The organism is Achromobacter veterisilvae, assembly GCF_900496975.1.
GTDB lineage: Bacteria > Pseudomonadota > Gammaproteobacteria > Burkholderiales > Burkholderiaceae_B > Achromobacter > Achromobacter veterisilvae.
In genome coordinates this window covers 1-57,671 of sequence record NZ_UFQC01000012.1, presented here as the reverse complement: position 1 = coordinate 57,671, position 57,671 = coordinate 1, and the positions used below count along the sequence as shown (strand labels likewise).

Below are 57,671 nucleotides of genomic sequence, written 5' to 3'. Positions count from 1 at the left end.
ATCCGGCCGCCGTGGCGCGGCGCTACCCGCATGAGCTTTCAGGCGGCATGCAGCAACGCGTGCTGATCGCCATCGCGCTCACCTTCACGCCGCGCATCCTGATCGCCGACGAGCCGACCTCGGCGCTCGATGTCACCGTGCAGAAAGCCATCCTGGATCTGATCGATCAGCGCAAAGCCGAGGATCGGACCGCGGTGCTGCTGGTGACGCACGATATCGGCGTTGCCGCGGAACGTTCGCAGAACGTCGTGGTCCTGCGGCACGGCCGCATCGTCGAAGCCGGCCCGACGGACCGGGTGCTGCGCGCGCCGCAACACGAATACACCCGCCAACTGCTGCGCGACGTGCCCGGCGCCGATGCCGGGCGGCGCGCGCCACGCGCGCCGGCCATCCCCGGCATACCCGCGCCCGCCATCCGGCTGAACGGCGTGAGCGTGGATTACGCCTCGCGCCGGGGTCCGGCGCACCGGGCGGTGAACGACGTGTCGTTCAGCGTCAAGCCGGGCACCACCCTTGCGATCGTCGGCGAGTCGGGGTCCGGCAAGACCACCACTGCCCGCGCGATCGCGCGTTTCGTCGCCCCATCGGCCGGTGAGATCGAGGTCCGCGACGCCGCTGGCGCATTGCTGGCGCCAGACCGGGAGCGCGCATTTCGGCGCCGCGTCCAATACGTCTATCAGAATCCTTACCTCTCGCTCAATCCGCGGCACCGAATCCAGACCGTGCTTGCCGAGCCCCTGCGCGCCTTCGAGATCGGCGATGCCCGTTCGCGGCAGGCGCGCATCGAGGCGCTGCTCGATATGGTGGCGCTTCCCCAAAGCGCGCTGGCGCGGCGCGCCCGCGAGCTTTCCGGCGGGCAACTGCAACGGGTCGCCATCGCGCGCGCGCTCGCCGCCGAACCGTCGATCCTGGTGCTGGACGAGCCGGTCTCCGCGCTGGACGTGACCGTGCAGGCGCAGATATTGCGTCTGCTCGAAGGCCTGCAGGCGGAACTGGGCCTGACTTACCTCTTCATTTCGCATGACCTGGCCGTGGTGCGGCGGATCGCCGACGAGATTGCCGTGATGCACGAGGGCCGGATAGTCGAACACGGCCCGACCGAACAGGTCTACCTGCATCCGGCCCATGCCTACACACGTCAATTGCTGGACGCCGTGCCGGACCTCCCGGCGAGCGCGCTCGACAACGCCTTGCCTGCCGGGGATTCGACGCTGGCCGCGGTGGCCTGACGGCCGCCTCGACCGACGTTCTTCGCCACGATCCCCATAGAAACAGCTCTTTCCGGAACCCCATCATGACCGATACGATCCCCGCCCGCTCGCCCGCCACGGAGCCGGACAGCCCGCTCGCGCGCGTCCTGCGCCAGCCCTTCATCCTTGGCCTGTTCCTGCCGATCCAGGACGGCGGCTGGACGCCCTCGACGCTGCCGCGCACGACCACCTGGACATTCGACTACAACGCCAGGCTGACGCAGCGCGCCGAGGCGCTGGGTTTCGACCTGGTGTTCGGGCTGGCCCAATGGGCCAGTCACGGCGGCTATGGCGGCAAGACCCGCTATCGCGAGATTTCCCTCGACTCGTTCATGGCGACCGCGGCGCTGGCCGCATGCACCGAGCGCATCCTGCTGATCTCCACGCTGCATATCCTGTACGGCCCCTGGCACCCGGTGCATCTGGCCAAGTTCGGCGCCACGCTCGATCACATCTCCAAGGGGCGCTGGGGCATCAACGTCGTCACGGGCTATGCGGAGCGCGAGCCGCTCATGTTCGGCATGAAGAAGATCGAGCACGACACCCGCTACGAGATGGCCGACGTGTTCGTGGAACGGCTCAAGCAGTTGTGGTCGCTCGATCGCAATCTCACCGTCGACGGGCCGCACTGGGCAATGGAAGACGCCTTCGTCACGCCCAAGCCGGCCTATGGCCGCCCCGTGCTCGTCAACGCGGCGGGATCGCGCGCCGGCATCGAGTTCGCCGCCCGCCATTCCGACCTTGTCTTCATCACCAGTCCGGCGGGCAACCAGTTGGAGGACGCGCTCGCCAGCCTGCCCGACCACATCGCCAACATCCGCGCGACGGCGGCGAAGCAGGGAAGCAGCCTGCGGACCATGATCAATCCCATGGTGATCTGCCGGGACACCGAACAGGAGGCGATCGCCTATCGCGATGCGATCGAGGCCGCGGCGGACGTCGAGGCGGTGGAGAACTTCGCCGAACACGGCCGGCGCGGCGACAGCCATGCCTGGCGCAATCAGCGCCGCCAGCACCGCGCCATAGGCGGCAATCTGCACTTGGTCGGCAGTCCCGAACAGATTGTCGACGCGCTGCTCAAGCTGAAGGCAGCGGGGATCGACGGAGTGCAGGTCACCTTCTACGACTTCGCGCCGGACCTGGAGCACTTCGCCGAGAAGGTATTGCCCCTGCTCTACGAGGCGGGCCTGCGCATCCCGGAAGACCGTCTAACCGCCACGCCGGCCGCCGCCTGAGCGCCCTGGAACCCTATCTCTCTACACCGGAACCTGTCATGACCCTGGATCGCCGTACCTTCATTCTCTCGGCCTCGAGCGCGCTGCTGGCCAGCAGCGTGCCGCTCAATGCCCTCGCCAAGACCGCGCCGCGCGAAGGCGGCACCTTCGTGATCAATCTGGAACCCGAACCGTCGAGCTTCCTGTTCAACTCGAACACCGCCGGCATCCTGGCGGGGCAGGTGGTCGAAGGATTGGTCGAATACGACGAGAACTACAAGCCGGTGCCGGCGCTGGCGGAAAGCTGGGAGGCTTCGCCGGACGGCCTGACCATCACGTTCCGGCTGCGCCGCGACGTCAAGTGGCATGACGGCAGGCCGTTCACCTCGGCGGATGTGCAGTACACCGTGCTCGAAGTCATCAAGAAGGTGAACCCTCGCGCCGGCACCGCGTACAAAGCGGTGCAGGCAGTGGATACGCCCGACGCGCATACCGCGGTCTTCCGGCTCTCGGAACCCTCGCCGGCGATCTGGGCGGTGCTCTCCTCCACGGAAGCGGCGATTCTTCCGCGCCACCTCTATGAAGGCAAGTCTCCGCTCACCAACGAATGGAACAACAAGCTGATTGGCACGGGCCCATTCGTGTTCAAAGAATGGCAGCGGGGCGACTACATCCTGCTCGAGCGCAATCCCGACTACTGGCGCGGCCGTCCCTACCTGAACCGCGTCCGGATAAAGACCATCACGGATCCGGGCGCTCGCGCCGCGGCGCTGGAAGCGGGCGAGGTCCATTACTCGCCCTTCAGCTCGGTGGCGCCGTCCGAAGTCTCGCGCTTGAAGCAATTGCCCGGGCTGCGCATCGAGACCGGCGGCTACGGCATCTTCGTGCCGCAGTTCTTCTTCGATTTCAACCTCGATCGACCGCAGTTCCAGGACAAGCGCGTGCGCGCCGCATTCGCCCATGCCATCGACCGCCAGGCGCTCGCCGACAAGGTCTGGTTCGGCCTGGCCAAGCTCGCGACCGGCCCGATCCCCAGCGCCCAGGCGGCGAATTACACCAGCGAGACCACGCAATATCCCTTCGACCTCAAGAAGGCCGAGCAACTGCTGGACGAGGCCGGCCTGCCTCGCAAGGCGGACGGAGTGCGCTTGCGCATCACGCACCACACCATGCCTTACGGCGACGTCTTCAAGCGGGTCGGCGAGTTTCTGAAGGAATCGCTCAAGCAAGTGGGCGTGGAGGTCCAATTGGTGAACCTGGACCTCGCTCAGTTCCACCGCACGATCTTCGGCGAGCGCGACTTCGACACGTTCAGCACGTATTACGCGGCGGGCGCCGACCCGCAGTTCGGCGTACTGCGCCGCTACTGGACCAAGACGATCGCCAAGGGCGTGCCCTGGTCCAACGGCACCGGCTACTCGAACCCCGACCTCGACAAGATCATCGAGGCCAGCTTCACCGAAAACGATCCGGCCAAGCGCCGCGAGCTGCTGGTGCGGTTCCAGAAGATCGCGCAGGACGATCTGCCCTCGATCAATCTGCTGGAGTTGCAGCATTTCAGCGTGGTGTCCAGCCGCGTGCAGGGGCTGAGCACGTTCCCCGACGGCTACGCGAAGTCGTTCCGCGACGTCTGGCTGGAACCCCGGAGCTGATCGCATGCTGCGCCAACTCACCTACGTCTGCGGCCGCCTGATCCAGATCATTCCGGTGGCCCTGCTGATCATCCTGGCGAACTTTTTCCTGCTCAAGCTGGCTCCGGGAGACATCTCCGAGATCATGGCGGGCGAAATGGGCGCGGCCACGCCGGAGTTCATGGCGGAGCTGCGCACCCAGTTTGGCACCGATCAGTCCTTGCTGGCGCAGCTCCTTCATTACTACCAGAAACTGCTGAGCTTCGACCTGGGCTACTCGTTTCGCAACGGCATGGAAGTCACGGCCCTGATCGCCGACCGGCTGCCCGCCACGGCGATGCTGGCCGGGGCCAGCCTGGCGCTGGCCGTCCTGCTCGGTGTCGGGCTGGGCTGGCTGGGCGCCAACACCCGCCGGGCATGGCTGAAGAACGTCGTATCCGTGTTTACCAGCATCGGATTCGCCACGCCGCTCTTCTGGGTCGGCCTGATGCTCATCGTGTTCTTCTCGATCCATCTCAAATGGCTGCCGACCGGAGGCGTCGAGGACCTGGACGCCGAGTACCAGGGGTTCGAGCGGCTGGCGGATATCGGCAAGCACATGATCATGCCTGTCCTGAGCCTGACGCTCTTCTACGTCGCGATCTACGCGCGCATCACGCGCGCCGCGATCAAGGACGTGCAGAAGCTCGATTTCGTGCGCACCGCAAAGGCCAAGGGCATCGGCAAGCACCGCGTTTCCATCATTCACGTCCTGCGCAACGCGCTGCTCCCCGTCGTGACGGTCACCGGCATGCAGATCGGCTCGATCCTGAGCGGCTCCGTCGTGGTCGAGACCGTGTTCGCGTGGCCTGGAATGGGCCGCCTGGCGTTCGACGCGGTGATGCAGCGCGATCTCAACCTTCTGCTGGGCGTGCTGTTCTGCAGCTCGCTGGTGGTCATGTTCGCCAACATCATGACCGACCTGGTCTACGCCCGACTCGATCCGAGGATAGAACTGAAATGACCCATGGCACGCAATCGGGCTGGCGACGCTTCAGCAGCCACCGGGCCGCGCTGGCGGCTTTGATCCTGCTGGTCGCCCTCGCGCTCATCGCGGCGGCGGCGCCGCTGCTGTTCGGGCACGACGCGTTCGCAATGGTGGGCCAGCCTTTCCTGTGGCCCGGCGCCGATGCGCGCTTTCCGTTGGGAACCGACATGTTCGGCCGCGACATCCTCGCCGGACTGGTCTACGGCGCCCGCGTCTCGCTCGTCGTGGGCGTCGCCGCAGCAGCCTTGTCCACCGTTCTGGGCATCGTAGTCGGGTTGGCCTCCGGCTATTTCGGAGGCTGGATCGGCAACGTGCTGATGCGCCTGACGGAGTTGTTCCAGACCATGCCTTCGATGATCTTCGTGGTGACCATCATGGCGATCTTCACGCCTTCGATCACCACCATCGTGCTGGCCATCGGCCTGACGAGCTGGCCCCAGACCGCCCGGCTGATCCGCGCCGAGACGTTGCGCGTGCGGGAGAGCGAGTTCATCTCGGCGGCGTTCGCGCTGGGCCTGAGCCCGGCCCACATCGTGTCGCGCCACATCCTGCTCAACGTGATCTCGCCGGCCATCGTGACCGCGACCATTCTCGCGGGAACGGCCATCCTGACCGAGGCCGGCCTTGCCTTCCTCGGGTTGGGAGACCCCAACGTCATGTCGTGGGGCAGCATGATCGGCACGGGCCGGCAAGTGTTGCGGACCGCCTGGTACATCTCCGCGATCCCCGGCCTGGCCATTGTGCTGACCGTGATCGCCGTCACCGCCATCGGCAACGGCATCAGCCTCGTGCTCAATCCCAATACCGACATCTAACCCCCTGATTCGACATGCCGCGCAGTGGCCCGCGCGTGCGCCAAGGAGACAACGAACCATGCAGGAAACCATAGACGACAGCCCGGCGCGCACGGCGCCTGGCCAGGCGCCCGCCCACCGGATCGAGAGCGAAGCCGAGGCGCTGGCCGCCGCGGCCAGCCTGGCTGAGCGCTTCCGCGCCGGCGCCATCGAGCGCGACCAGCGCCGAGCGCTGCCGCACGAGGAGATCGCGGCGCTCAAGCGCGCGGGGCTCTTCGCCATCTCGGTGCCCCGGCAGTACGGCGGCCTGGCCGCCAGCGCGGCGACGGTGGCGGAGGTGTTCCGCATTCTGTCGAAAGCGGACCCGAGCATTGGCCAGATTCCGCAGAACCACTTCTGCTTCCTGCCCGTCTTCTCGTTTGGCTCCGCGGCGCAGGCAGAGTTCTTTTACGGGCGCGTCCTGGCCGGCGACAGCATCGGCAACGCCCACTCCGAGAACACGCGCAATCGCGCCGGCACCTACGAGCACGCGCTGCGCAAGGTCGAAGGCGGATGGACCGTCTCCGGGAAGAAGTACTACTCCACCGGCGCCGCGTTCGCCGATTGGATCCCGTTCATCGGCCACGACGAGCAGAAACGGCAGCACATGTTCTTCGTGAACGCGCGGGCTGAAGGCGTGACGATCATCAACGATTGGCGCGGCATGGGCCAGCGCACCACGGCAAGCGGCACGACCGTGTTCGACAACGTGTTCGTGCCGGACTTCAACGTGTTCCCCTACTACCTCGCCGGCGATTCGAAGCGTCCCACGCGCCTGCTGGCCGCGCTCGTGCACTCCGCCATCGACCTGGGCATCGCCCAGGAGGCGCTCGACGATCTGGGCCGCTACATCCGCGAAAGCAATCGCCCCTGGATAGACAATCCTTACGACGAGCACGCCAAGGAGCCATTCATCATCCAGGCCTTTGGCGAGGTAAGCCATTCGGTGCGCATCGCGCAGCGGCTGCTGAGCGCGGCCGCGGCCGAGATCGACCGGGCGCGCGCCGATGGATCGGCCGCGCTGGCCCTGGAAGCCGGGCTGGCGACGGCGGATGCGCGCATCGCGTGCGCCAACGCCTCGCTGCAGGTGTCGGACCAGTTGTTCGCGCTGACGGGCGCCCGCTCCACCCTCGAGAAATACGGCCTCGACCGGCACTGGCGAAACGCGCGCACCCACACACTGCACGATCCGATCCGCTGGAAGCTCTACCACTTGGGAAATTACTACTTGAATGGGGTCGAGCCCGGCCCCCAGTCCCTGATCTGAACCATCGAGGCTCCCCGACATGAATGCCAAGGACACCCTTTTTCCGTCTACGCCCGGCGCCGCGGACCATGCATCTTCCATCCAGGCCGCCCAACTGGCGGACGCGCTGCAACAGGCCGGCGAGATAGCCGTCGTCGACGTGCGCGAACTGGCGCGCCACGTCGACGACGGCCACTTGATTCATTCCGCGCCATTGCCGCTGAGCGTGCTGGAAATCCGGGCGCCCAGCCTCATCCCACGCAAGACCACACCCGTGGTCGTGTATGACGCCGATGGCGGCGCGCTGTCCGCACTGGCGGCACGGCGGCTGCGGGCGCTGGGCTACGCCGACGTGCGCGTGCTCGGCGGCGGCGTGGACGGCTGGCGCGCCGACGGGCGCGAGGTCTACACCGGCCTGCATGTGCTGTCGAAGGCATTCGGCGAGTTCGTCGAACACACCTATGGCACTCCGCACATCCCGCCGGACGAACTCAAGACCTTGCTCGACGACGGCTCGGACGTCGTCCTGCTCGACGGCCGCAACCTCGAAGAGTTCTACAAGTTCAGTATTCCCGGCGCCCACGCATGCCCGAACGCCGAACTGCCGTACCGCGTCCACGATCTGGTTTCTTCGGATCGGACCCTGGTGGTGGTGAGCTGCGCGGGACGCACCCGCTCGATCATCGGCGCGCAGGCGCTGATCAACACGGGGCTGCCGAACCGAGTGGTGGCGCTGGAAAACGGCGCCATGGCGTGGTTCAAGGCGGGCTATCCGCTCAGGAATCAGCACAGCAACCCGGCGCCGGCGCCTTCGGACGCCGGGCGCGACAAGTCGCGCCAAGCCGCGCAGGCGCTACGCGAGCGCTTTGCGATCCCCAGCATCGACTCCGCCGGCTTGCAGGCGCTGCGCGACGATTCCACGCGAAGCCTGTATGTCCTCGACGTTCGCACCGCCGCGGAGTTCGAAGCGGGGCATCTGCCCGGATCGCTGTGGGCGGAAGGCGGACAGCTCGTCCAGGCGACGGACAAGTGGATCGCGACGCGCCACGCGCGCATCGTGCTGGTCGACAACGGCGACGGCGTGCGCTCGGCGATTACGGCGTCGTGGCTGATCCAGCTCGGCTGGAACGAGGTCCATACCTACGCCCTGCCGCCCGCGCGGGACACCGTGCAGCCCAGCGCCGCCCCGTCGCCGGCAGCGGCCGGGACCACGGCCGCGAGCGACATTCTTCCGCGGGATCTGCGCGCCAGGCTCGACGCGGACAGCATCGCGCTGTTCGACTTCTCGCCCAGCCCGACCTACCGCGCCGGACACATCCCGGGAGCGCGCTTCGCGCTGCGTTCCCGCATCGATGCCCGGCTGGAAGAAGCGCTTGCCGGACGCGACATCGCCATCGTGGCGGCGGACCCGGTGCTGGCGGCCCTGGCCGCCGAAGACATCCGCGCGCAGACCGGGCGCGAGGTCTTCATCGTGAAAGGGGGCACCCAGGCCTGGCAGGACGCCGGTCTTCCCCTGGGCGGCGAATCGGAAGCAGACTGGCACGACGCCCCGGACGATGTCTGGCTCTCGCCGTATTTCCGCGAGGATCGGATTCGCGCCTTCGATACCTACATCGAGTGGGAAACGGGGCTCATCGACCAGATCAGGCGCGACCCTTCCGTTTCCTTCCCGCCCTTCCACCTCGACGCTTGACCCCCGCCCGGCACATACACGGAGTCCTCCATGAACTCGACCTCTCCCCCCGGCCCCGCCGAAACCACGCTGTCCGTGCGTCATTTGCAGGTCGCCTTCGGGACTCCCGATCAGCCGCGCACTGTGATACACGACCTGTCGTTCGACGTGGCCCGGGGAGAGATGCTGGCCATTGTCGGCGAGTCGGGTTCCGGCAAGAGCGTCACGGCCCTGTCCATCATGCGATTGCTGCCCGAGCGGAACGCGCGCGTGCGGGGTGAGATCCTGCTGGACGGCCGCGACCTGCTGAAACTGGGCGACACCGAGATGGACGCGGTGCGCGGCGCCGCCGTGTCGATGATCTTCCAGGAGCCAATGACGAGCCTGAACCCGGTGCTGACCGTGGGATATCAGATCGGCGAGGCGCTTCGGCGCCATCGCGGGTTCGACAGGCGCGCGGCGCGCGCAGAAGCCGCGCGCCTGCTGGAACGTGTGCACGTCCCGCAGGCGCGCGCGCGCATCGACGACTTTCCCCATCAGTTCTCGGGCGGCATGCGCCAGCGCGTCATGATCGCCATGGCGCTGGCTTGCAGTCCTTCCATCCTCATCGCCGACGAGCCCACGACGGCGCTCGACGTGACCATCCAGGCGCAGATACTGGACCTGATTGCCGAACTGCAGCGCGAGGAACGCATGGCCGTGCTCTTCATCACGCACGACATGGGCGTGGTGGCGGAGGTCGCCGACCGCGCGCTCGTGATGCGTGAAGGGCGGTGCGTCGAACATGGCGCCACCGACGATTTGTTCGCCCAACCCGTCCATCCCTACACCCGGGCCCTGTTGGCCGCCGTGCCGCGCCTGGGCGCCATGAACGGCAAGCCGCGGCCCGAGCCGTTCAGCCTGGTCGATGTCGATACGGGCGAATTCCGCCCGGCCCCGGCGCTGCGCGACACGCTGGATCCCTCGGCCGCGCCCGTGCTCGAGGTGAGCGGTCTGTCGACTCGCTTCGATGTGCGCGGCGGGCTGTTCGGCCGCGTGACCGCGCGCGTGCATGCCGTCGAAAACGTGTCCCTCTCCATTCAACCCGGGGAGACGCTCGCGCTGGTGGGAGAATCGGGCTCCGGGAAATCCACCATCGGCCGATCCGTGGTCGGCCTCAATCAGCCGCAGGAAGGATCGATCAAACTGGAGGGGCGCGAGCTGCTGGGCATGCCTGCCAGGCAGTTGCGCGACGCGCGCCGCCGCATTCAGATCATCTTCCAGGATCCCTTCGCCAGCCTGGACCCGCGCCAGACCGTGGGCGCGGCCATCGCGGAGCCTTTGCTCGCGCACGGCCTGGCCGACCCGCGCTCGGTGCACGAGCACGTCGCGGCGGCGCTTGCCAAGGTGCAGTTGCAGCCCGACATGGCGCGGCGCTTTCCGCACGAGTTCTCGGGCGGCCAGCGCCAGCGCATCTGCCTGGCCCGCATCCTGGGCCTGCAACCGCGGCTCATCATCGCCGACGAGTCCGTCTCCGCGCTGGATGTATCGGTGAAGGCCCGCATCATCAATCTGATGCTGGAGCTTCAGGCCGACCTGGGCATGTCATACCTGTTCATCTCGCACGACCTGGCCGCCGTCGAGCGCGTCAGCCACCGCATCGCCGTCATGTACCTGGGTGAAATCGTCGAGATCGGACCGCGCGAAGCGGTGCTGAACAATCCGCAGCACCCTTATACCCGGCAGTTGCTGGAGGCCGTTCCCATACCCGATCCCACGCGCCGCAGGAACCGGGCGGGCCTGGCCGGCTGGCAGCGCGAGCGCAGCCAGACCCATGCGCCCACGGCGACGCTGCCGCAGCGCGTCTACCGGGATGTCGCGGACGCGCATCGGGTGATGGTGTGGGAATAGAACCCGACAAGTAAAGCTTTTCGCAGCATTCGATCCGGCTTGAGCTGACCGTGCCTGCCATGTCGATGCGAAACAATCTCGCGGTTTTCCGACTTATCAGATCTTGTTATGGAGGCCGATAAAAATATCGGATTGGCATCTCGCCCAGCCCCTGCTTAGACTGACTTGCCTGAAACTCACATTCATTGCCGGACTGCCCGGGCAAATCGCGGGGTGCATGTTGAATCCGAATGCCGACACGCCGGTATGGCTGATAACGGGCTGTTCCAAGGGGCTGGGCCGCGCATTGGCCGTGCACGTGCTGGCCCAAGGGCATCGGTGCGTCGTCACGGCGCGAGACCTGGACTCGATCCGCGAGTTGATTTCCGCCCACCCCGACCACCAGGCGGCGGCCTGCGCAGTGGACGTCACCGACCCGGACCAGGTCACGAGGGCCGTGCGTCTGGCGACGGACCGGTTCGGCCGCATCGACGCGCTTGTCAACAATGCCGGGTTTGGCTACAACGCCAGCGTCGAAGCCGGCAAGGATAAGCAGATCCGCGATCTGTTCGAGACCAATTTTTTCGGACTTGCGTCCCTGACTCGCGCCGTCCTTCCCGTCATGCGCGCGCAACGGAGCGGACACATCTTCAACGTTTCCTCCATCAGCGGCCGCGTCGGCAGCCCTGGTTCGGCCTACTACGCCGCATCGAAGTTCGCGGTGGAGGGCCTATCGCAAGGGCTGGCGAAGGAAGTCGGGCCATTGGGCATCCGCGTCACCGTCATCGAACCGGGGCCGCTGCGGACCGATTTCCAGGGAAGCTCGATGACGAGCGCGCCTGACTCCGTCGATGACTATGCGCAAACCGTCGGGTTGCGGCATGAAAGGCTGCGCGCAACGCACGGCCATCAGGAAGGATCGCCGGCACGTGCGGCCGAAATAATCTTCCGGGTGTTCCAGGACGCTGCGCCGCCCTTGCAGCTTCTGATGGGAAAACGGGCCATCGAGATGGCTGATGTCCGTTTGCGCGAGCAGTTCGCCGAACTGAATCGGCATCGCCAGACGTCGCTCTCGGTTGACGTCGATTCTTGAGGTTTCCTGCTGCACCTACCATCGCCCGAACCCGCATGAGTATGCCGGGATCGGGAACCGATCGGTGTTCCCCTCCCACTTCCTGCCCAAGAAAGCGCGCCTACGCCCATGACCCGACAATCTATCCACGTAGCCGTCCTGGACGACTATCAGCACGCCGCGCGGCAAAGCGCCGACTGGACTGCCCTGCCTGAGCATGTCCGGGTCACGTTCCATAGCGACCATATTGAAAACCCCTCCGCCCTGGAAGATCGCCTGCACCCCTACGACGTCATCTGCCTGATGCGCGAGCGGACCAAGCTCGACGCGGAGATGCTGAGGAACCTGCCCAATCTGAAGCTGATCGTCACCACCGCGATGCGCAACGCCGCCCTGGATATCGCTGCCGCTCAGCAGCTCGGCATCGTTGTCTGCGGCACCCAAGCCCCGCAAAATGGCACGCCCGAACTCATCTGGCTGCACATCCTGGCGCACGCCCGCCACCTGGAACAGGAACGCTCGGCGCTGGAACGGGGCCAATGGCAAGTTACCGTGGGCCAGGACCTGCACGGCGCCGTGCTGGGGCTGGTCGGCCTGGGCCGCATCGGACAGCGCGTCGCCCAAGTCGCCAACGCATTCGGCATGCAGGTCCTGGCCTGGAGTCCGAACCTGACGGCCGAGCGCGCCCATGCCGCCGGCGCGCGCTTCGTGTCGAAGGCGGATCTGTTCAGCCAGGCCGATTACATCGTGATCGCCATGCAGCTACGCAACAGCACACGGCACCTGGTCTCGGAAGCCGAGTTGTCGCGCATGAAGCCAAATGCCTATTTCATCAACACATCGCGCGCCGGATTGGTGGACGAAAGCGCCTTGATCCAGGCGCTGCGGGAATCCCGCATCGCCGGCGCCGGCCTGGATGTCTTTCATACCGAGCCGCTGCCGCGCGAACACCCGTTCCGGACCTTGCCCAATGTGCTGATCACACCCCACCTTGGGTACGTCACGCGCGCCGCCTACGAGCAGTTCTACCGCGAAACCGTGGAAGACATCCAGGCCTGGATGGCCGGCGAACCGATACGCGAACTGGACCTGGCCCACCAATAGCCGGCTCGCATCAAAGCCCCTTATAGCCCCCCATAGAAAGATCGGATTGGCGTAACCGAGAGCCCGTTCATAGACTGTGCTGACGATGACACCCCTAACCATCCGAGATGGCCTGCCGCCAGGCACGGCGTATTTCACCCATAGGAGAACAGACATGTCCATCACGGTCACGCCGGTCGAATCCGGCTTTGGCGCCGAAGTCTCGGGCCTGGATCTGAGGCAACCGCTTAACCATGACACCTACGCCGCCATCGAAGCTGCGCTGTCCAAGCATGGCGTGATCTACTTCCGCAACCAACCGCTGACGGAAGCCGAACAGGAAGCCTTCATCCGCTGGTTCGGGCCGCCCAACGCACTGGCGCGGCAAATGAACAACGCCCGCATGAAGAATCCTTACTTCTACGATGTATCCAATGTCGACGAAGAGGGCAAGATCATGATGGAAGACCACGAGCGCAGGCTCTATCTGAAAGCCAATATGTTCTGGCATACCGACATGTCCATGCGCCAGCCGCCGGCTCGTGTGACGGCGCTGAACGCCATCGTCCTGCCCGAGATCGATCCCCCCGATACCGAGTTCGCCGACATGCGCGCGGCCTGGGAAGCCCTTCCGCCCGAACGGCAGAAGACGCTGGAATCCCTGCGTGTCGTCCATAGCGTCTACGCCTCGCGTTCCAAGGTGGGCTACACGAACTTCAACGAAGAAACCCGCAAGCTGTTGCCCCCCACCGAACACCCCCTGGTACGCACCCATGCCGGTTCGGGACGCAAGAACCTGTACATCGGCGCGCACGCCTCGCACATCGTCGACATGGACGAAGCCGCTGGCCGCGCGCTGCTGGAAGAGTTGACTGAGTTCAGCACCCAGCCGCAGTTCCGTTACGCGCATAAGTGGCAACCCCACGACCTGCTGGTCTGGGACGACAGTTGCACGCTCCACCGCTCCACGCCGTTCGACGATCAGAAATTCCGCCGCGAGTTGCGCTGGTGCTCCGCGCGAGAACTCGAGGCCGTCTGATCATGAAACTGGCGCGATTCACCTCAGGAAGCAGGGCGCACGAGCGCCTGGGCGTAGTGCTTGATGACGGATCTTCCACGCGTCTTCTGGACGTCTCCGCCCTGCCCGGCCACGATGCGCCCAGAACCATGATGGGAGCCATTCATGCCGGCCCGGCCGGACTGGATGCGCTGAGGCAGGCGCAAGAACGCGCCGAACGCGGCGCCGATCCCGCCTGGTTCCATGGCGAGGACGACGTGACCTGGCTGACGCCGGTGCCGCCGCGCTCATGCATTGCCGCGGGCCGCAACTTCGGGGCCCACCGGCTTGAAAGCATCAGGGGCAATCCAGAGGCCGGCGCCGGCTTCCAGATCGACTTTCCCACCGGCTTCATCAAGCTGGGCAGGAACCTGGTCGGACACCGGGCCCAAGTCGAACGGCCAGACGATGTCGAGCAGATGGATTACGAAGCCGAAGTCGCCGTCATCGTGGGCCGGGACCTGCTGAACGCCACGCGCGGCCAGGCGAAGCAGGCGATCTTCGGCTACACCATCATGAACGACCTGTCGGCGCGTGAATGGCAATTCGCCGAAATGCGCAACCTGCTGGTCATGATGGGCAAGAACTTTCCCGGATTTGGCCCCTTGGGGCCTTGCATACTGACGGCCGATGAAGTCCCCGATCCCACCGCCTTGCGTCTATGGCTCAAGGTGAACGGAGAGCTGCGACAGCAGTCGGATTGCACCGATCTGATCTTCCAGTTCGACGAACTGGTGGCGTTCTGGTCGCGGGTCGGGCTGGAGGCCGGAGACATCATCAGCAGCGGCACGCCCGATGGGGTGGCAGTGCATCGCAAGCCGGATCCCCGACCGTACTTCCTGAAGCCCGGCGACATCGTCCATGCAGGCGTGGACCAGATCGGCGTCCTGGAAACCCGCATTATCTAACGCTGGCGCCGCCGCATATCCACAGCGAGCGGCCAAGGAGACACGCTATGTCCACCTGTAAATCACTGATGCTGGGCGCCATGCTGTTGTGCGCCGCGGCGGGCGCATCCGCCGCCCAGACCTTTCCGGCCGCGCCCGTCAGGATCGTGGTCTCCACGCCCCCCGGCGGCGCCAGCGACACCTCGGCGCGCGTCATCGCCGAAGGGTTGTCGTCGCTATGGAAACAACCGGTGGTGGTCGAGAACAAGACCGGCGCCTCCGGCACCATAGGCGCCGCGGCCGTGGCGCGCGCGCCCGCCGATGGCTACACCGTGTTCTTCGGAACCGGATCCACCCACGTGGTGGCCCCGCTGATGTTGCCCGACACGCCCTACGATCCCGAGCGCGACTTCACCCCGCTGGCAATCGTGGGCTATGCGCCGTTCGTGCTGTTCGCGCGCAGCGACCTGCCCGCCAATACGCTGCAGGAACTGGTGGCCTATGCCAAGGCGCAGAAATCGGATCTGAATTTCGGCACTTCCGGGCCTGCGACCATCTACGAGGTCGCCGCCTTGCTGCTGGAACGCGAAGGCAAGCTCAAGCTGAATCACATCCCCTACAAAGGCCTGGCGCCCATGGCCATGGACGTGGCCGCGGGTCGCGTCGACCTGGGCGTGGGGCCCATCGACGGCTACCTGAAGAACGACAAACTGAAGGTGCTGGCCGTGCTGGGCAACGAGCGCGTGGCCAGCTTGCCAAATGTGCCGTCCAGCGCCGAGGCAGGCTATCCCGGGTTTGCCGTGCCGGTATGGGCCGCCATATGGGGTCCGCCGGGTCTGCCCGCGCCGGTGGCCGCGGCGTTGGAACACGGTCTGCTGCAAGTGCTGGGAGAGTCACAGGTGCAGGGCAAGATCGCGGCGACGGGCGTCTTCGTGCAGGCCGCGGACGGCCGGGCCCTGCGCGGCCTGGTCCGCCGCGACCTGACGGCATTGAAGGAGTTTGGCGCCAGCCAGGCACGCGCGGCGCGTTGAATCCCGCCGGGCGCGGGCGCTCAGGGGAGCCGTGCGCAGCAGGCGCGATTCAGGTCCGCCATGCTCGTGCACCCCGTGAACGCCATGACGCGGTCGATTTCGTCGCGCAACAGGGTCAGCGCATGCGCGACGCCGCGCTGGCCGCCCACGGCCGTGCCCCACATGGCCATCCGTCCCACCATGACGGCATCCGCCCCCAGCGCAATCGCCTTGACCACGTCGCTGCCGCGCCGGATACCGCTGTCCAGCAGGACCACGGTGCGCGACCCGACGGCCTGCCGCACATCCGGCAGCATTTCGATGGAGGCGGGCGCATTGTCCAGCACGCGCCCGCCATGATTCGACACCACGATGCCGTCGGCGCCGGCCTGCACAGCGGCGCAGGCGTCGTCGGGGTGCAGGATTCCCTTGACGATCAGCGGGCCGTCCCACATGTCGCGCAGTCGCTTCAAGTCGTCCCAGGTCAGGCTGTCGTTCTTCGGCATCAGTCCGGCCTTGCGCGTGTCGGTCATTTTGCGCTGCAATGCGCTGGGCAGGTTGTGAAATCTCGGCATGCCGCCCGACATCAGATAGCGCCCCATGACGCCGAATGCCCAGCGCGGGCGGCGCATCGCATCCGCCACGTTTCGCCGCGTCAGCTTCATGGGCACCGTGAACCCGTTGCGATAGTTGAATTCCCGGTTCGGCGTAACGGTGGTATCGATGGTCACGATCAGCGCCTTGTAGCCGGCGTCGCGAGCCCGCCTTACCAGTTCAAGCGACATGGCCGGGTCCGGCCACAAGTACAACTGGAACCACAATTCGCCGCCGGCCTTTTCCGCGACCTTCTCGATCGAGGTTATCGACCCGGTAGACATGGAGTACGGAATGCCGAAAGCGGCCGCGGCCGCTGCCGCGGCCACCTCGCCTTCATGCCACAGCAGCCCCGCGGCGCCCGTAGGCGCCAGGCAGACCGGCATGGGGTATTCCTTGCCGAACAAGCTCATCGTCAATGACCGTTTCGAGACATCCACCAACGGACGCGGAAACAACTGGATGCGCCGAAAGGCATCGAAGTTATTGCGGATGGTGAGGTCGTCTTCGGTTCCCCTGTCCACGAATTCGAACAGGCCGTGCGGTAGCCGGCGCTTGGCCAACGCCCGCAAATCGTCGAAGTTATAGCCAAAAGCGGAATCAAATGACATGAATGATGCACCCGGTGCCTGATCTGCCGGACGAAAGGGCCGGCATGCTGGTCTCACTCTATCGCCCGCTTTGCTTTGGCAAAAATCACCTTTTTTTATGGCGACCCATAACCCCGCCCGCGGCTGACCTCACCCGGTGTGCGCGCCAGGGTCGAAGCGGCCTGCGCCGCGTCCATGATCTGGGAAATGATATGGGACGAGCGCGCTTCGGCCACACAGGCCACCGAAAACTCGACCCAGCCCCCCTGCTCCAGTTCGGGAATGGGTATCAAGGATCCACTGTCCAGATCGTCGCGAATCATGGTCGACGACAGGCAGCCTATGCCGCCCGACCCCAGCACGATCTGCCGCGCGGCCGCCATGTTGCTGATCCCGTGGAAATGCCGGGGATTGCCTCCGCTATCCACGATCACGCGCATGGCATCCAGCCAGTAGAACGACTCGCGCTGCACGCACCAGATCGGCGTGGCGCGCAGGAATTCACGCAGGCTGCCATTCCAGTTCTGTTCCAGGAACTGCGGCGACGCCACCCAGACCATGCGGTCGTAGCCGAGGCGGGTGGCCGACAGCTTTTCGGCGGTGATGGGCCCCGCGACGATCGCCACGTCCAGCTTGCTGGCTTCGAGCTTTTGCAGCGTCTTGCCGGCCAGGTCGATTTCCACGTCGTAGGTAAGTTCTGGCATGGTGCGCTGCAGTTCCCGGATCATCGCGGGAAACCAGCTCATGGAGATGTTGCCGGCGCCGATTCGCACCATGCCGCTCGCGGTATAGCCGGAGCTGACCGATGCGGCCAGGGTTTCCAGTTGCTGGAATATGGGTTCGGCGTCCTGAAGGAACTTGCGGCCTTCCAGCGTCATTTCCACCCCGCGGCCGACTCGCATGAACAGCTTTACGCCCAGCGCGGCTTCCAGTTCGCGCATCCGCGCCGAAATCGCGGGTTGGGTGGTGTACAGGCGTTCGGCGGCCGCCGTGAAACTACCCAGTCGCGCAATCCAGAACGCCGTTTCCAAATTCGCAAGATTGATGCTGCGCACTCGTGTCTCCCTTCGTTTTTTTGTGCTGGACCCTGCGGGGCCTCGTTGCGCGAACATACCGCGCGCTGCGCGCCAGTACAACTGTCCGCGGTTGCCTCGCTTACAGCCATACATCGTGTTTATGCCTACTTATAGAAGGATCTGATTGGATACCCGGACAAGCTGGCCGCAGAATACGGCGACAACCATAAAGCTACTAATGCCTCGTGTCGCAGGAGACAACCATGAACGCATTCCCACGGGCGATGCGCCCGTCCCGATTTGGCTTTTTCCGTATCGTGCTGGCCTGTTTCTGCGCGATCCTGACCTGGCTTCCCAGCAGCCGCAGTGAGGCGCAGCGCCACTATGAAATGATCATTCCCATCGCGGCGGGCGGGTCGCTGGACCTGATGGCGCGTTCATTGACCGAAGCGTTTTCGCAGCAGATCGGCGCGCCCGTTACACCCATGAACAAAGTCGGCGCGGGCACGTTGATCGGCACGCGCTATGTCGCGCAGGACTCGGCGCGCGATGGCCGCCTGATGTTGTTCACGGGCCTGCCTTACACCACGTTGCAATTCAAGGATGGCGGTCCGGCCTTCGACAGCGCCCGCTTCAAGCCGGTCATGTACGTGGGCTGGCAGCCTACCGTGCTGTATATCCGCTCGTCCATTCCAGTCAATGACATCAAATCGTTCATTGCCTGGGCGCGCGCCAATCCCAACGGCGTGACATTCGCGTCGTCGGGAATCGGCAGCAGCCCTCACATCGCCGCCGAGCAATTCGCCGCCATGACCGGCATCAAGATCGTGAACGTGCCCATGGCGGGGTCCAGCGCGTTCGTGCCCGCGCTGGCGGGCGGCCATGTCGATGCCGTGTTCGATGCTCCCGCCACGCGGGCAATGGTGCAGGAAGGCCGCTTGAAGGCGCTGATGGTCGGCAACGCCGAACCCCTGCCGGATTGGAAGGAATTGCCCACCTCCACGGACGCCGGCCTGGACGGCTTTCGGTCCGGCACCTGGTACGGCGTGCTGGTGCCCGCGGAAACGCCGGACCAGACCGTGAACACCCTGAACGCGCAATTGAACAAGGCGCTGTCCAGCCCCATCGTGCACGACCGCGCCAAGGAATTCGGCATTGAGCTGGCGGGCGGCAGCGCCAGTGAATTCACCACTTTCCTGCAGGGCGAACATGAGCGCATCGGCGCCCTGATCAAGACCCGCGGCATCGTCATCCCGTAAACCGGCCGAACCTCCTGCCCATTCCCCCCGCCATGACAGACATCCGAGAAACTGACCGCGACACCCCGAGCTACACCGAGATCCTGGGTGCGCGAATCGCCGGCCTGGAATACGACGACATCCCACCGGCGGTCCGAGAGAAATTGCAGACCTGCCTGCTGTATGGCCTGGTCATGGCCGTCACCGCGTCCGGCATCGACACGCTGGAACGCGCCGCCCTGACGGCCAACGACTCGCCGGGCGACGCCAGCACGCTGGTGTCCGGACATCTGCGTTCCGCTGCCGACGCAGCCTACGTCAACGCACTGCGCATGTGTTCCCGCGGGCAGAACGACACGTACTCCGACCTGTACGCGCACCCGGGCTGCATCGCCATCCCTGTGGCGCTTGCGCTGGCGCAACAGCAACGTACCGATGGAAAGCTCGTGCTGGCCGCGCTGGCGGCCGCGTATGAAACGCTGCATGCCGTCGCTGCGGGCTATGCCGCGTCGATACTGAAGCGCGGCCTGCGCGCCACCTCGGCATTCGGCGTCTTCGCATCGACCGCCGCCGCCGCCCGCATGATGTCCCTGGACGCCGCGCAGACAGCACATGCATTGGGTCTGGCCACGCAGCACAGCGCGGGCACCATGCAATGCTGGGCCGAAGGCAGCCCCGAATGGCGTATCCAGGTTGCCAACGCGGCCCGCGCCGGCATCAGTTGCGCGGCGCTGGCTCGCGGCGGCTACACCAGCGCCCGCCACGCGTTGGAAGGCGAAAGCGGCTTTTATCGCGCCTTTGCCGGCATGTCGCCATTGCCCCCGCCGCCAGCGCTGCCCGCTCCGTGGGTCTGGCGCACGCAGGAGGTCGTGTTCAAGCCCCTTCCCGGTTGCCTGATCAATCAGGCCCCGCTGTTCCTGCTGCTATCCATGCAACGCGAACACGGTTTCACCCCCGGCAATGTCGCAGCCGTCACCGTGGCCCTGTCGGAACGCAACGCGGCCTATCCTGGCATCGCCCGCCGCGGCCCCTTCGACACGCCCACCGGCGCGATCATGAGCGGCCCCTTCATGCTGGCGGCAGGCCTGTGCAATGGCACGCTGCGAACCCGGGATTTCGATGCGCTGTACGGTCCCGGCGATATCCATGACTTCAGCGAGCGCATCACCATCACCGGCGACCCCGCGATCCCCGACTGGGGGGCTGCCCTGAGCGTGACGTTGCGCGCCGGACCTACGCTGTCGGCCAGTCTGACCGAACTATCGCGCTTCGCCTTTTCGTGGGAAGAGACCGACCGGCAGCTTTCCGGCCTGATCCCCGAATGGCCATGGCGCGACGGCGAGATGCGATATACCCGCCTGAAGTCCGCCATTCGAAACCTGCATCAGGCCGAGACGGTGAGCGCGCTGCTTGAAACATGCAGCCCGTGATGCCAGGCGGGGCGGCCCGGCATCAGGGACGACGCTATTTGGCCCGCGCGGACCGCGCCCTTACTCCACCGTCACGCTCTTGGCCAGGTTGCGCGGCTTGTCCACGTCGGTGCCGCGGGCGCAGGCCGTGTGGTAGGACAGTAGCTGTAGCGGAATCGTGTGCAGGATGGGCGAGAGCTTGCCGTAGTTCTCGGGCATGCGGATCACGTGCATGCCTTCGGCGCTCTGGATCTTGCTGTCGGCGTCCGCGAACACGTAGAGTTCGCCGCCGCGGGCGCGCACTTCCTGCATGTTGGACTTCAGCTTCTCCAGCAGTTCGTCCTTGGGCGCGATGGTGACGACGGGCATGTGTTCGGTCACCAGCGCCAGCGGACCGTGCTTGAGTTCGCCGGCCGGGTAGGCTTCGGCGTGGATGTAGCTGATTTCCTTGAGCTTGAGCGCGCCTTCCAGGGCGATCGGGTAGTGCATGCCGCGGCCCAGGAACAGGGCGTTTTCCTTGGACGCGAAGCGGTCGGCCCAGGCCATGATCTGGGGTTCCAGCGCCAGCACCGAACCGATGGCCACGGGCAGGTGGCGCAGCGCCTTCAGGTGTTCGGCTTCCTGTTCTTCGGTCAGGCGGCCGCGCACCTGCGCCAGCGCCAGCGTGAGCAGGAACAGGGCGGTCAGTTGCGTGGTGAAGGCCTTGGTGGACGCCACGCCGATTTCGACGCCGGCGCGCGTGATGTACGACAGCTTGCACTCGCGCACCATGGCGCTGGTGGACACGTTGCAGATGGTCAGCGTGTTTTCCATGCCCAGCGACCGGGCGTGCTTCAGCGCCGCCAGCGTATCGGCGGTTTCGCCGGACTGCGAAATGGTGACCACCAGCGAACGCGGGTTGGGCACGCTGTCGCGGTAGCGGTATTCGCTGGCGATTTCCACGGCCACCGGGATCTTGGCGATGGATTCGATCCAGTATTTGGCCGTCAGGCCGGCGTAGTAGCTGGTGCCGCAGGCCAGGATCAGCAGGGAATCGATGTCCTTGAAGATCTTGTAGGCGCCGTCGCCGAACAGTTCCGGCGTGATGGACTCGATGTCCTGTAGCGTGTCGCCCACCGCGCGCGGCTGTTCGAAGATTTCCTTCTGCATGTAGTGGCGGTAGGGGCCGAGTTCGGCCGCGCCGGTGTGCACGTGCACGGTGTGCACCTCGCGGTCCACGTTCTTGCCGCTGGCGTCCACGATCCAGACGCGCGAGAGTTGCAGGTCGACGACGTCGCCGTCTTCCAGGTAGATGATCTGGTCGGTGGTGCCGGCCAGGGCCAGCGCGTCGGAGGCCAGGAAGTTCTCGTTCTGGCCCACGCCCACCACCAGCGGCGAGCCCTGGCGCGCGCCCACGACGCGGTGCGGTTCGTCGCGGCAGAACACGGCGATGGCGTAGGCGCCGTGCAGGCGGCGCACGGCATTCTGCACGGCTTCGAACAGGTCGCCGGCGTACAGGTGGTTGACCAGGTGCGCGATGACTTCGGTGTCGGTCTGGCTTTCGAAGACGTAGCCCGCGGCCTGGAGTTCGGCGCGCAGCTCGTCGTGATTCTCGATGATGCCGTTGTGGACCAGCGCAACGCGCGGTTCGTCGTTGCCCAGGCGCGAGAAGTGCGGATGGGCGTTGTGAGTGGCGGGCACGCCGTGGGTGGCCCAGCGGGTGTGGGCGATGCCGGTGAAGCCCTGCAGCTTGTCCTGCGCGACCTGTTCGGCCAGTTCGGCCACGCGCTGCGTGCTGCGCGTGCGGCGCAGGTGGCCGTCGGCGTAGACGGCGACGCCGCAGGAATCGTAGCCGCGGTATTCCAGGCGCTTCAGGCCTTCAACCAGGATCGGGGTGATGTCGCGCTGGGCGACGGCGCCAACAATGCCGCACATAGGGAGTGCTCCGGGAAGTTCGTGTACCGACGCATTGTGCTCGTCCCGCAAAGAAATTTGATTTCTTTATCCGGCCATATATGTAAATTAATTCCCTTACATAATTGTGATTAAATAATCTTTCTTCAAATTCACTCTAATGAAATAAATCATGCAGAACACCTCGATTCCGCTGCCGGAATTGGATGATCTGGACCGGCGCATTCTTGAACAGTTACAAGAAGACAGCTCGCTGACCAATCAGGACCTCGCCCAGCGGGTGCACGCGTCGCCGCCGACCTGCCTGCGGCGGGTCCGGCGGCTGGTGGAAGAAGGCGTGATCGACCGGCAGGTGGCCATCCTGGCGGCCGGGAAGCTGGGCAGCACGCTGACCGCCATCGTGGAGATCACGCTGGACGTGCAGGCGGCGGAACGCCTGGACGAGTTCGAGCGCAGCATGCTGGCCGAACGCTCGGTGTTGCAATGCTACCGGGTGTCGCCCGGGCCGGATTTCGTGGTGATCGCGCAGGTGAAGGACATGCCGGCCTACCACGCGCTGGTGCATCGGGCGTTCACGGCCCAGGCCAACGTGCGCAATGTGCGCACGTTCTTTTCGGTGCATCGGGCCAAGTTCGAAACCCGGATAGACGTCCGGGCCTGAGCCCGCGCCGCCCGCCGTTCAGCGGCGGGCGAGCAGGCGCTCGAACTGCGCCAGATAGCGGTCGCCCATCTTCTGCACGTCGTGCTCGTTGCGGACGTACTCGTAGGCGCGCTCGGTGATTTCCTGGCGGAAGGGCGCGTCGTCCAGGCAGCGCGCCATGCCTTGCGCCATGGCCTGGTAATCGCCCACGGCGCACAGCACGCCGCGCCCGTCGGCCAGGCTCTCCTTGAGCCCGCCGGCATCCGTGGACACAACCGGCACGCGCTGCAGGAAGGCGTCCAGCACGCTGCTGCCCAGGGCCTCTTCCTCAGAACTCATAACGAACACGTCGAGAATGCTGTAGAAATCTTCCACGCCCTTGCGGAAGCCCGCGAAACGGTAGACGTCCTCGATGCCGAGCTTGCGCGCCTCGTCCTTGGCCTGCTGTTCGCGGTCGCCGCCGGCGCCGAAGTGCAGGAACACGAAATCGCGCCGGGTCTTGGCCAGTTCGCCGACGGCGCGCACCAGCGTCACCGGGTCCTTGTCGCGGATCAGCGCGGCGGAGGTCGCCATGACCTTCCTGCCGGCCAGGCGGAATTCGCGCACCAGGTTGGCGACGTTCCCGGCGTCGATCTCGTGCGGTTCGACCGCGCTGCGGATGATGACGGGCTCGATACCCAGGCGGCGCGGTTCGCTGGCGGCCATCTCGCTGATCGCGACGAACAGGTCGGCGTGGCGCCACTTGTAGCCGGTCTTCCATTCGTCGCCGGGCTTCACCACGAAGGAAGTGCGGCGCGAAAAAGCCACCGGACGGCGATGCAGCCATTTGGTCAGCACCGCCCAGGTGATGGTGTTGGCGGTCTGCGCGTGCACGATGTCGTATCGGCCCGCGCCGGCCAGGAAGGCCAATTGCCCCGGCACGTTGCGGCAGGTATGGGTCACGAAACCCTCCTGGCGGGCGCGCTCGGCCAGCGGCGCCCCCTCGCGGCACATCACTTCGACGTCATGGCCGGCCTTGCGGAACGCGCGCATGCAGTACAGGGTCTGCCGTTCGCCCCCGCGCCAGCCTTTCTCGAAGTTCAGTTGCAGGATTTTCATGCGCGCCCGATGCCGGAGTATTCGAAGCCCAGGGCGCGCACGTCGGCCGGCGTGTAGAGGTTGCGGCCGTCGATGATCAGCGGCCGCTTGAGCAAGGCCTTGACGCGGTCGAAGTCCGGCGCGCGGAACACCTTCCATTCTGTTGCGATCAGCAGCGCATCCGCGCCGTCCAGCGCGTCGTACATGTCGCTGGCGAAGCTGATGCCGGGCTTGCCGGCCAGCACGCGGGCGGCCTCGTGCATGGCGACGGGGTCGTAGGCGCGCACTTCGGCGCCGCGGCGCGTCAGTTCGGCGATGGCCGTCAGGCTGGGGGCCTCGCGCATATCGTCCGTATTGGGCTTGAAGGACAGGCCCCACAGCGCGATCTTGCGGCCGCTGAGGTCTTCGCCAAGGCGGGCGACCAGCTTTTCGGACAGGCGGAATTTCTGGGCATGGTTGGCGGCCTCGGCGGCCTCGATGACCCGCATGGGCAGCGAATTCTCCGAAGCAGTGTTGACCAGCGCCTGCACGTCCTTGGGGAAGCAGGAGCCGCCGTAGCCCGCGCCCGGATACAGGAAGTGGTAGCCGATGCGCGGATCGGCGCCGATGCCGCGGCGCACCTGCTCGATGTCCGCGCCCAGCGCCTCGGCCAGGTTCGCCATTTCGTTCATGAACGAAATACGGGTGGCCAGCATGGCGTTGGCGGCGTATTTGGTCAGCTCGGCCGAGCGCACGTCCATCACCATCAGCCGGTCGTGCGTGCGCTGGAACGGTTCGTAGATGCGGCGCATGACACCGATGGTGTAATCGTCGTCCGCGCCGACCACGACCCGGTCCGGGCTCATGAAATCGTTGATGGCGGCCCCTTCCTTCAGGAACTCGGGGTTGGATGCCACGCTGAAAGGGATCTCGACGCCACGCGCGGCCAGCTCGCGGGCGACGGCCTCGCGCACCTTGTCGGCCGTGCCCACCGGCACGGTGGACTTGTCCACGATCAGCTTGCGCGCCGTCATGTGGCGCGCGATGTTCCGGGCGGCGGCCAGCACGTATTGCAGGTCGGCCGAGCCGTCTTCGCCGGGCGGGGTGCCCACGGCGATGAACTGCACGTCGCCGAAGGCCACGCTTTGCTCGACGTCGTCGGTGAAATGCAGGCGGCCGGCCTGCACGTTGCGGCGCACCAGGTCTTCCAGGCCAGGTTCGTAGATGGGGATGCCGCCCTGGCGCAGCAGGGCGATCTTCGCCGCGTCCACGTCCAGGCACATGACGTCGTTGCCCATGTCGGCCAGGCATGCTCCCGACACCAACCCCACGTAACCGGTACCCACGACCGTGATCTTCATGCCTGAACGCCTTAAAAATAGGTAAGCCTCGCGCCCGGTATCCGAACCGGGCGCCGGCCGCCATTATAGAAGCGGCTCTGGCCAGTGTCCGACACCCGTACGAGATGACTGGACGGACTGCTTCAGCGCCGCCGGGTGTCTGACACCCGGGAAGCGCCGTCTCAGCCCGAAGAACATTTCGTACGGGTGTCAGACACAAGCACCAGAACTTCAGCAGGTGTCAGACACCCGTACGAGATGACTCGACGGATTGCTCCAGTGCCGCCGGGTGTCTGACACCCGGGAAGCCCCGTCTCAATCCGAAGAACATTTCGTACGGGTGTCAGACACAAGCACCGGAACTTCAGCAGGTGTCAGACACCCGTACGAGATGACTCGACGGACTGCTTCAGCGCCGCCGGGTGTCTGACACCCGGGAAGCCCCGTCTCAATCCGAAGAACATTTCGTATGGGTGTCAGACACAACCACCAGAACTTCAGCAGGTGTCAGACACCCGTACGAGATGACTCGACGGACTGCTTCAGCGCCGCCGGGTGTCTGAAACCCGGGAAGCGCCGTCTCGACCCGAAGAACATTTCGTATGGGTGTCAGACACAAGCACCGGAACTTCAGCAGGTGTCAGACACAAGCATCGAGGTACAAAGGCCCGGCTAGGGCTTCAACTTGCTGAACCGTACGGTATTGACCACCACGGCGAGCCCCGCGCAGATGGTTCCCAATACCAGGGCCAGCCCCGGGCCATGGGCCAGGCTGATGCTGAAGGCGATGGCGACCAGCGCCGTGCCGAAGCTCTGGCCGAATACCCGGGTCGTGGCCTGCAGGCCGCCCGCGGCGCCGCTGCGCGAGCGCGGCGCGGCCGACAGCATGGCCCGGTTGTTCGGCGTCTGGAAGAACCCGAAGCCCACGCCGGCCACGAACATCCCCGCGATGACGGGCCAGTTGGACACGGTCGCCGGCAGCACCGCCAGCCACAGCATGCCGGCCACCATCGTGGCGGCTCCGGCCCCGCTCAGGGTGGCGGCCGAATAGCGGTCGGACAGCCGGCCCGCCAGCGGGGCGATGATGGCGGTGCCCACGGGCCAGGCGCCCATCAGCATGCCCACTTCCAGGTAGGGCCGGCCCAGCACCTGCTGGAAGTAGAACGGCAGGGACACGTAGGACGCCATCTGCGCCGCGAACGTGCAGGCCGACGCGCCCACGGCGAAGGCCAGCGGACGGATGCGCAGCAGGTCGACGGGCACCAGCGGCATCGGTTGCCGGCTGGCCCGGCGCACCAGCACCAGGCCGGCCGCCGTCGCGATCGCGACCAGGCCGATGCCGCGCAGCAGGTCCGCGCCCATCATGTCCACGCCGGAAATGAACACGCCCAGCGTGAGCATGCACAGCAGGGCGCTGATCCAGTCGAGCTTCACGTTGTTGCGCGGCACTTCCGGCAGATGGCGCAGGCCCAGCATCGCCAGCACGCAGATGGGCAGGTTGACCGCGAAGATCCACGGCCACGGCGCCACCGACAGGATGGCCGAGCCGATGGTCGGCCCCAGCACCGACATGACGGCCACCGTGGTGGCGTTGATGCTGATGCCCCGGCCCAGCAGTTTCAGCGGATAGATGTTGCGCACCAGCCCGCCGAACATGCACATCAGCGTGGCGGCCCCGATCCCCTGGAACACCCGCGCCGCCGTCAGTTGCCAGAGCGAGCCGGCCAGGGCGCAGCCCAGGGACGCCAGCGTGAACAGCATCAGGCCGAAGGTGAACATGCGGCGAAAGCCGATGCGCTCGGCCAGCGCCGACAGCGGCAGCAGCATCGTCACCACGGCCAAGTTGTAGGCGTTGACGATCCACACCGCCTGGGCCGGCGAGGCATTGAGGTCGACCGCGATGGTGGGCAGCGCGACGTTGGCGATGGTGGTGTCCAGCACCGACAGGCTGATGCCCGTCATCACGGTTGCCGCCGCCCAGTACCGCCGGGGCGTGGGCAGGCCGTCGGGCGGGGCGGCGGGCTTGGCGGCGCCGCCCGGCGCCGGGTCTTTCTCCGCCGTCACGATTTCTTGACCGGGCGCTGCCAACCGTCCACGGTGAGTTGCTTGGGACGCGATACGGTCAGCTTGTCGGCGGGCGCGTCCCGGGTCAGGGTGGTGCCGGCGCCCAGCGTGGCGCCGCGGCCCACGCGCACCGGCGCGACCAGTTGCGTGTCGGAGCCGATGAAGGCATCGTCCTCGATGACGGTGCGGTGCTTGTTCACGCCGTCGTAGTTGCAGGTGATGGTGCCCGCGCCCACGTTCACGCGGGCGCCGATGTCGGCGTCGCCGATGTAGGCCAGGTGGTTGGCCTTGCTGTCCTCGCCCAGCACGCTCTTCTTGATTTCGACGAAGTTGCCCACGTGGCTGCGGTCGCCGAGTTCGGCGCCCGGACGCAGGCGCGCATAGGGGCCGACGCGCGCGTCGCGCCCGACCCGGGCCTGCTGCAGATGGCTGAAGGCCTCGATGTGCGTGCCCGGGCCGACGCTGACGTCGCGCAGCACGCAATGCGGGCCCACGCGCACCCCGTCGGCCAGCGTCACCTGGCCTTCGAACACGCAGCCTACGTCGATGAACACGTCGCGTCCGCAGGTCAGCGAGCCGCGCACGTCGAAGCGCGCCGGGTCGGCCAGCGTCACGCCGGCTTCGAGCTGGCGGCGGGCCTGCTCGCCCTGCCAGCGGCGTTCCAGTTCGGCCTGCTGCACGCGGCTGTTCACGCCCAGCGTTTCCCAGGCCGCGCCGGGCTGCGCCGCGCCCACCGGCACGCCATCGGCCACGGCCAGCCCGACCGTGTCGGTCAGGTAGTACTCGCCCTGGGCGTTGTTGTTGTCGATGCGGGACAGCCAGTCCTTCAGCTTCGCGGTGGGCGCGCCGAGGATGCCGGTGTTCACTTCCCGGATCTCGCGCTCGGCGTCCGAGGCGTCCTTGTGTTCGACGATGCGGCATACGTTGCCGCGCTCGTCTCGCACGATGCGGCCGTAGCCGGTGGAATCCGCCAGCACTTCCGTCAGCACGGCGGCGCCGTCGCCGCGGGCCTCCAGCAGGCGCCGCAGGGTTTCGGGCTGCACCAGCGGCACGTCGCCATACAGCACCAGCGTCACGTCGTCCTTGCCATCGCCTTCGAGCAGCAGCGGCACGGCCTGCTGCACCGCGTGGCCGGTGCCCTGCTGGGGCTGCTGCAGCGCGAAGTGCAGGTCGGCCTGGCCTTCGAAAGCCTGCTTGACGCGATCCGCGCCATGCCCCACCACGACGACGATGCGCGCCGGCTCGAGTTGGCGCGCGCTGTCCAGCACATGGGACAGCATGGGTTTGCCGGCCAGCGTGTGCAGCACTTTGGGAAGGTCGGACTGCATGCGCTTGCCCAGTCCGGCGGCGAGAATCACTACATTAAGCATAAGTTCCAGAATATTGAAGACGGCCCGGCGGCCTTGCGGCCGTCCAGGGCATCGATTGAAAGAGGAGGGTCAGCCCGCGGCCGGCCCCGTTTTCTTGCCGGCCTTGGCGCTACGGGCGGCGGGCTTGCGGGCCGCCGGCTTGGACGCCTGGGCCTGGGGCGCGGCCTTGGAATCGGCCGGCTTCGCCTTGGCCGGGGAATCGGCGCCCGCCGCTGCCGGCATGGTCGCGGCCGTGGCGGCGGCGATCTGGTTGAACTGCTGCTGCAGCAGGTCCCACCACGCCTTGGAAGCCGATTGCGCCGCGGCGCCCATCTGCTCGCTCATACCCGGCGCGGCCGCGGGCTGCTCGCCCGCCGCCTCCTGGCCCTTGGCATTGCCGTTTTCCGGCGCCCTGGAGGCCGCGGCGGCCTCGGGCTTCGGCGCGGGCTTCAGTCCCAGCACGATTTCCAGCGGCGACGCCGCGCCGCTTTCCCGCACGGCGGCGATGTCCATATTGGCCGCGCTGTCCACGAAGGCGCGCAGCGTGCTGATGGTGGAACGCTGCACTTCCATGCCCTGGATCGTGCTGGACAGCATGCTCAGGTTCATGCGCAGCCAGTTTTCCACCGAGCGCAGTTCCGCGATGCGGCGGTCCAGGTCTTCCAGGTTCATCGGGGGCGCCATGGGCAGGCTGCTGGCCAGGCCTCCCGGCCCGGTCAGGCCGGCCCAGGCCTGGCGCATCATTTCCATGCTGGCCAGGAGCGGGTTGCCGGACAGGTCGGAATGCTGGCCCATGCCGGGTAGGACGAACGGGTTTGTTTGTTGGTCGCTCATTCCTGGTCTCCCCAAAGACAGATGATTGCCTTGCGCGCCGGGCTCATCCCGGCAGCAGTTGGTTGTTCTCCACTCGCACGTGGTCGCCGGACGCAAACGCGAACGGCTGCGCGCTCCGGAACTGGCGCGTGCCGCCGTCGTTCATGCGCACGGTGAGTTCATAGTGCGTCACCGTTTGTTGCTGTCTGATATTACGCTCAACTTCACGGCCTGCCAAAGCGCCGCCGACCGCGCCCAGCACCGTCAGGGCCGTCTTGCCGTTGCCGCCGCCGAACTGGTTGCCGACGACGCCGCCCGCCACGCCGCCGGCGATGGTGCCGACGAGGTGGTCGCTATTGTCCTTCGCCGGCACCTGGACCTGGCGGATCGACTCGACCACGCCGCAACTGGCGCAAACCTGCTTCGCGGGCGCGGGCGCAGGGGCGGGAGCCGGCGCAGGGCGCGCCTGCCGGGCCGGCGCGCCCTGGGCGGGTGGCGCGGGCAGAGGCGCCAGGTTGGCGCCTTCCGGGCCGGCCTCGGCCACCGGCTCGTCGGCATGCGGATTGGCCGAGGGCGTGGGCAGCCATCCCAGCACGGCGGCGACGCCGACCGAACACAGGACGATGACGGCGATTGCCGCGGCCGCGACCAGCGGATGCAGGGCGCGGCGCGGGGCTTCGATTCGGGTAGGGGTACTCATGGCGATGCTCCATCGTAACTAACCGGCAGTGGTATAGCACCCGGGCGCGGTTTCGGCATGTTGCGATGGTGACGCTTCTTTGCTGCCCGGGCGCGGTGGACAGGGATGGCCAATCGTGGACAATAGGCGCATGGATCCCGTCACCCTGCCCCTGCTCGAACAGGCGATCAACTACTGGCGCAACGTCTCGCCGTCCGTCGGCGACGAACACCGCCTGTGCCCCGAGGCGGCCGCGCTGGCGACGCCCTACGCGCTCATGATCATGGCCCACCGGCGCGAGATCCCCGCCGCCGAACTCGGCGACGCGGCGCGCGCCGCGCTGGACGGCTGGGCCGCCACGCGCAAATAGCGCCGCCCCTATTGCTTCAGCAGGGCCTGGATGTCGTGCGCCAGCGCATCGACGCCGATATTGTTGTTGGCCAGCACGCGCGATTCGCCCTTGCCGTCCAGCAGGTAGAAGGCGGCCGTATGGTCCATGGTGTAGCCGCCGTCCTTGGTGGGCGCCTTGGCGTAATAGGCCTTGAACGACGCGGCGGCCTTCTTGACCTGGTCCGGCGTGCCCGTCAGCCCCAGGAAGCGCGGATCGAAGGCGGTGACGTATTGCTTGAGGATCTCGGGCGTGTCGCGTTCGGGATCCACCGTGATCAGCAGCACCTGGACGCGTTCGGCGTCCGGCCCCAGCTTCTTCATGACCTCGGTCAGTTCGGCCAGCGACGTGGGGCATACGTCCGGACACTGCGTGAAACCGAAGAACACCACGACCACCTTGCCGGCGAAGTCGGACAACTGGCGCGTCTTGCCGTCGTAGTCGGACAGCTCCATGCTGCGGCCCAGTTGGGTGCCGCTGATGTCGCTGCCCTTGAACACGGGCGCGCTCTCGCCGCAGGCGGCCAGGGCGGCGGTGAAGGCGGCGGCTGCGCCCAGGCGCAAGGCCAACCTGCGGCCGGCGGAAAACACGGACATCGACAACCTCCAGGGAATCAGCGCAACAGGCCGACCCAATGGTCCGCCAGCAGGGCGCCGAAGAGCAGCGCCAGGTAAAGAATGGAAAACCGGAACATGCTGCGCGCGAGTTCGTCGCTGTAGGCGCGGTACAGCCTCCATGCGTACGACACGAACATCCCGCCCAGCACCAGGGCCGAGACCAGGTAGAGTGCGCCGCTCATGCGGATGGCGTAGGGCAGCAGCGTGGTGGCGACCAGCGCCACGCTATAGAGCAGGATGTGCAGGCGCGTGAACTGGTTGCCGTGCGTCACCGGCAGCATGGGCAGCCCGGCCTTGGCGTAATCGTGGTTGCGGTAGAGCGCCAGCGCCCAGAAATGCGGCGGCGTCCAGATGAAGATGATCAGGACCAGGATCCACGCCTCGGCCGGCACCGAGTCCGCCACCGTGGCCCAGCCCAGGGCCGGCGGCATGGCGCCGGACAGGCCGCCGATGACGATGTTCTGCGGCGTGCGCGGCTTGAGGATGACGGTGTAGATGACGGCATAGCCGACGAAGGTGGCGAAAGTCAGCCACATGGTCAGGGGATTGACCAGGCGATAAAGCACGAACATGCCCACCCCGCCCAGCAGGCCCGACAGGGTCAGCACCTGGAACGCCGAGATGGTGCCGCGCGCCGTGGCGCGGCGCGCGGTGCGCAGCATGCGGGCGTCGACTTCCTGTTCGATCAGGCAGTTGATGGCGAAGGCGGCGGCGGCCAGCAGCCAGATGCCGATGGTGCCGAACAGCACCCGGCGCATGTCCGGGATGCCGGGTGCGGCCAGGAACATGCCGATCACGGCGCAAAACACCGCCAGTTGCGTCACGCGCGGCTTGGTCAGGACGAAATACTGGCGGAACAATCCGGTTTGGGGAGCGGCAATACTGGTCATAATGAGCCCTATTTTAAACGCGCACCGAATTGGGGCCGTAGCCGCCCGCGGGCGCGCGCCCGGCGGTGGACAGACGCACCATCAAGACCACCGCGGCCAGCGTCAGGCCGGCGGCGCCTCCATTGTGCAACACCGCGATCAGCAGCGGCCACTGGAAGAAGATCGTGGTCAGTCCCGTCAGGAGCTGCGCCGCCAGCAGCGCCAGCATCAGGGTGGCGGGGCCGCGCAGCCCGGGCTCGGCCCGCAGCCGCCAGGCCAGCGCGCCCAGGTACAGGAACACCACGAAGGCGAAATTGCGGTGCACCCAGTGGATCGCCGTGAGCGCCGGCTGGGAAATCATCTCGCCCGAAGGCAGCTCTCCCAGGCCGCGTATGACCGAATACCCGCCGTGGAAGTCCATTTCGGGCACCCATTGTCCATGGCACATCGGGAAATCCATGCAGGCCAGCGCCGCGTAGTTGGTGCTGACCCAGCCTCCGAGCGTCACCTGCACCAGCAGCAGGCCGAAGCCCACGGCCACCCATGGCTTCCAGCGCGCGGCCGCGGCGGGCACGGCCAGGTGCGGGCGTTCGCGCGCGGACAGCCAGGTCATCAGCGCCAGCACCGACAGGCCGAACACCAGGTGCGCGGTCACGACGGCGGGCATGAGTTTGTGCGTCACGGTCCAGGCGCCGAACGCGCCCTGCACGCAGACGGCCACCAGGGTGGTCGCGGCCAGGGCGGGCGAGCGGCCCAGTTCGCGGCGATAGCGCCAGGCCATGTACACGATGCCGATGATCAGCATGCCCAGGATGGAGCCGACATAGCGGTGGATCATCTCGATCCAGGCCTTGGACAGCGTGACCGGGCCGAAGGGCATGGCCTGGGACGCTTCGTGGATGTCACCCATGGCGCCCAGCGGCGTCACGCTGCCGTAGCAGCCCGGCCAGTCGGGGCAGCCCAGCCCGGAGTCCGTCAGGCGCACGAAGGCGCCGAACATGATCAGGTCCAGCGTCAGGAACCAAGTGAAGAAAACCAGTTTGCGATACCGCGCTTTGATGCGTTCCATTTCCATAAACCATGACTCTGCCGCGCCAATTCCGCGGCACGAAAAACCAGCAGCCCCCCGCCGCCACACCGGCAGCCCCCCGCATGCAAACGCCGCCACGCCAATCAGGGCCGCGCAGATCCGGCTCCGCCGGTGTGCTGCGGCGCCCCCCTGGGGGGGAAGCGCCGCAGGCGCTCCGGGGGGGGTCACCCAATCCTTGAGCTATAGACCAGTTTGCTGATGTCCTTGCGCACCTTCACGCCGTCGGCTTCGGCAGGGTACTGCATCATGAGGTTGCCCAGCGGATCGATCACCCAGATCGGGTCCTGCAGGCCGGGTTGTCCGGCGGCGACGTCGCGCGCCAGCAGGAACCGGGCCAGTTGGTCGGGATTCGCGCGCACCATGATCGTGCCCTTGTAGGCCTCCAGCACCTTGTCCGGCACCGGTGCGTCGTCCGTGATGAACCAGACGCGAGCCAGCCGGTCCACGTTCTTGCCCTGGCTGGCGTGGCTGTTGCGGGCGATGAAGAGCTTGCGGGCGCAGCTTTCCGGGCAGGCCCCGCCATCGGCGGCCGCCAGCAGCCACTTGCCCTTCAGGCTTTGCAGGTCGAAGGGCTGGCCGTCCAGCGTGGTCAGGCGCAGGTCGCCGGCCGCGGGCATGGGCCGCTGCGGGCTCACCAGCGCGCCGTAGTTGCTGGATTCGTCGGGCCACCATTGCGGATTCATGTAGACCACGAAAGCGCCGACGATGGGCGCCAGGGAGCACAGGAACACCAGCAGCATGGGCATCAGTGAACGCTTGCCTGCGGGGCGGGTAGAAGAGATGTCGCGAGCCACTTTTTATCCTGTCGTCTTGCGGGTTGAGGGTGGGCGCCGGATCAGGCCTGGGGCCCGCGGCGCCGCATGCGCCGGACGGCGCCCCCCAGCACCGCCAGCCATGCGATGGCGGCAATGCCGGCGAAGGCGAACCACTGTACGGCATAAGACGTGTTCTGCTGGTAATCCACGGACGGCTGCGGCCAATCCCGCACCAGCCCGTCGTCCGCGCCGCCGTCCGATTGCAGCAGCACCGTGGGCAGCAGGACCAGCCCGGTGGCCTTGGCGTAGGCGTCCAGCGGCAGGTTCTGCACTTGCGGCACGTTGCCGCCCGCCGCCGGCAGCGTCGCCGGCAAGGCGGATTGATCCGATCCGCCCAGCGACCAGATCTCGAACAGCCGCGGCACCCGCAAGGACAGTTCGCCCGTCGCCGTCTGCGGCCCTTCGGGCGCGGCCGGCAGGGACGGCCGCGCCGGCCCCTGGCCCGGCGCCTGCCCCGGCGCCGGCAGGGCGCGCGGCAGCCAGCCGCGCAGCACCAGCACCGCGCGCCGCGCATCGGCATCCAGCAGCAATGGCGTGGCCAGCCAATAGCCGGGCTTGCCGTCGTGGTTGCGGTTGTCCAGCAGTACACTGAATTGCGGCTGCCACACGCCGGTGGCCTGCGCGGCGCGCCAGGGGGTCATGCCGGCGGGATCCGTGTCCGGCGCCAATTGCAGCGGCGCCTGCTTGCGGCCGGCCTCGATAGCCGCCAGAATGGCGCGTCGCTCGTCGCCGCGGCGCAATTGCCATTGCCCCAGCGACGCCAGGATCATCACGGCGGCGCCCAGCAGCAGCAGTGCGGCTACCGTATAGCGGGTTGAATGCGGTCTGGCCATCTTTCTTCAATAATTCTGATTTGTCCGGAGACCACCATGCGCGTTTTTGTCGTCCTGGCCTTTATCGGTATTCTGGCCAGCCTGGCATCCGCCCTGGTCTACCTGATGCGGGACAAGGGCTCCACCAACCGCACGGTCAACGCGCTGACGGTACGCATCGGACTATCGGTGGCCCTGTTCCTGTTCGTGCTGTTCGCCCACCACATGGGCTGGATCGAGAGCACAGGCCTTAGATAGGCATCCGGGGCGGGGGTTCCCGCCTCGCCAGGCAAGCATGTGAAAGCGCGATGGACGCCGGGCTTGCCGCCCGGCTTCCTATCGCGCTTTGCGCTCCGCGCAAGACAGTCTCCCCAGATCCAGGGCGCCGCGGATCCGGCTTTGCCGGGTCCGCCGGTGCCGCCCTCTCAGAACCAGTAGACGAACAGGTACAGGCCCAGCCACACCACGTCCACGAAGTGCCAGTACCAGGCGGCGCCTTCGAAGCCGAAATGGTGGTCGGCGGTGAAATGCCCGCGGAGCAGGCGGACCAGGATGACCGTCAGCATGGTGGCGCCCAGCAGCACGTGGAAGCCGTGGAAGCCGGTCAGCATGTAGAACAGCGAGCCGTAGGCGCCCGAATTGAACTTCAGGTTCAGTTCGGTGTAGGCGTGGTGGTACTCGTATGCCTGACAGGCCACGAAGACGAAGCCCAGGACGACCGTGGCCAGCAGCCAGAAGATGGTCTTGCCGCGGTGGTTTTCGCGCAGCGCGTGGTGGGCGATGGTCAGCGTGACGCCGGAGCTCAGCAGCAGCGCGGTGTTGATCGTGGGCAGCCAGAAGGGGCCGACGGTCTGGAAGTGCTCGACCACGCCCGCCGGGCCGAAGTTCGGCCACACGGCCTGGAAGTCGGGCCACAGCATCAGCCGGTGGTCCATGTCGCCCAGCCACGGCGTGGTGATGGTGCGCGTGTACCAGAGGGCGCCGAAGAACGCCGCGAAGAACATGACTTCGGAGAAGATGAACCAGCTCATGCCCCAACGGTAGGAACCGTCGATGCGCTTGCTGTTCAGGCCGGCCTCGGATTCCTGGATGGCGTCGCCGAACCAGAAGTACAGCACCACGATCAAGCCGATGAAACCCGCCAGCAGGGACCACTTGGCCCAGCTAACGCCGTTGATCCAGCCCGCGGCGCTCAGGCCCATGAACAGCAGCGCAATAGCCGTGCGCACGGGATGACCCGAGTCGGCGGGCACAAAGTAGTACGGTGCCTCTTTACCTTGAACCGAGTGACTTGCACTCATGGCTTTCTCCCTGGTACAGATTTATAGATTAAGTGATTCAAGTCAGGCTGGAAACGGCCCAACGCACAATTAATACCAGCACAGTAACGAAGAGCGCCGCTGCCAGCAGGCCGGCCACGATCACGTGGACCGGATTGAGCCTGGCGATATCCTCCCGGTGGCCCGACCCCTTGCGCACGCCGAAAAAGCCCCACGCCACCGCCTTCATGGTCTGAAGAAAGCTCAGCTTGCGCTGGGAGGTCTGGCGCAGGTCGTCGCTCATGGCCGCGTCCTAGTTGACGGCGACGCCGGACAGCAGGGCCGAGCCGCGCAGCACGGTCCAGGCGAACACGGCGATGACGAAAGCCAGCAGGACCAGTCCTGCGATTTTGTTGCGGCGGCGCTGCTCGGGTGTCATTGCTGTGTTACCTGAAACGTGAAAGGCGTCTTTACTTCACTTCGGGCGGGGTTTCGAAGGTGTGGAAGGGCGCGGGCGACGGCACCGTCCATTCCAGGCCTTCGGCGCCTTCCCACGGCTTGGCCGAGGCGACTTCGCCCTTGCCCATGTAGCAGCGGATCATCGCCCACAGGAAGATCAACTGCGACAGGCCGAACCAGAACGCGCCGATGGTGGCCATCTGGTGGAAGGTCGTGAACTGCCCGGCGTAGTCGGCATAACGGCGCGGCATGCCGGCCAGGCCCAGGAAGTGCATCGGGAAGAAGGTCACGTTGAACGAAATCAGCGTGGACCAGAAGTGCAGCTTGCCCAGCTTTTCGCTGTACATGCGGCCCGTCCACTTGGGCACCCAGTAGTAGGCGCCGGCGAACAGGGCGAACAGCGAGCCCGCCACCAGCACGTAGTGGAAGTGGGCGACCACGTAGTACGTGTCGTGCACCTGGATGTCGATGGGCGCCACCGACAGGATCAGCCCCGTGAAGCCGCCCATGGTGAACACGAAGATGAAGCCGATCGAGAACAGCATCGGGGTCTCGAACGTCATGGAGCCGCGCCACATGGTGGCGACCCAGTTGAACACCTTCACCCCCGTGGGAATGGAGATGAGCATGGTCGCGTACATGAAGTAGAGCTGGCCGGTCACCGGCATGCCCGTCGTGAACATGTGGTGCGCCCACACGATGAAGGACAGCACGGCGATGGAGGCGGTGGCATAGACCATGGAGGCGTAGCCGAACAGCTTCTTGCGGGCGAACGCGGGCACGATGGCCGACACGATACCGAACGCCGGCAGGATCATGATGTAGACCTCGGGGTGCCCGAAGAACCAGAACACGTGCTGGTACAGGACCGGGTCGCCGCCGGCGGCGGCGTTGAAGAAGCCCGTGCCGAAGTGGCGGTCGGTCAGCACCATGGTGATGGCGGCGGCCAGCACCGGCATCACGGCCAGCAGCAGGAAGGCGGTGATCAGCCAGGTCCAGCAGAACAGCGGCATCTTCATCAGCGTCAGGCCGGGCGCGCGCATGTTCAGCACGGTCACGATGATGTTGATCGCGCCCATGATGGACGAGGCGCCCATGATGTGCAGCGCGAAGATCGCCAGGTCCATGCCGGGGCCCATCTGCAGCGACAGCGGCGCGTACAGGGTCCAGCCGGCCGCGGTGGCGCCGCCGGGCACGAAGAACGACGCCGTCAGCATGATGGCGGCGACCGGCAGCAGCCAGAAGCTGAAGTTGTTCATGCGGGCGAACGCCATGTCGGACGCGCCGATCTGCATCGGGATCATCCAGTTCGCGAAGCCCACGAAGGCCGGCATGACCGCGCCGAACACCATCACGAGGCCGTGCATGGTGGTGAACTGGTTGAAGAGTTCGGGGCGGAAGAACTGCAGGCCCGGCTCAAAGAGCTCGGTACGCAGCAGCAAGGCCAGCGTGCCGCCTTCCAGCAGCATGACGAACGAGAAGATGAGGTACATCGTCCCGATGTCTTTGTGGTTCGTGGCGAAAAGCCAGCGGCGCCAGCCGGTGGGGATGGCGTGGTGGTGGTCATCGTGACCGTGGCCGTGGCCCGGCGACACGTGGTCTACAGTGACGCTGCTCATGATGGACTCCTTCCTGCTGAGTGCCGCCCCCGATCCACGGGGCCGGCAGGGTATCTCTAACTAAACGGAACCGGTTCTAACGGTGGAGGAACTGGGCGCGCGCAATCAGCGCGCGGCCGCCACGTCCTTCGGTAGAACCGTCGGGTCCTGCCCCTTGCCCGCATTGCTCCAGGCATGGCGCGTATAGCTGATGACCGCCGCGATCTCGACATCGTTGAGCTGCCCGCCGAATGGCGCCATCGCTGTGCCGGGCTTGCCCTTCAGCACGGTGTTGATCTGCTCCGCCTTCGGGCCCAGAACAACCTTGTCTCCGTCAAGCGGGGGGAAACTGCCCGGGATGCCCTTGCCGTTGGCCTGGTGACAGGCCACGCAATTCGCCGCGAAAACCTTTTCGCCGCGGGCAACCAGTTCGGCTTCCGTCCACTCTTTATTGGGATCGTCGGCGTTCGCCGCCATCTTCTTCTTTTGGTCTTCAACCCACTTATCGTAGTCGGCTTGCGCCAGAACTTCCACGACGATGGGCATGAATGCGTGATCCTTGCCGCAAAGTTCCGCGCACTGGCCCCGGTAGATGCCGGGTTTGTCGGCATTGAACCAGGCATCGCGCAGGAAACCGGGGATGGCGTCCTGCTTCACGCCGAAGTCCGGAATCATCCAGGAGTGGATGACGTCGGCGGCGGTCAGGACGACGCGGACCTTCTTGTTCACGGGGACGACCAGGTGGTTGTCCACTTCCATCAGGTAGAACTCGCCCTTGGGCTCGCGGTTCTCGATCTGCGCGCGCGGGGTCGACAGCGTGGAAAGGAACTTGATGCCGGCGGCCTGGCCGTCGAGATACTCGTAGCCCCACTTCCATTGGTAGCCCGTGACTTTCACGGTGACGTCGGCGCTGGAGGTGTCTTTCATGGCGACCACGGTCTTGGTGGCCGGCAGCGCCATGGCGATGACGATGATGAACGGGATGACCGTCCACGCGACTTCGACGCCCAGGTGTTCATGGAAGGTCGCGGCCTTGTGGCCGCGGGACTTGCGGTGCGCCCAGATGGAATAGAACATCACTCCAAAGACGCCGATGAAGATCACGATACAGATCGTGAGCAGCATCCAATGCAGCCACATGATGTCGCGCGAAATCGCCGTGACACCCTCATGCAGGTTGAGCTGATTGACCTTCGGGCCGCCGGGCATGTCTTGCACCTGAGCACCCGCCACGCTGCCAATCAGCATCGCACAAGCCCCCAGTATCCCTCTCCACTTCTTCATGCTTACCTCGAAACACGGCGCGTAGGTCCGTTCTCTAGTGGCGGAAGTCACCGGAAACGGGCAACGCGCAATTATTAGATGGCAGGGCGAGGCAGGGAGATAGAGCGGCCCCTGTCGTTCCCACTCGAAATCACAAAGAAACTGCCGGATTATAGCGGACGCGCAAACAGATGTAGGTTAGTGCCCTTGAATTCATCGGCGCCGCCCCCATTTGGCCGCGCCCTCTTGACCGCGCGCGGAAAACCGGCTGGCATAAAATCGTCGACAACATCACCACCACGGCCCCACGATGCAACAGCAGTTGTCCGACTTGTATGCCGCCCTGCGCGCGCGCGCCCAGGAGCCCGCCCCCGACGGCGCGCGCGCCTTATATATAGCGGGGCGCCGCTGCGGCTGGGCCACGCACGCGGCCTGCGACGCCCTGCGCGGCGCGGCGGGCATCGAAGCGGACGGCGAGGCCTTGCGCATCGGCACGGGCATGGCGCCGGGCGCGGGCCTGGACGGCGTGCTCGAACAGGCCGCGGAACTGTTGCGCCAAGCCAACTGCCTGCGCGGCTGGCGCGATGAATTGCTGGACGTCATGGACGGCGACGAACCGCTGGGCGTGATCGAACGCGCCGCGGTCCGCCCCCTGGGGCTGCTGACCAAGGCGGTGCACTTGAACGCGTGGACGCCGGACGGCCGGCTGTGGGTCGCGCGCCGCGCGCTCAGCAAATCGACCGATCCCGGTATGTGGGACACGCTGGTGGGCGGCCTGGCCGGCAGCCGCGAGGACCTGGAACTGGCGCTGGTGCGCGAATGCGGCGAAGAGGCGGGGCTGGACGAGCCCGACCTGGGGCGGCGTTCGCCCTTGCGCACGATCCTGCGCATCCATCGCCGCCTGCCCGAGGGCTATCAGGTCGAAGACGTCCTGACCAGCACCTGCATCCTGGCGTCCGACGCCCGGCCGGCCAACCGCGACGGCGAAGTCATGGAAATCGCCACGGTCGACGTGGCCACGGCCGTGCGCCGGGTGACGGACGGCGAATTCACGCTGGAAGCGGCGCTGGTGATCGTCGAAGACATCATGCAGCGCCGCGCGGCGGGCGAAATCCCGGCGTAGGGCCTTCCACCCCAACTAGCGAGGCACGGCTCCCGGCTCGCCCAGGATCTCGCCCGGCGGCACGCCCTCTTGCGGCGTGCCGGCGCCGGGCGTCCCGCGCGCGGTCTCCGCGCTTTCCGCGCCTGCGCCGGACGGCGTGCTGACCCCCGCGGCCTCCGCGGCTTCGGCCGCCTGGGCCGGGCTGGGCGCCGAGGCCGGGGCAGGAGCCGGCGCGGGCGCGGCGTTGGCCTGCGAGAACTGTTTCCACACCTCGATCGCGCGCAGGCGCTGCTTGGCCACGAGCTGGATGCGCTCGCGCAGGTTTTCATCGCGCGCCAGCAGGGCGTGGAAATCCCGCGAGGACAGCATCAGCAGCTTGCTGTACCCCAGCGAAGTCACGTCCGGCATGATCTGCTGTTCTCCCAGCAGCCCGAGTTCGCCGAAGAATTCGCCGCTGCCCAGTTCGATCATGGTGTCGTCGGGCAGATGCACGGCCACGGCGCCGGACGCCACGAAGCACATCTCTTCGCCATGCCGGCCCTTGGTGAGCACGCGCTGGTCCGGCAGCGACAGCCGCGGCTTGAGCAGCTTGCTGATGGCCCGCAGGGAGTCGGCCGACAGGCCTTCGAACAGGGGCACGCGCTTGATCAGTTCGGCCGCGCTCATTTCGATGTCCAGCGGCGGATGCTTGTCGATATGGGCCCAGCGGCTCTTCAATTGCGCCATCAGGTCCGCGTACACCTCGCCGCTGATCAGGAATTGCTCGAGCATGTCGCGATAGCGGATGCGTTCCATTTCGCGGGCCACGCGGCCCAGGTAGCTTTCCTGCAGCCACTGGGCATAGGACGGGTATTGCAGGTTGAGGGCCTGCATGGCGTTTTCGATCAGGTCCAGCCGGCGCTGGTGCAGGATGACGATGCGCTGCGTCGCTTCCTCGCCCAGCAGGGGCGTGATCTGCTCGCGCGCGAACACGATCAGGCGCTGCGCGACCGACCGCTTGCTCATCAGGTTGGCGAAACGCTGGCCCAGTTCGCGCGCCAGCCAGCCCTGGAACCCGAACAGGTAGTGCAGGCGCAGGGCGATGCGGAATCCGGTGGAATAGCGCACGTCGGCGACGATGGCGCGCTCGAAGCCCGGGATGCCCCCCAGCCGGATCGCGTCCTCCAGCCGTTCCGCCCGCGCCAGCAGGGCCTCGGCCATGCGCCAGTCCACGATCTGCGCCTTCAGGATGTCGAAGAACATTTCCTCTTCGCGCTGCGCCACGATGGCCAGCCCCACCGCGACGCGCTGGTCGTCGCTCATCTGGCTGACCTGGCCGTCGTGCACGCTGGTCAGGCTGGCGTCGAACACGGCGCGGATGCGGTCGCGGACCTCGGTGCCGATGTGCTCGGTCCTGGCAACCTCGTCCGTCTTGCCCTGCAGGTCTTCCAGCGCCACGGCCAGGGCCTGGTTGCGGATGGTGCGCTCCACGGACGACAACTGGTTCAGGCCCAGCATGCGGATCAGCGGACGCAGGCTGATGCCGTTGACGAACAGCGTGATCAGCACGAAGCCCGTGGTGGCGACGGCGATGAACTGGCGCGCTTCTTCGGGCACGCCGGTCTGTTCCGTGACGGCAAGCGCCAGCGCCAGCGATACGGCGCCGCGCAGTCCGCCCCACAACATCACCACCTTGTACGGATTGCTGACCTTGGTGCTCAGAGGGGTCATGCCCAGCAGCGGCAACAGGCCGAAGACCACGATGGCGCGGGCCACCAGCGTGGTCACGAACAGCACCGCCACCAGCACCAGTTCCTGCCAGTCGGCGGCCGCCATCAGCTTGGGGATCAGCATCGCCGCGAACAGGAAGATCAGCGAATTGGCCCAGAACCCGAACTGCTCCCAGGAGCTGGCCAGGTGTTCAAAGGTGGTGGGGGACATGCGCGTGCGGCCGGCGGACCCGACCACCAGGCCGGCGATCACCGTGGCGACCACGCCCGAGACGTTCAGGTAGTGCTCGGAAATGAAGAAGGACAGGTAGGCCAGCGTCAGCGTCAGCGTGATTTCCGCCGTGGGAAAGCCGCGCAGCCAGGCGAACAGCAGGCAGGCCAGGCGCCCCATCGCGAAGCCGGCCAGGCCGCCGCCGATGAAGTGCACGATGAAGTCGTTGAAAATGCCGCTGACGGTCAGCTCGCCATGTCCGCTCAGGACGGCCAGCAGCACCGAGTACAAGGCGATGGACGCGGCGTCGTTGAACAGGCTTTCGCCTTCGACCAGGGTGGTCAGGCGCTTGGGCGCCCCGACTTCCCGGAAGATGCCCACCACGGCCACCGGATCGGTCGTCGCCACGATGGCGCCCAGCAGCAGGCAGACCACCATGCCGTAGGGCGAAATGGCGTCCAGGGTCACGCCGACCACCACGGTGCACACCACCACGGCCACGATGGCCATCATCAGGATGGGGCCGATGTCGTCCATCAGGCGCCGCACGTTCATGGACAGCGCGGTCTCGAACAGCAGCACCGGCAGGAACACCATCAAGAAGGTTTCCGACGAAATCTCGAAGTGTTCCAGGGAGTCGAGGAAGTCGCCGATCCAGCTAGGCGCCCAGCCATGCACGTGCACAATGATGCCGAGCAGGCAGCCGACGATGGCCAGCAGCACCGAATACGGCAGCTTGAGGCGGCCGGCCAGGGGCGGCATGAAACAGACCAGCGTGAGCAAACCGGCCAGGCCGAATACGAGAAAACCGACATTCATTATTAGCGCCGCGTCCGATCTTGAATCTGAAGTTTCACAAGAATAGCGGCTTTTTTCCTCCAGCCCGGGCCGGGAACCACAGAGAATCGTCGAGAATGCACGTTTCGTTACCCCAATGCGGGCGTGCGATACGCGCTGCGCCATGTTTTTTGGGTAATGTGGAATTGCACCCACTTTTCAGGAGCGGCATTTGGCCCGCATCCATTCACTGACCCGGCGCGACGACGCGCCCGCCATGCTGGTCCAGGTGACGGACAGCCATCTGTTCGGCGAAGCCGGCACCTCGATGCTGGGCGTCGATACCGACGCCAGCCTGCGCGCCGTACTGCGCCAGATCGAGGCCGACGGCCGCCATCCCGACCTGCTGCTGGCCACGGGCGACCTGTCCCAGGACGGCGAGGCGGCGGCCTACCGGCGCTTCGCCGCCATCCTGTCCGAGGCGCCCGCGCTGGACCGCGCCTGCGTGCGCTGCCTGCCGGGCAACCACGACCTGCCGGCCGTGATGCGCCAGGAATTGGCGGAATGGTCGGTCCCGGTGGCCGACGTGGGCGCCTGGCGCGTCGTCACGCTGGACACCACGGTGCCGGGTTCCAACGCGGGCCATCTGCCCGACGCCCAGCTCGACATGCTGGAAGCGGCGCTGGCCGAGGCGCCCGGCCGCCACACCCTGGTGGCGATGCATCACAACCCCATGCAGATCGACAGCCACTGGCACGACACGATGATGATCGACAACCCGCAGGCGCTGTTCAAACTGCTGGCGCGCTGGCCGCAGGTCCGCGTGCTGCTGTGGGGTCACGTGCACCACGAGTTCGACCGCCGCCGCCACAACCTGCGCATGCTGGCCACGCCGTCGACCTGCTTCCAGTTCAGCATCCGGGACGGCAAGCACGTGGTGGACAACATGGCGCCCGGCTACCGCTGGATCAAGCTGTACCAGGACGGGTCGATGGCGACGGGCGTGCGGCGCGTGCAGGACGCGCTGTGGCACACGGCCCTGGCCGCGCCGGACAAGGCGCGGGCGGCGTAGGTCGTTCCAAGATGGGCCAGCCCCCGCGCGGGGGGCAGCAAGCACGCGAAGCGTGCGCAGCGCGGGTGTCCACCACAGCCTTCACAAAAATGGCCGGCCCGCCGCCGGGCCGCCCCAAGGCGGGCCAGCCCCCGTGGGGGGGCAGCAAGCAAGCGAAGCTTGCGCAGCGTGGGGGCCCAAATAAAAAACGGGGCACCGATATGCATGGTGCCCCGCAAACATCCGTCTCATAGGGGAGGGGAAAGAGGAGAAGCCGAGACGGACGATAAGACTACCAACCGAAGTTCGCGGTCTACATGAAGTTAGGCGGCGCGATCCCCATTAAGTTTCTGGCGCGGTGCAAAATTTCCGGATGAATTTGTATCAAATTATGCAAGCCGCCTAGCCGGGCCGCCAGAAAACGAAAGGGCCGCGGAAGCGGCCCTTTGCATGAACGTCGCGGTGTCTTAGGCCGCGAGGTTGCCCCGCATCTTCTTCAGGGCGGCGGCCTCGATCTGACGGATGCGTTCGGCCGAGACGCCGAATTCCTGCGCCAGTTCGTGCAGCGTGGCGCCGCCGTCGTCCTGCAGCCAGCGCGCTTCGACGATACGGCGCGAACGGGGGTCCAGCGCCTCCAGCGCGTCGCTCAGGCCGCTGCCTTGCAGTTGGTCGCGCGCGGCGCGTTCCAGCACCCGCGTGGGTTCCTGGCGGCCTTCGTCGGACAGGTAGGCGATGGGCGCGTAGCTGTCATCGTCGTCGTCCTGGTTTTCCAGCGACATGTCGCGGCCGGACAGGCGGACTTCCATTTCGCTCACGTCTTCGCGGCGCACGTTCAGTTCGCGCGCGATGTGGTCGACCTGGTCGGGATCCAGCGTCTGGCCGTCGGGGCGCATGCTGCGCAGATTGAAGAACAGCTTGCGCTGGGCCTTGGTGGTCGCGACTTTCACCAGGCGCCAGTTGCGGATGATGTATTCGTGGATTTCCGCCTTGATCCAGTGCACGGCGAACGACACCAGGCGCACGCCGCGTTCGGGATCGAAGCGCTTCACGGCCTTCATCAGGCCGACATTGCCTTCCTGGATGAGGTCGGCGTGGGGCAAGCCGTAGCCCAGGTACTGCCGGGCCACCGACACCACCAGCCGCAGGTGCGACAGGATCAGCTCGCGCGCGGCGCCCAGGTCTTCCTGGTCGCGCAGGCGGCGGCCGAGCTCGGTTTCACGTTCCGCCGACAGGACCGGCAGGCGGTTCACCGCGGAAATGTATGCGTCGATCGTGCCGAGTGCGCCCGGATTGGCAATGGCCAACGCCAGGGCGTTGCCGGAAGCGGCCAACGAGGTACTGGGTTGTTTCATAGCGGGAGTCTCCGGAAGGCGAAGGGGTAACGACATGGATTCGATGTTAGCACTCTAGCAATGGGAGTGCTAATTCGACTATTGCGGCGCGTCAAAGTTTCCTTCCGCATAGCTCGTCCCCATTTATTTTCAACAAGCCCGAACAGCGGGCGCGACATTGGGGCAGCAAATTTTCGCAAGAATGGCCGCGCCGCCGCCGGGCCGCCCCAAGGCGGCGCAGCCCCCGCGGGGGGGCAGCAAGCCCGCGCAGCGGGCGCGGCGTGGGGGCTTTCCTACCAGCCCAGGCGTTTCAAGCCCTCGGCGGTGGCCTCTCCGTCCGGCCGGACGAACAGCGCGCCCCGGGGATCCATGTAAACCTGGTAGCGGGCGCCGTCGAACAAAGGCATATAGGCGCCGCTGCCGAATTGGACATCGACGAAGGGGAACCAGTTCGGAAAATTCTTCTTCAGCGAGGCCAGGTCCGGGGCGGGCCAGTCGTCCAGCGCATGGACCGAGCGCGTGGCCGTGGCCTCGCGGGCCGCATCGCTGTACCGGCCGGATAGCCGCTCCAGGCGGTACAGCGGCGGCGCGCCCGCCATCAGCGCCGGCACCTTCCAGCGGACGACCCGCGCGTCGATCTGCCATTGGTCGCCATACAGCACGTACTGCCGGGTCCCGCTGCCCGGAGCGCTGGCGTCGACCTGGAACTGGCCCTCGGCCAGTTGCCGGATTTCGATGCGGGCGACGGACTCGTCGGCGGTCAGGCGGAAGAACTGCACCAGCGACAGGGCCAGCAGGCCGGACACGCCCCCCAGCAATACCAGCATCAGCCCGAACAGGCGGCGCACCGGCCGGAACTGGAATATCTTGCGGCCGCGTTCGTCGCGCGGGCCGCCCCGGCCCAGCAGCATGACGATTCCCGGCAACAGGACGACGATGGCGCCCAGCAGTATCCAGACAAAGGGAGCGATTCCGTTGATCAAGTCAGGCGTTCCTTTCTAAGAACACGCCGCGGGCGGCGGCCGGGCCGGGCCCCGGGCGCGGCGGGCCCGCCAGTATAGAAGCGCCCTCAGGCCGCCGGTTTTCCAAGCCGCTCGACGTGAAACCGGATGTGATCCTCGATGAAGGTCGAGATGAAGTAGTAGCCATGGTCGTAGCCTCCGTGGCGGCGCAGAGTCAGCGGCTGGTCCGCGGCGGCGCAGGCGGCCTCGAATACCTCGGGATACAACTGTTCCGCCAGGAACTGGTCCGACTCCCCCTGGTCGATCAGGATGCCGCCGGGAAACGGGCGCCGGGCCTGGCGCATCAGCGCCGACGCGTCATAGGCGGCCCAGTCGTCGACGTCGGCGCCCAGGTAGGCGCCGAACGCCTTTTTGCCCCACGGACACTGGCTGGGCGCGGCGATGGGCGCGAACGCCGACACCGAACGGAACTTGCCGGGATTACGCAGCGCCAGCACCAGGGCGCCGTGGCCGCCCATGGAATGGCCGAAGATGCCTGTGCGCGACGCGTCGCCCGGCAGGGCGCCGCCCGTGACGATGCCGTGCAATTCCTGGGTCACGTAGCTGTACATGCGGTAGTGGGCCAGCCAGGCGGGCGTGGTGGCGTCGACGTAGAACCCCGCGCCGGTGCCCAGGTCCCAGCTTTCGTCCTCGCCCGGCACGTTGGCGCCGCGGGGGCTGGTGTCCGGGGCGACCAGCATGACGCCGAGTTCCGCGGCCAGGCGCTGGGCGCCAGCCTTGATCATGAAGGTTTCTTCCGTGCAGGTCAGCCCCGCCAGGTAGACCAGCACGGGAACCGGGCCCTGTTCGGCTTGCGGCGGGACGTAGACCGAGAACCGCATGGGCAGGCCGATCTCCGCGGACTCGTGGCGATAGTAGCGCTGCCAGCCGCCAAAGCAGCGATGCTGCGAAATGAGCTCCAGGGCCGCGGCCATAGGTCTTCTCCAGTCGTGAGGGGTAAAAAAAACGCCGGCGGGTTAGGGTATATCCACGGTACGACGTTCCGTCGCCAAATGTTAACCTGCGCTTTCTCGGGTACGGACAGCGAAAAAAATGACAGTTCCTTGCCCATATCGTGATCACGGGACTTGACCAGCGCCTACCGTGGCACTATTTATATACCGTGAGAGAAGACAAACCGTTCTTCCGGATACGCAAGTCCTGACACTATGGCCCGTCTGCCCCGTCTGTACGCCCCTGGGCTGCCCCAACTGGTGCAGGCCAACTTCATCCAGCCGCTGGCCGCGCCGTCGCAACCCGCGCCGGCCGACATCCTGAACCAACTGGCCACCTGGCTGGGCGAATCCGCCCAACGCCATCGCGTCTCGGTTCACGGCTGGCTGCTTGCCAACGACCGCATCCTGCTGCTGGCCACCCCGGCGGACGAAGAAGGCTTGCCGCGGCTGATGCAGACGCTGGGCCGCAACCTGGCGGCGCGGCTGCGCGGCGGCCGGGTCTTCGCGGGGCGCTACCGTTCCGCCTTGCTGGAGCCGGGCGCCTGGGTGCTGCCGGCCCTGGTCTGGCTGGAAACCTACCCCGTGCGCAGCGGCGCCTCGCAGGATCCCGATTCCTGGCCCTGGTCCTCCGCCGCCAGCCACACCGGCAACACCACCGCGGCGCCGGCGCAATGGCAATCCGACCACGCCGATTACTGGGCCTGCGGCAACACCCCGTTCGACCGCCAGGCCAACTACCGCAAGCGGCTGCAGGACGGCCTGTCGCGCGAGGAAAGCCAGCGCATCGACCAGGCGGTTTCCGGCCAATGGGCGCTGGGCGGCCCCAGCTTCATCGCCAGCCTGGCCCATACCGCCAGCCGGCGCGTCGCTCCCGGCCAGCGCGGACGCCCCCGCAAGAAACCCGCCGCCCCGGCGCCGGCGGACGCCGAGCCTTCCTCCACCCCCAATTCCTGATTCCGGGCCCGCCCTGGCGGCGGACCCAGCGAGTTCCGCGCGCAACCCGCGAGGGCGGCGCGCGTCTGCGCGCGTGGCCGTGGCATCGCCCAGGGCACGCGCCGGCATTGGCATCCGCGCAACACTGAGACCCGTTCCAATCCCATCCGGAATTGAGGAAAAACAAGGGACGCATTACCGGAAAAACGGGGATCCAACGACGCCGGCCGCACCCCCTTGGTGCATACCCCCTTGCCCAGCCCCTGGCGGCGCGGCTCTTGATACGTCCCTCTATAAAACCTCTATGGCAAAACCCCAATATAAATGGGGACAAACCCTGTTTATTCCTGTTGCACCCTACTCATGACGGGGGTATTGTCCGTCTCCTGCACTGCAACATTACGACGCAGGCCCACTGCGGAGCGCGCCATGCCCCAAAACACCCAGATCGAATCCTGTCCCCCGCCCAAGGCGGCCCCCATCGACGCCAGCCGCATCGGCTTGCCGCCGGCCCAGGGTCTGTACCATCCCAAGAACGAGCATGACGCCTGCGGCGTCGGCTTCGTCGCGCACATCAAGGGCAAGAAAAGCCACGCCATCATCCAGCAGGGCCTGAAGATCCTGGAAAACCTGGACCACCGCGGCGCGGTCGGCGCGGACAAGCTGATGGGCGACGGCGCCGGCATCCTGATCCAGATTCCCGACACCCTCTACCGCGACGAACTCAGCCACCAGGGCATCATCCTGCCGCCTCCCGGCGAGTACGGCGTGGCGATGGTGTTCCTGCCCAAGGAAACCGCGTCGCGCCTGGCCTGCGAACAGGAACTGGAGCGCTCCGTGCGCGCCGAAGGCCAGGTGGTGCTGGGCTGGCGCGATGTGCCCGTGGACGTCGACATGCCCATGTCGCCCACCGTGCGCGCCTGCGAACCCGTGATCCGCCAGTTGTTCATCGGCCGCGGCGCCGACGTGATGGTGCCCGACGCGCTGGAGCGCAAGCTGTACGTGATCCGCAAGACCGCCAGCCACGCCATCCAGAACATGCACCTGGCGCACGGCAAGGAATACTTCGTGCCCTCGGCCTCGGTGCGCACCGTGGTCTACAAGGGCCTGCTGCTGGCCGACCAGGTCGGCCGCTACTACCGCGACCTGGCCGATACGCGCACGGTGTCCGCCCTGGCGCTGGTGCACCAGCGCTTCTCGACCAACACCTTCCCGGCGTGGCCGCTGGCCCACCCGTACCGCATGATCGCCCACAACGGCGAAATCAACACGGTCAAGGGCAACTTCAACTGGCTGCGCGCCCGCGAAGGCATGATGCAGTCCGCCGTGCTGGGCGACGACCTGAAGAAGCTGTATCCCATCGTCTACGAAGGCCAGTCCGACACCGCCACGTTCGACAACTGCCTGGAACTGCTGGTGAATTCGGGCTATTCGCTGGCCCACGCCATGATGATGATGATCCCGGAAGCCTGGGAGCAGCACACGCAGATGGACGAAAGCCGCCGCGCTTTCTACGAATACCACGCCGCCATGATGGAGCCGTGGGACGGCCCCGCCGCGGTCGCGTTCACCGACGGCCGCCAGATCGGCGCCACGCTGGACCGCAACGGCCTGCGCCCGGCCCGCTACCTGGTCACCGATGACGACATGGTCATCCTGGCCTCCGAAGCCGGCACGCTGTCCATCCCCGAGAACCGCATCGTCAAGAAGTGGCGCCTGCAGCCGGGCAAGATGTTCCTGATCGACCTGGAACAGGGCCGCATCATCGACGACGCCGAGATCAAGCTGCAACTGGCCAACAGCCGCCCCTACCGCCAGTGGATCGAGCGCCTGCAGATCAAGCTGGAATCGCTGCCGGCCCCGCGCCAGGCCCCCGCGGCCACGCAGTCGTCCGTTTCGCTGCTGGACCGCCAGCAGGCCTTCGGCTGGACCCAGGAAGACTACAAGTTCATCCTCGAACCCATGGCCGCGAGCGGCGAGGAAGTGATCGGCTCGATGGGCAACGACGCCCCGCTGGCCGTGCTGTCCGACCGTGCCAAGCCGTTCTACAACTACTTCCGCCAGTTGTTCGCGCAGGTCACGAACCCGCCGATCGACCCCATCCGCGAGCAGATGGTGATGTCGCTGGTGTCGTTCATCGGCCCCAAGCCCAACCTGCTGGACATCAATAACGTCAACCCGCCGCTGCGCCTGGAAGTGACCCAGCCGGTGCTGGACTTCGCCGCCATGGCGCAGATCCGCGACATCGAACAGGTGACCGGCAAGAAGTTCCGCAGCTTCGAACTGGACATCACGTACCCCGCCGCCTGGGGCCCCGAGGGCATCGAAGCCCGCGTGGCCGCGCTGTGCGCGCGCGCCGTCGACGCGGTGCGCAGCGGCTACAACATCCTGATCGTGTCCGACCGCCTGGTCGACAGCGAGCGCGTGGCCATCCCCGCCCTGCTGGCGACTTCCGCCGTCCACCAGCACCTGATCCGCGCCGGCCTGCGCACCAACACCGGCCTGGTCGTGGAGACCGGCTCGGCGCGCGAAGTGCACCACTTCGCGCTCCTGGGCGGCTACGGCGCCGAGGCCATCCACCCCTACCTGGCGCTGGAATCGCTGGGCAAGATGAACGACCCCGAAAAGGCGGTCAAGAACTTCATCAAGGCGATCGGCAAGGGCCTGAACAAGGTCATGTCCAAGATGGGCATTTCCACGTACATGTCCTACACCGGCGCGCAGATCTTCGAAGCCGTGGGCCTGCAAAGCGCCCTGGTCAACAAATACTTCACCGGCACCTCGTCCAACATCGAAGGCATCGGCATCTTCCAGGTGGCCGAAGAAGCGCTGCGCCAGCATCGCGCCGCCTTCGGCACCGACCCGGTCCTGGCCAACGACCTGGACGCCGGCGGCGAATACGCCTACCGCGTGCGCGGCGAAGAGCACATGTGGACGCCGGATTCCATCGCCAAGCTGCAGCATGCTTCGCGCGCCAACAACTACCGCACGTACAAGGAGTACGCGCAGATCATCAACGACCAGAGCCGCCGCCACATGACCCTGCGCGGCCTGTTCGAGTTCCGTTTCGATCCGTCGCGCGCCATCCCGCTGGACGACGTCGAATCGGCCAAGGATATCGTCAAGCGTTTCGCCACCGGCGCCATGTCGCTGGGCTCGATTTCCACCGAAGCGCACTCGGTGCTGGCCGTGGCCATGAACCGCATCGGCGGCAAGTCCAACACCGGCGAAGGCGGCGAAGACGAACTGCGCTACCGCGCCGAAATGCGCGAAGGCAAGAGCACCGTCAAGGACGGCGACACGCTGGCCTCGCTGCTGGGCTCCGACCGCATCGAAGCGGACGTCGCGCTGAAGAAGGGCGACTCGCTGCGCTCGAAGATCAAGCAGGTGGCCTCGGGCCGTTTCGGCGTGACCGCCGAATACCTGTCGTCCGCCGACCAGATCCAGATCAAGATGGCCCAGGGCGCCAAGCCCGGCGAAGGCGGCCAGTTGCCCGGCCACAAGGTGTCGGAATACATCGCCAAGCTGCGCTACTCGGTGCCGGGCGTGGGCCTGATTTCGCCCCCGCCGCACCACGACATCTACTCGATCGAAGACCTGGCCCAGTTGATCCACGACCTGAAGAACGTGAATTCCAAGGCCTCGGTATCGGTCAAGCTGGTGTCCGAAGTGGGCGTGGGCACGGTGGCCGCGGGCGTGGCCAAGGCCAAGGCCGACCACGTCGTGATCGCCGGCCATGACGGCGGCACGGGCGCGTCGCCGGTGTCCTCCATCAAGCACGTGGGCACGCCGTGGGAACTGGGCCTGGCCGAAACACAGCAGACGCTGGTGCTCAACCGCCTGCGCAGCCGCATCCGCGTGCAGGCCGACGGCCAGATGAAGACCGGCCGCGACGTCGTCATCGGCGCGCTGCTGGGCGCCGACGAATTCGGTTTCGCGACCGCGCCGCTGGTCGTGGAAGGCTGCATCATGATGCGCAAGTGCCACCTGAATACCTGCCCGGTGGGCGTGGCCACGCAAGACCCGGTCCTGCGCAAGAAATTCCAGGGCAAGCCCGAGCACGTCGTGAACTTCTTCTTCTTCATCGCCGAGGAAGTCCGCGAAATCATGGCCCAACTGGGCATCCGCAAGTTCGACGACCTGATCGGCCGCGCCGACCTGCTGGACATGCGCTCGGGCGTGGAGCACTGGAAGGCCCAGGGCCTGGACTTCGCCCGCGTGTTCCACCAGACGCAATCCGACGCCGACGTGCGCCAGACCGAAGAGCAGGACCACGGCCTGGCCGGCGCGCTGGATCATCAACTGATCGAACGCAGCAAGCCCGCGCTGGAGCGCGGCGAAAAGGTCTCGTTCATCGTTCCGGTGCGCAACCGCAACCGCACCATCGGCGCCATGCTGTCGGGCGCGGTGGCCTCGCGCTACGGCCATGACGGCCTGCCGGACGACACCATCCACATCCAGTGCAACGGCACGGCGGGCCAGAGCTTCGGCGCGTTCCTGGCCCATGGCATCACCATGGACCTGGTGGGCGAAGGCAACGACTACGTGGGCAAGGGCCTGTCGGGCGGCCGCATCATCGTGCGCTCGCCCAACGACTTCCGCGGCTTCGGCCCCGACCACATCATCGCCGGCAACACCGTGCTGTACGGCGCGCTGGCGGGCGAGGCGTTCTTCAACGGCGTGGCCGGCGAACGCTTCGCGGTACGCAACTCGGGCGCCGCCACGGTGGTGGAAGGCACGGGCGACCACGGCTGCGAATACATGACGGGCGGAACCGTCGTGGTCCTGGGCGCGACGGGCCGCAACTTCGCGGCCGGCATGTCCGGCGGCGTGGCCTACGTGTGGGATCCGGAGCGCACGCTCAAGCACCGCGCCAACCTGTCCATGGTCGAACTGGAAGCCGTCTCCTCGCACGCCGAACAGGTCGCGCAGAACGGCATGGACACCTGGCACAGCGCGCAGCGCGGCGGCGAACGCGAAACGGACGAAGCCATCCTGCGCCGCCTGGTGGAAGACCACTTCCGCTACACCGGCAGCTTCCGCGCCCGCGAGATCCTGGGCGACTGGGAAGCCTCGCGCGGCAAATTCGTAAAGATCATGCCGACGGACTACCGCCGCGCATTGGGTGAAATGTGGCGTGCAGCCAACCCGCAACAACTGGCTGCGTGAGGGAAATCATGGGAAAGATCACCGGATTCATGGAATACCAGCGCCTGCAGGAGGCCTCCGAGGCCCCGCAGAAGCGCCTGAAGAACTGGCGCGAGTTCGTGCTGCACCTGAACGACGACCAGGCCAAGCAGCAGGCGGCGCGCTGCATGGATTGCGGCATCCCGTTCTGCAACAACGGCTGCCCGGTCAACAACATCATCCCGGACTGGAATGACCTGGTTTACAAGCAGGACTGGAAGCGCGCGCTCGAAGTGCTGCACTCCACCAACAACTTCCCGGAGTTCACGGGCCGCATCTGCCCGGCGCCGTGCGAAGCCGCCTGTACCTTGAACATCAACAGCGACGCCGTGGGCATCAAGTCCATCGAGCACGCCATCATCGACAAGGGATGGGCCGAAGGCTGGGTGGCTCCGCAGGTGCCGGCGCGCAAGACGGGCAAGAAGGTCGCCGTCGTGGGTTCCGGCCCCGCCGGCATGGCGTGCTCGCAGCAACTGGCCCGCGCCGGCCATTCCGTGACCCTGTTCGAAAAGAGCGACCGCATCGGCGGGCTGCTGCGCTACGGCATCCCCGATTTCAAGCTGGAAAAGCACCAGATCGACCGCCGCATCTCGCAGATGGAGGCCGAGGGCGTGGAATTCGCGCCGTCGACCTACATCGGCAATCCGGGCGACCCGGTGGCCGACGGCCTGACCGTGCGCACGCCGGAATCGCTGCTGTCCGAGTTCGACGCGGTGGTGATGAGCGGCGGTTCCGAAACCCCGCGCGACCTGCCGGTGCCGGGACGCGAACTGTCGGGCGTGTATTACGCCATGGACTTCCTGCGCCAGCAGAACAAGGCCGTGGCCGGCGACCGCCTTACCGACCAGACGCTGGCCAAGGGCAAGCACGTGGTGGTGATCGGCGGCGGCGACACGGGTTCCGACTGCGTGGGCACCAGCAACCGCCACGGCGCGGCCTCGGTCACGCAGTTCGAACTGATGCCCCAGCCGCCCGAATCCGAAAACAAGGCCATGACCTGGCCCTACTGGCCGCTGAAGATGCGCACCTCGTCCTCGCACGAGGAAGGCTGCGAGCGCGACTGGTCCGTGACCACCAAGCTGTTCAAGGGCAGCAACGGCAAGGTTGAAAAGCTGGTCGGCGCCCGCGTCGAATGGTTCAAGGACGAAGCCACCGGCCAGATGAAGATGCGCGAAGCCGAAGGCTCCGAATTCGAGATCAAGGCCGACCTGGTGCTGCTGGCCATGGGCTTCGTGTCGCCGGTCCAGACCGTGCTCGACGCCTTCGGCGTGGATCGCGACGCGCGCGGCAACGTGCGCGCCAATACCGATGACTACCGCACCAACGTGGAAAAGGTCTTCACCGCCGGCGACATGCGCCGCGGCCAGTCCCTGGTGGTCTGGGCCATCCGCGAAGGCCGCCAGTGCGCGCGCGCCGTCGACGCCTACCTGATGGGAAGCAGCGAACTGCCGCGCTGATCCCGCGACGGTCCCCCGACGCCGCCGAGCTCCCCGCGCCGGCGGCGTTTTCTTTGGCGCGCGCCCTCGCGCGGCCCGATGTTGCGACATAACCACTTTTTCAACGCGGTCTTTTCACGCTTTGACACATATCAATCGTGGCCGGCGCCAGGTCTGCGAATCTGTGTGCTCAACCCATGGAAAGATCGGAGAAGAGAAATGTTTTCGCTGAACGGGCCTATTCGCGCCACCGCCATCGCCGGCCTGCTCGCCGCCGCCTCGCTCGCCCCCGCGCATGCGCATGAAGCCGGGGATGTGCTGCTCAAGGTCGGCGTCACGCAGGTGCGCCCGGATTCCAACAACGGCAGCGTGCTGAACGGCGGCGTCAAGCTCGACGTCAACAACAATGTCCGCCCCAGCTTCACCCTGACCTATATGGCCACGCGCAACATCGGCCTCGAACTGCTGGGCGCCTGGCCTTTCGAGCACGACATCCGCGGCAGCGGCCTGGGCAAGATCGGCTCGACCAAGCACCTGCCGCCCACGCTGAGCCTGCAATGGCACATCCTGCCGGACAGCATGATCCAGCCCTACATCGGCGTCGGCATCAACTACACCCACTTCTTCGACACCAAGACCGAAGGCGCGCTCAGCGGCTCCAGCCTGAAGCTGAAGGATTCGTGGGGCGTGGCCGCGCAGCTCGGCGCCGACATCAAGATCAATGAGCGCTGGTTCATGAACGCGGACATCCGCTACATCGACATCTCGTCCAAGGTCAAGTTGGACGGCCAGCACATCGGCACCGCGCGCATCAATCCCTGGGTCGCCACCCTGGGCGTCGGCTACCGCTTCTAAACGGCCTTCAGTTCCTGCCGCAAGGCCTGTAGCGCCGGCGTATCGTCGTCGGCGCGCCAGACCAGTTGCGTCAGGGCCTGGCCATGGGGACCGGGCAGGGCGCAAACGCGCACGGAATGCGCCGTCCCCAGCACAGCCAGCACCGACCGCGGCACGATGGCCACGCCCGACCCCGCGGCCACGCACGCCACGATGGCGTGATACGACGCGAACTCCATCACGTTGCCCGGCGTCACGCCTTCCTGGTTCAGCCAGGATTCCAGGATGCGGCGATACGAGCATCCCGCCGCGAACGCGATGACGCTGCGGTTCCCCAGTTCTTTCGCGCTCCGGACCGGATCCCAGGCCATGGGCGAAATCAGCGCCAGCTCTTCCTGGAACGCGTCCATCGCCGCCAGCCCCTCGGCGGGGAACGGCCGGGCGACGAAGGCGGCTTCGATGTCGTAGTTGCGCACCTTGGCCGCGAGCGCCGCCGACGTGCCCGTCACCAGTTCGATGCGCACCCGCGGCCAGGACGCGTGATAGGCGGCCAGGATGGGCGGCAGGCGCGCGGCCGCGGTGCTTTCCATGGTGCCGATGCGCAGCACGCCCCGCGGCGAACCTTCGCGCACCGCGGCCTGCGCCTCATCCGACAGGCGCAGCAGACGGTCGGCATACGACAGCAGCACGCGGCCCTGGTCCGACAGCACCAGCCGGCGGTTCTGGCGCCGGAAGAGCGGCGCGTCCAGCGAGGCCTCCAGTTGCTTCAGGCGGGTCGACACGTTGGACTGCACGCGATTGAGGTGCGCGGCGGCGCGCGCCACGCCGCCCTGGTCGGCAACCGCTTTGAATATTTGCAGCGCGTCGAGATCCAAGTTTCTCATTTCAAGAACTCAAGTTCTTAATAATTCACTATTAAAGATATTAGTACAGCCGTAGAGTAGGGGACATGTCAACGCCCGTTACGTCTCCCGCCCCCCATTTCCGCGGCGCGGCCGCCCTGGCTTGGCCGGCGGCGCTGGCCCTGGCGGCGGCCATGGGGATCGGCCGGTTCGCCTTTACGCCGGTCTGGCCCTCGATGGCGCAGGAAGCCGGCCTGTCCCTGGCGCAAGGCGGCTGGCTGGCCTCGGCGAACTACGCCGGCTACCTGCTCGGCGCGCTGGCGGCCGTCGCCTGGCCCGTCCGGCGGCTGCGCGGCACGCTGGCGGCCAGCCTGCTGGCCGTGGCCCTGCTGACGCTGGCCATGCCGCTCTGGCAGGGGATGGCCGCCTGGTGCGCGCTGCGGCTGGCCGCCGGCTACGCCAGCGCCAGCGCCTTCATCTGCGTGGCGGCCTGGCGGCCCGTGCCCGCGGGCGACCCGCGAGAGGCGGGCGCGTCCGCCGTGGCCTACGCCGGCGTGGGCGCCGGCATCGCGCTGACGGGGCTGGCCTGCCTGGCGCTG

The 57,671-nt window shown here is 66.5% G+C and carries 49 protein-coding genes (1 of these 49 running past the window's edge); 25 read left to right on the top strand and 24 right to left on the bottom strand.

What is annotated here, in order from left to right; all coding sequences use genetic code 11:
* The 13 genes from AVE30378_RS13185 to AVE30378_RS13125 all read left to right on the top strand — a co-directional run.
* Window positions 1-1,229, top strand: partial view of a dipeptide ABC transporter ATP-binding protein gene (locus AVE30378_RS13185; RefSeq protein WP_129241325.1) — the 3' portion only. It extends 472 nt beyond the left edge of the window; only the last 1,229 of its 1,701 coding nucleotides appear in the window; the start codon falls outside the window, past its left edge; its stop codon occupies window positions 1,227-1,229.
* Window positions 1,230-1,294: 65 nt separating this feature from the next.
* On the top strand, window positions 1,295-2,485 hold the full coding sequence (locus AVE30378_RS13180) for an LLM class flavin-dependent oxidoreductase (RefSeq protein WP_129241324.1): 1,191 nt from the start codon (window positions 1,295-1,297) through the stop codon (window positions 2,483-2,485).
* Window positions 2,486-2,523: 38 nt separating this feature from the next.
* On the top strand, window positions 2,524-4,116 hold the full coding sequence (locus AVE30378_RS13175) for an ABC transporter substrate-binding protein (RefSeq protein ID WP_129241323.1): 1,593 nt from the start codon (window positions 2,524-2,526) through the stop codon (window positions 4,114-4,116).
* 4 nt (window positions 4,117-4,120) lie between these two features.
* Window positions 4,121-5,098, top strand: a complete 978-nt coding sequence (locus AVE30378_RS13170; RefSeq protein ID WP_129241322.1) for an ABC transporter permease — start codon at window positions 4,121-4,123, stop codon at window positions 5,096-5,098.
* Window positions 5,095-5,937 (top strand): ABC transporter permease, encoded by an 843-nt coding sequence (locus tag AVE30378_RS13165; protein ID WP_129241321.1) that lies wholly within the window; start codon window positions 5,095-5,097, stop codon window positions 5,935-5,937. Before AVE30378_RS13170 ends, AVE30378_RS13165 begins: the two co-directional genes overlap by 4 nt.
* Window positions 5,938-5,995: 58 nt before the next feature.
* Window positions 5,996-7,222, top strand: a complete 1,227-nt coding sequence (locus AVE30378_RS13160; RefSeq protein WP_129241320.1) for an SfnB family sulfur acquisition oxidoreductase — start codon at window positions 5,996-5,998, stop codon at window positions 7,220-7,222.
* A gap of 19 nt (window positions 7,223-7,241) precedes the next feature.
* A complete protein-coding gene (locus tag AVE30378_RS13155; RefSeq protein ID WP_129241319.1) occupies window positions 7,242-8,894 on the top strand; it encodes a rhodanese-like domain-containing protein in 1,653 nt (550 codons plus the stop codon).
* A gap of 30 nt (window positions 8,895-8,924) precedes the next feature.
* On the top strand, window positions 8,925-10,763 hold the full coding sequence (locus AVE30378_RS13150) for an ABC transporter ATP-binding protein (protein ID WP_129241318.1): 1,839 nt from the start codon (window positions 8,925-8,927) through the stop codon (window positions 10,761-10,763).
* A gap of 217 nt (window positions 10,764-10,980) precedes the next feature.
* Window positions 10,981-11,835, top strand: coding sequence for an oxidoreductase (locus tag AVE30378_RS13145; protein WP_165360179.1), 855 nt, complete (start codon window positions 10,981-10,983; stop codon window positions 11,833-11,835).
* 108 nt (window positions 11,836-11,943) lie between these two features.
* The gene (locus AVE30378_RS13140) at window positions 11,944-12,918 is read left to right on the top strand and encodes a D-2-hydroxyacid dehydrogenase family protein (protein WP_129241317.1); all 975 of its coding nucleotides are present in this window, start codon (window positions 11,944-11,946) and stop codon (window positions 12,916-12,918) included.
* A gap of 154 nt (window positions 12,919-13,072) precedes the next feature.
* A complete protein-coding gene (locus AVE30378_RS13135; protein WP_165360178.1) occupies window positions 13,073-13,936 on the top strand; it encodes a TauD/TfdA dioxygenase family protein in 864 nt (287 codons plus the stop codon).
* Window positions 13,937-14,064: 128 nt separating this feature from the next.
* Window positions 14,065-14,862 carry a fumarylacetoacetate hydrolase family protein gene (locus tag AVE30378_RS13130; RefSeq protein WP_208742386.1) on the top strand — a complete coding sequence of 266 codons (798 nt, stop codon included), beginning with the start codon at window positions 14,065-14,067 and terminating at the stop codon, window positions 14,860-14,862.
* 47 nt (window positions 14,863-14,909) lie between these two features.
* The gene (locus AVE30378_RS13125; protein WP_129241314.1) at window positions 14,910-15,872 is read left to right on the top strand and encodes a Bug family tripartite tricarboxylate transporter substrate binding protein; all 963 of its coding nucleotides are present in this window, start codon (window positions 14,910-14,912) and stop codon (window positions 15,870-15,872) included.
* Between the two features lie 20 nt (window positions 15,873-15,892).
* On the opposite strand, the gene AVE30378_RS13120 is transcribed toward AVE30378_RS13125, so the two are convergent.
* The gene (locus AVE30378_RS13120) at window positions 15,893-17,056 is read right to left on the bottom strand and encodes an alpha-hydroxy acid oxidase (RefSeq protein ID WP_129241313.1); all 1,164 of its coding nucleotides are present in this window, start codon (window positions 17,054-17,056) and stop codon (window positions 15,893-15,895) included.
* Window positions 17,057-17,151: 95 nt separating this feature from the next.
* Window positions 17,152-18,090: a LysR family transcriptional regulator gene (locus AVE30378_RS13115; protein ID WP_165360177.1), complete on the bottom strand. Its 939-nt coding sequence runs from the start codon at window positions 18,088-18,090 to the stop codon at window positions 17,152-17,154.
* 224 nt (window positions 18,091-18,314) lie between these two features.
* Between AVE30378_RS13115 and AVE30378_RS13110 the strand changes: the two genes are divergently transcribed.
* Together AVE30378_RS13110 and AVE30378_RS13105 are read left to right on the top strand one after the other, a co-directional pair.
* A complete protein-coding gene (locus tag AVE30378_RS13110; protein ID WP_129241311.1) occupies window positions 18,315-19,310 on the top strand; it encodes a Bug family tripartite tricarboxylate transporter substrate binding protein in 996 nt (331 codons plus the stop codon).
* Between the two features lie 32 nt (window positions 19,311-19,342).
* Window positions 19,343-20,719, top strand: a complete 1,377-nt coding sequence (locus AVE30378_RS13105) for an MmgE/PrpD family protein (protein ID WP_129241310.1) — start codon at window positions 19,343-19,345, stop codon at window positions 20,717-20,719.
* Window positions 20,720-20,779: 60 nt separating this feature from the next.
* On the opposite strand, the gene glmS is transcribed toward AVE30378_RS13105, so the two are convergent.
* Window positions 20,780-22,612 carry a glutamine--fructose-6-phosphate transaminase (isomerizing) gene (gene glmS / locus AVE30378_RS13100; RefSeq protein WP_129241309.1) on the bottom strand — a complete coding sequence of 611 codons (1,833 nt, stop codon included), beginning with the start codon at window positions 22,610-22,612 and terminating at the stop codon, window positions 20,780-20,782.
* 151 nt (window positions 22,613-22,763) lie between these two features.
* Here glmS and AVE30378_RS13095 point away from each other — a divergent pair, with 151 nt between their 5' ends.
* The gene (locus AVE30378_RS13095) at window positions 22,764-23,252 is read left to right on the top strand and encodes an Lrp/AsnC family transcriptional regulator (RefSeq protein ID WP_129241308.1); all 489 of its coding nucleotides are present in this window, start codon (window positions 22,764-22,766) and stop codon (window positions 23,250-23,252) included.
* Between the two features lie 18 nt (window positions 23,253-23,270).
* Here the strand turns inward: AVE30378_RS13095 and AVE30378_RS13090 are convergent, their stop codons facing one another.
* The 6 genes from AVE30378_RS13090 to AVE30378_RS13065 form a co-directional block, all read right to left on the bottom strand.
* Window positions 23,271-24,329, bottom strand: a complete 1,059-nt coding sequence (locus AVE30378_RS13090; RefSeq protein ID WP_129241307.1) for a glycosyltransferase family 4 protein — start codon at window positions 24,327-24,329, stop codon at window positions 23,271-23,273.
* Window positions 24,326-25,648, bottom strand: coding sequence for a UDP-glucose dehydrogenase family protein (locus AVE30378_RS13085; RefSeq protein WP_129241306.1), 1,323 nt, complete (start codon window positions 25,646-25,648; stop codon window positions 24,326-24,328). The genes AVE30378_RS13090 and AVE30378_RS13085 overlap by 4 nt, the downstream gene beginning before the upstream one ends.
* A 651-nt stretch (window positions 25,649-26,299) precedes the next feature.
* Window positions 26,300-27,691, bottom strand: a complete 1,392-nt coding sequence (locus AVE30378_RS13080; RefSeq protein ID WP_129241305.1) for an MFS transporter — start codon at window positions 27,689-27,691, stop codon at window positions 26,300-26,302.
* Window positions 27,688-29,061 carry a bifunctional UDP-N-acetylglucosamine diphosphorylase/glucosamine-1-phosphate N-acetyltransferase GlmU gene (gene glmU / locus AVE30378_RS13075; protein WP_129241304.1) on the bottom strand — a complete coding sequence of 458 codons (1,374 nt, stop codon included), beginning with the start codon at window positions 29,059-29,061 and terminating at the stop codon, window positions 27,688-27,690. Before glmU ends, AVE30378_RS13080 begins: the two co-directional genes overlap by 4 nt.
* Before the next feature lie 69 nt (window positions 29,062-29,130).
* Window positions 29,131-29,874 (bottom strand): PhaM family polyhydroxyalkanoate granule multifunctional regulatory protein, encoded by a 744-nt coding sequence (locus tag AVE30378_RS13070; protein ID WP_129241303.1) that lies wholly within the window; start codon window positions 29,872-29,874, stop codon window positions 29,131-29,133.
* A gap of 43 nt (window positions 29,875-29,917) precedes the next feature.
* Entirely contained in the window at window positions 29,918-30,553 is a 636-nt protein-coding gene (locus AVE30378_RS13065; RefSeq protein WP_129241302.1) for an outer membrane lipoprotein, read from the bottom strand.
* Window positions 30,554-30,683: 130 nt separating this feature from the next.
* Here AVE30378_RS13065 and AVE30378_RS13060 point away from each other — a divergent pair, with 130 nt between their 5' ends.
* Entirely contained in the window at window positions 30,684-30,902 is a 219-nt protein-coding gene (locus AVE30378_RS13060; protein ID WP_129241301.1) for a DUF3717 domain-containing protein, read from the top strand.
* 8 nt (window positions 30,903-30,910) lie between these two features.
* Here AVE30378_RS13060 and AVE30378_RS13055 read toward each other — a convergent pair whose 3' ends face one another.
* From AVE30378_RS13055 to AVE30378_RS13035, 5 genes are all read right to left on the bottom strand, one after another.
* A complete protein-coding gene (locus AVE30378_RS13055) occupies window positions 30,911-31,516 on the bottom strand; it encodes an SCO family protein (protein WP_129241300.1) in 606 nt (201 codons plus the stop codon).
* A 17-nt stretch (window positions 31,517-31,533) separates the two neighbouring features.
* Window positions 31,534-32,427: a heme o synthase gene (gene cyoE, locus AVE30378_RS13050; RefSeq protein ID WP_129241299.1), complete on the bottom strand. Its 894-nt coding sequence runs from the start codon at window positions 32,425-32,427 to the stop codon at window positions 31,534-31,536.
* A 13-nt stretch (window positions 32,428-32,440) separates the two neighbouring features.
* Window positions 32,441-33,475, bottom strand: coding sequence for a COX15/CtaA family protein (locus AVE30378_RS13045; RefSeq protein WP_129241298.1), 1,035 nt, complete (start codon window positions 33,473-33,475; stop codon window positions 32,441-32,443).
* Between the two features lie 185 nt (window positions 33,476-33,660).
* Entirely contained in the window at window positions 33,661-34,242 is a 582-nt protein-coding gene (locus AVE30378_RS13040) for an SCO family protein (RefSeq protein ID WP_129241451.1), read from the bottom strand.
* A gap of 89 nt (window positions 34,243-34,331) precedes the next feature.
* The gene (locus tag AVE30378_RS13035; protein WP_129241297.1) at window positions 34,332-35,144 is read right to left on the bottom strand and encodes an SURF1 family protein; all 813 of its coding nucleotides are present in this window, start codon (window positions 35,142-35,144) and stop codon (window positions 34,332-34,334) included.
* 36 nt (window positions 35,145-35,180) lie between these two features.
* Between AVE30378_RS13035 and AVE30378_RS13030 the strand changes: the two genes are divergently transcribed.
* On the top strand, window positions 35,181-35,381 hold the full coding sequence (locus tag AVE30378_RS13030; protein ID WP_006392373.1) for a twin transmembrane helix small protein: 201 nt from the start codon (window positions 35,181-35,183) through the stop codon (window positions 35,379-35,381).
* A gap of 167 nt (window positions 35,382-35,548) precedes the next feature.
* Here the strand turns inward: AVE30378_RS13030 and AVE30378_RS13025 are convergent, their stop codons facing one another.
* The 5 genes from AVE30378_RS13025 to coxB all read right to left on the bottom strand — a co-directional run bounded on the left by AVE30378_RS13025 (window position 35,549) and on the right by coxB (window position 39,723).
* Complete coding sequence (locus tag AVE30378_RS13025) at window positions 35,549-36,424, bottom strand: cytochrome c oxidase subunit 3 (protein WP_129241296.1); 876 nt, start codon at window positions 36,422-36,424, stop codon at window positions 35,549-35,551.
* Between the two features lie 37 nt (window positions 36,425-36,461).
* A complete protein-coding gene (locus tag AVE30378_RS13020; RefSeq protein WP_129241295.1) occupies window positions 36,462-36,686 on the bottom strand; it encodes a DUF2970 domain-containing protein in 225 nt (74 codons plus the stop codon).
* Window positions 36,687-36,695: 9 nt separating this feature from the next.
* On the bottom strand, window positions 36,696-36,821 hold the full coding sequence (locus AVE30378_RS32845) for a cytochrome oxidase small assembly protein (protein WP_042795689.1): 126 nt from the start codon (window positions 36,819-36,821) through the stop codon (window positions 36,696-36,698).
* Window positions 36,822-36,852: 31 nt separating this feature from the next.
* Window positions 36,853-38,460, bottom strand: a complete 1,608-nt coding sequence (gene ctaD / locus AVE30378_RS13015; protein WP_129241294.1) for a cytochrome c oxidase subunit I — start codon at window positions 38,458-38,460, stop codon at window positions 36,853-36,855.
* 105 nt (window positions 38,461-38,565) lie between these two features.
* Entirely contained in the window at window positions 38,566-39,723 is a 1,158-nt protein-coding gene (coxB, locus tag AVE30378_RS13010; protein ID WP_129241293.1) for a cytochrome c oxidase subunit II, read from the bottom strand.
* Window positions 39,724-40,012: 289 nt separating this feature from the next.
* Between coxB and AVE30378_RS13005 the strand changes: the two genes are divergently transcribed.
* Window positions 40,013-40,825, top strand: coding sequence for an NUDIX hydrolase (locus AVE30378_RS13005; protein WP_129241292.1), 813 nt, complete (start codon window positions 40,013-40,015; stop codon window positions 40,823-40,825).
* Between the two features lie 15 nt (window positions 40,826-40,840).
* On the opposite strand, the gene AVE30378_RS13000 is transcribed toward AVE30378_RS13005, so the two are convergent.
* On the bottom strand, window positions 40,841-43,543 hold the full coding sequence (locus tag AVE30378_RS13000) for a cation:proton antiporter (protein ID WP_244235033.1): 2,703 nt from the start codon (window positions 43,541-43,543) through the stop codon (window positions 40,841-40,843).
* A gap of 190 nt (window positions 43,544-43,733) precedes the next feature.
* Here AVE30378_RS13000 and cpdA point away from each other — a divergent pair, with 190 nt between their 5' ends.
* Window positions 43,734-44,573, top strand: a complete 840-nt coding sequence (gene cpdA, locus AVE30378_RS12995; protein ID WP_129241291.1) for a 3',5'-cyclic-AMP phosphodiesterase — start codon at window positions 43,734-43,736, stop codon at window positions 44,571-44,573.
* 446 nt (window positions 44,574-45,019) lie between these two features.
* Here the strand turns inward: cpdA and rpoH are convergent, their stop codons facing one another.
* From rpoH to fghA, 3 genes are all read right to left on the bottom strand, one after another.
* Complete coding sequence (rpoH, locus tag AVE30378_RS12985; protein ID WP_129241289.1) at window positions 45,020-45,904, bottom strand: RNA polymerase sigma factor RpoH; 885 nt, start codon at window positions 45,902-45,904, stop codon at window positions 45,020-45,022.
* 272 nt (window positions 45,905-46,176) lie between these two features.
* Window positions 46,177-46,866, bottom strand: a complete 690-nt coding sequence (locus AVE30378_RS12980) for a hypothetical protein (protein WP_129241288.1) — start codon at window positions 46,864-46,866, stop codon at window positions 46,177-46,179.
* Between the two features lie 86 nt (window positions 46,867-46,952).
* The gene (gene fghA / locus AVE30378_RS12975; protein WP_129241287.1) at window positions 46,953-47,819 is read right to left on the bottom strand and encodes an S-formylglutathione hydrolase; all 867 of its coding nucleotides are present in this window, start codon (window positions 47,817-47,819) and stop codon (window positions 46,953-46,955) included.
* Between the two features lie 234 nt (window positions 47,820-48,053).
* Here fghA and AVE30378_RS12970 point away from each other — a divergent pair, with 234 nt between their 5' ends.
* From AVE30378_RS12970 to AVE30378_RS12955, 4 genes are all read left to right on the top strand, one after another.
* Window positions 48,054-48,794 carry a hypothetical protein gene (locus tag AVE30378_RS12970; RefSeq protein WP_129241286.1) on the top strand — a complete coding sequence of 247 codons (741 nt, stop codon included), beginning with the start codon at window positions 48,054-48,056 and terminating at the stop codon, window positions 48,792-48,794.
* Between the two features lie 408 nt (window positions 48,795-49,202).
* A complete protein-coding gene (locus AVE30378_RS12965; protein WP_129241285.1) occupies window positions 49,203-53,942 on the top strand; it encodes a glutamate synthase-related protein in 4,740 nt (1,579 codons plus the stop codon).
* A gap of 8 nt (window positions 53,943-53,950) precedes the next feature.
* Window positions 53,951-55,417: a glutamate synthase subunit beta gene (locus AVE30378_RS12960; RefSeq protein ID WP_129241284.1), complete on the top strand. Its 1,467-nt coding sequence runs from the start codon at window positions 53,951-53,953 to the stop codon at window positions 55,415-55,417.
* Between the two features lie 198 nt (window positions 55,418-55,615).
* Entirely contained in the window at window positions 55,616-56,251 is a 636-nt protein-coding gene (locus AVE30378_RS12955; protein ID WP_129241283.1) for an OmpW/AlkL family protein, read from the top strand.
* Here the strand turns inward: AVE30378_RS12955 and AVE30378_RS12950 are convergent.
* Complete coding sequence (locus tag AVE30378_RS12950; protein ID WP_129241282.1) at window positions 56,248-57,114, bottom strand: LysR family transcriptional regulator; 867 nt, start codon at window positions 57,112-57,114, stop codon at window positions 56,248-56,250. The two genes, AVE30378_RS12955 and AVE30378_RS12950, sit on opposite strands and share 4 nt — an antisense overlap.
* Before the next feature lie 65 nt (window positions 57,115-57,179).
* Here AVE30378_RS12950 and AVE30378_RS12945 point away from each other — a divergent pair.
* Window positions 57,180-57,671, top strand: a 492-nt coding sequence (locus tag AVE30378_RS12945) for a YbfB/YjiJ family MFS transporter (RefSeq protein ID WP_129241281.1), incomplete at its 3' end; no start/stop codon positions are given.

Excerpts from the sequence above, each read along its gene's own strand:
- AVE30378_RS13180 (WP_129241324.1), top strand. The coding sequence starts at position 1,295 with ATGACCGATACGATCCCCGCCCGCTCGCCCGCCACGGAGCCGGACAGC.
- AVE30378_RS13175 (WP_129241323.1), top strand. The coding sequence starts at position 2,524 with ATGACCCTGGATCGCCGTACCTTCATTCTCTCGGCCTCGAGCGCGCTG.
- AVE30378_RS13170 (WP_129241322.1), top strand. The coding sequence starts at position 4,121 with ATGCTGCGCCAACTCACCTACGTCTGCGGCCGCCTGATCCAGATCATT.
- AVE30378_RS13165 (WP_129241321.1), top strand. The coding sequence starts at position 5,095 with ATGACCCATGGCACGCAATCGGGCTGGCGACGCTTCAGCAGCCACCGG.
- AVE30378_RS13160 (WP_129241320.1), top strand. The coding sequence starts at position 5,996 with ATGCAGGAAACCATAGACGACAGCCCGGCGCGCACGGCGCCTGGCCAG.
- AVE30378_RS13155 (WP_129241319.1), top strand. The coding sequence starts at position 7,242 with ATGAATGCCAAGGACACCCTTTTTCCGTCTACGCCCGGCGCCGCGGAC.
- AVE30378_RS13150 (WP_129241318.1), top strand. The coding sequence starts at position 8,925 with ATGAACTCGACCTCTCCCCCCGGCCCCGCCGAAACCACGCTGTCCGTG.
- AVE30378_RS13145 (WP_165360179.1), top strand. The coding sequence starts at position 10,981 with ATGTTGAATCCGAATGCCGACACGCCGGTATGGCTGATAACGGGCTGT.
- AVE30378_RS13140 (WP_129241317.1), top strand. The coding sequence starts at position 11,944 with ATGACCCGACAATCTATCCACGTAGCCGTCCTGGACGACTATCAGCAC.
- AVE30378_RS13135 (WP_165360178.1), top strand. The coding sequence starts at position 13,073 with ATGTCCATCACGGTCACGCCGGTCGAATCCGGCTTTGGCGCCGAAGTC.
- AVE30378_RS13130 (WP_208742386.1), top strand. The coding sequence starts at position 14,065 with ATGATGGGAGCCATTCATGCCGGCCCGGCCGGACTGGATGCGCTGAGG.
- AVE30378_RS13125 (WP_129241314.1), top strand. The coding sequence starts at position 14,910 with ATGTCCACCTGTAAATCACTGATGCTGGGCGCCATGCTGTTGTGCGCC.
- AVE30378_RS13120 (WP_129241313.1), bottom strand. The coding sequence starts at position 17,056 with ATGTCATTTGATTCCGCTTTTGGCTATAACTTCGACGATTTGCGGGCG.
- AVE30378_RS13110 (WP_129241311.1), top strand. The coding sequence starts at position 18,315 with ATGAACGCATTCCCACGGGCGATGCGCCCGTCCCGATTTGGCTTTTTC.
- AVE30378_RS13105 (WP_129241310.1), top strand. The coding sequence starts at position 19,343 with ATGACAGACATCCGAGAAACTGACCGCGACACCCCGAGCTACACCGAG.
- glmS (WP_129241309.1), bottom strand. The coding sequence starts at position 22,612 with ATGTGCGGCATTGTTGGCGCCGTCGCCCAGCGCGACATCACCCCGATC.
- AVE30378_RS13095 (WP_129241308.1), top strand. The coding sequence starts at position 22,764 with ATGCAGAACACCTCGATTCCGCTGCCGGAATTGGATGATCTGGACCGG.
- AVE30378_RS13090 (WP_129241307.1), bottom strand. The coding sequence starts at position 24,329 with ATGAAAATCCTGCAACTGAACTTCGAGAAAGGCTGGCGCGGGGGCGAA.
- AVE30378_RS13085 (WP_129241306.1), bottom strand. The coding sequence starts at position 25,648 with ATGAAGATCACGGTCGTGGGTACCGGTTACGTGGGGTTGGTGTCGGGA.
- glmU (WP_129241304.1), bottom strand. The coding sequence starts at position 29,061 with ATGCTTAATGTAGTGATTCTCGCCGCCGGACTGGGCAAGCGCATGCAG.
- AVE30378_RS13070 (WP_129241303.1), bottom strand. The coding sequence starts at position 29,874 with ATGAGCGACCAACAAACAAACCCGTTCGTCCTACCCGGCATGGGCCAG.
- AVE30378_RS13065 (WP_129241302.1), bottom strand. The coding sequence starts at position 30,553 with ATGAGTACCCCTACCCGAATCGAAGCCCCGCGCCGCGCCCTGCATCCG.
- AVE30378_RS13060 (WP_129241301.1), top strand. The coding sequence starts at position 30,684 with ATGGATCCCGTCACCCTGCCCCTGCTCGAACAGGCGATCAACTACTGG.
- AVE30378_RS13055 (WP_129241300.1), bottom strand. The coding sequence starts at position 31,516 with ATGTCCGTGTTTTCCGCCGGCCGCAGGTTGGCCTTGCGCCTGGGCGCA.
- cyoE (WP_129241299.1), bottom strand. The coding sequence starts at position 32,427 with ATGACCAGTATTGCCGCTCCCCAAACCGGATTGTTCCGCCAGTATTTC.
- AVE30378_RS13045 (WP_129241298.1), bottom strand. The coding sequence starts at position 33,475 with ATGGAACGCATCAAAGCGCGGTATCGCAAACTGGTTTTCTTCACTTGG.
- AVE30378_RS13040 (WP_129241451.1), bottom strand. The coding sequence starts at position 34,242 with ATGCCCATGCTGCTGGTGTTCCTGTGCTCCCTGGCGCCCATCGTCGGC.
- AVE30378_RS13035 (WP_129241297.1), bottom strand. The coding sequence starts at position 35,144 with ATGGCCAGACCGCATTCAACCCGCTATACGGTAGCCGCACTGCTGCTG.
- AVE30378_RS13030 (WP_006392373.1), top strand. The coding sequence starts at position 35,181 with ATGCGCGTTTTTGTCGTCCTGGCCTTTATCGGTATTCTGGCCAGCCTG.
- AVE30378_RS13025 (WP_129241296.1), bottom strand. The coding sequence starts at position 36,424 with ATGAGTGCAAGTCACTCGGTTCAAGGTAAAGAGGCACCGTACTACTTT.
- AVE30378_RS13020 (WP_129241295.1), bottom strand. The coding sequence starts at position 36,686 with ATGAGCGACGACCTGCGCCAGACCTCCCAGCGCAAGCTGAGCTTTCTT.
- AVE30378_RS32845 (WP_042795689.1), bottom strand. The coding sequence starts at position 36,821 with ATGACACCCGAGCAGCGCCGCCGCAACAAAATCGCAGGACTGGTCCTG.
- ctaD (WP_129241294.1), bottom strand. The coding sequence starts at position 38,460 with ATGAGCAGCGTCACTGTAGACCACGTGTCGCCGGGCCACGGCCACGGT.
- coxB (WP_129241293.1), bottom strand. The coding sequence starts at position 39,723 with ATGAAGAAGTGGAGAGGGATACTGGGGGCTTGTGCGATGCTGATTGGC.
- AVE30378_RS13005 (WP_129241292.1), top strand. The coding sequence starts at position 40,013 with ATGCAACAGCAGTTGTCCGACTTGTATGCCGCCCTGCGCGCGCGCGCC.
- AVE30378_RS13000 (WP_244235033.1), bottom strand. The coding sequence starts at position 43,543 with ATGAATGTCGGTTTTCTCGTATTCGGCCTGGCCGGTTTGCTCACGCTG.
- rpoH (WP_129241289.1), bottom strand. The coding sequence starts at position 45,904 with ATGAAACAACCCAGTACCTCGTTGGCCGCTTCCGGCAACGCCCTGGCG.
- fghA (WP_129241287.1), bottom strand. The coding sequence starts at position 47,819 with ATGGCCGCGGCCCTGGAGCTCATTTCGCAGCATCGCTGCTTTGGCGGC.
- AVE30378_RS12970 (WP_129241286.1), top strand. The coding sequence starts at position 48,054 with ATGGCCCGTCTGCCCCGTCTGTACGCCCCTGGGCTGCCCCAACTGGTG.
- AVE30378_RS12965 (WP_129241285.1), top strand. The coding sequence starts at position 49,203 with ATGCCCCAAAACACCCAGATCGAATCCTGTCCCCCGCCCAAGGCGGCC.
- AVE30378_RS12960 (WP_129241284.1), top strand. The coding sequence starts at position 53,951 with ATGGGAAAGATCACCGGATTCATGGAATACCAGCGCCTGCAGGAGGCC.
- AVE30378_RS12955 (WP_129241283.1), top strand. The coding sequence starts at position 55,616 with ATGTTTTCGCTGAACGGGCCTATTCGCGCCACCGCCATCGCCGGCCTG.
- AVE30378_RS12950 (WP_129241282.1), bottom strand. The coding sequence starts at position 57,114 with ATGAGAAACTTGGATCTCGACGCGCTGCAAATATTCAAAGCGGTTGCC.